Raw genomic sequence first — 54,751 nt, forward strand, 5'->3', positions numbered from 1 at the left:
CCATCGCCGACTCCTCGGCGGTGGTCGGCACGTCGGCGGCCCTGATCTCAAGCGTCGGCTGGTGCGCCGAGGGCCTGATGTCCCAGAAGACCGTGCCCACGTCGACCAGGGCCCCGGCCTCCTGGAGCATGGCGATGTGGGAGTCGTAGTGGTCGGCCGAGGTGAAGTACGGCGGAGGCCCCGCGACCGGCCAGCGGTTCCACACCAGCGTGCGCCAGCTCGCGTAGCCGGTGTCGCGCCGCGACCAGTACGGCGAGTTCGCGGTGAGCGCGATCAACGTGGGCAGGTGGGGCCGCAGGTGGTTGCCCGCGAGCACCGCCCGGTCGCGTTCCGGCAGCTCGACGTGGACGTGCAGGGCGCAGATGCTCAGCTCGTCGTGCAGACCCCTGAAGGTCGCGTTGCCCAGGTCCTGCCGGGGGCCCTCGGTCATCGGCGAGGGGACGACGTCCCCCAGCACCGGGGTGCCGCTGGCCATGATCCGCAGCCCCTCCTCGGCCGCCGAGGCGTCCAGCTCCGCCCGGCCCCGCGCGAGCTGGCCGTACAGGTCGGTGACCGTACGGCAGGGCAGCGTCCGTGACTCGACCTGGAGCTTGGTGATCTCCCCGCCCACCTGGGGTCCGAGCCGGTCGGCCGCCCGGCGCAGCACCGCCTCCGCCTGGGGCACCGCGCACCTGGTGACCGGATCGACGACAAGGAACTCCTCCTCGACTCCGATCCGCCGGCTGTCCCTGTTCATCGTGTCGCGCCCACTTTCGCGGTAGCCCCGGACGCGCGGGAGCGCGGCCGATCACAGCGTATTGGGGGCGACCGTCCGGTGTGGGGCGTTCGTCAGGAAGGCGTCGTCAGAAGCCTCGCGACGAGTGCGGCCAGCAGCGCCGCGCGGTCGGGCATCGCCCGTACGTCGACGTACTCCCCCCGCGCGTGCGCGCCGCCGCCGACCGCGCCGAGCCCGTCCAGTGTCGGCACGCCGAGCGCGCCGGTGAAGTTGGCGTCGGAGGCGCCGGGCACGTGCGCGCCGTCCGGCGGCGGCAGGCCGATGTCCTTGGCCGCGGCCTGCGCCACCGCGAGCAGCGGCAGCGCGACCTCCGGGGTCAGCGGGTGGCGGTTGATCCCGCCGCCGACGGACAGCACGGCCCCGGGCAGCCGCGCGGTCATCCTGCGGATCTCCAGGTCGACCCGTTCGAGCTCGTCCCTGGTCCAGGCGCGGACGTCGACGCAGAGGGTCGCGGTCTCCGGGACGGTGTTCGTCGTGGTGCCGCCGGTCAGCACCGTCGGGGTCACGCTGGTCTCCTCCGCCGGTGAGGCGAACGCCTGCACGGTGAGGACCTGGTGGGCGACCTCGACGGTGGCGTTGACGCCCCGCTGGGGTTCGACGCCCGCGTGCGCCGCCCTGCCGACGGCGGTGAGCCGGTAGAGGGAGCCGCCCTTGCGCGCGACCTTCAGCGCGCCCGCCGGGTCGCTGGCCTCGCAGACGAGCACCGCCCCCGAGCGCAGGGCCTGGCGTTCGATCAGCTCGCGGGAGGTGACGGAGCCGCTCTCCTCGTCGCAGGTGAGCAGCACACCGACCCGTGAGGTGTCCGCGAGCAGGCCAAGGGCGGTGAACATCTGCACGATGCCCGCCTTCATGTCGTAGGCCCCCGGCCCCGTCGCGCGGTCGCCGTCCACGGCGAAGGGCCACTGCCTGATCGTTCCTGCGGGCCACACCGTGTCGAAGTGGCCGAGCAGCAGCACCCGCTGGTCCCGCGCGGCCCAGAGCAGGTGGGGCAGTCCGTCCCTGACGACCCGCCGCGCCGGTCTGCCGAGTACGGCCTCGCCCCAGCCGGCGACCAGGTCGGCGCAGACCCGCAGGTGGGGGAGGGAACCGGGGGGCGACTCGCACGAGACCAGCTCCCCCAGCCGGTCGATCATCTTCGCGCCGTCCTCGTGCGCCGCCCATCGCATGACGCTCAGCGGTCTCATCGGACTCCTTCGGCAGCGGTCCCCGGCCGTCAGGCGGGCGCGAGGTCCTGCGGCGCCGCCGTGGTCGCGAGGATGACATGAGGTGCTGACTGTCAGTCAATTGTCGGATATTTCGTCTTTTGGGGCTTCTTCTGCGTTGCCTGGCTCCTGGACAGAGGGAGAAATTCATGCGACATATGACCCGGGAACCGGAAGAATGGGTTCTCTTTCTGGTTTGGGGTCTAAGGGGACGGCACGTGCACAGCTACCGGAGTGATCTCGGCATGCTCCGGGATCGGGACTTCTCTCTTCTGCTCGTCGCCAGAACCATCTCGGTACTCGGCACCTCCTTCGCCCCCGTGGCCCTCGCCTTCGGCGTCCTGGCCCTGCCCGGCGCGACGGCCGGAACCCTGTCGGTCGTCCTCACCGCCGAGTCGCTGCCCATGGTGGTGTTCATGCTCGTCGGCGGTGTGATCGCCGACAGGCTGCCCCGCGACCGGGTGATGATGACCGCCGAGACGCTCAACGCGGCGGCCTTCCTCAGCCTCGCCGGCATGATGCTCACCGGCTGGACCCCGCTGCCCGCCCTGGCGACGGCGGCGGCCGTCAGCGGCGTCTCCACGGCCATCCTCTTCCCCGCCCTGACCGGCATCGTCCCCGACGTCGTCGAGGCCGACCGCCTGCAGACCGCCAACGCCCTGCTGGGGCTGGGTACCAACATCTCCCGGGTCGCCGGTCTCGTCATGGGCGGCATGACGGTCGTCCTGATCGGCGCGGGCTGGGCACTGGTCGTCAGCGGCCTGATGTTCTCCCTGGCCGCCGTGCTCGTGGCCGCCCTGCGCCTCAAGACCGCCGCCGCCCGGGCCTCGGACGAAGCCGAGACCGTACGGCCCGCCAGGACGTCGCTCCTCGACGGCGTGCGCTCCGTCTTCACCGACCTGCGCGGCGGCTGGCGCGAGTTCATCTCACGGCAGTGGCTGTGGGTCGTGGTCGCGCAGTTCTCCCTGCTGGTGCTGGCCATGCAGGCCGCGCACGGCGTGCTCGGGCCGCTGGTCGCCAAGGAACAGATGGGTGGGGCGGCGGCCTGGTCGGCCGTCCTGGCGGGCGAGGCGGTCGGCATGCTCGGCGGCATCGTCGTCACCCTGCGGCTGCGGCCCAGCCGTCCTATCCTGATCGCCACACTCATGACACTGCCGACCGCGCTGCCGTACCTGCTGCTCGGGATCTCGGCGCCGCTGTGGACGGTCGTCCTCGGCGCGGTCGTGATGGGTGTGTGCTTCGACGTCTTCGGCGTGCTGTGGAACACCACCATGCAGCGTGAGATCCCGCCGGAGGCGCTGTCGCGGGTCAGCTCCTACGACGCCCTCGGGTCCCTCATGTTCGGCCCCATCGGCCTGATGCTGGCCGGGCCCGCGGCGATCCTGGTCGGGCCGAGGCCCGCGCTGCTCGGCTGCGCCGCCCTCATCCTGCTGGCCTCGCTCGCCGCGCTGCTCTTCCCCGGGGTGCGCGGGCTGCGCGCCCCCGTCCAGGAAACGGAGGCCCCGGCGGCGGTCGAGGCGGTGTGAGAACCGGGTTCTCCCTGGTTGCGGACTTACGGCCCCGCCGTTGACACCCCAGGGAGCGCGTGAAACCGTTCCTACGGCGTACGTCCGCGTGCCATGGAGGTGATCACCGTGTCGACCGGCCGGTTCTACACGACCCCCGTAGGCGAGGCGACCTGGGATGTGCCGATGACCGGCGACGCCCGCTTCACCTGGGAGTACGACGAGAACAGGGAGAAACTGCTTGCCCTGTACCAGAAGGGCAAGGACAAGCAGTGGGACTCGGTCAAACGTATCGACTGGGACATCGAGGTCGATCCGTACGACGCGCTCGGCATGCCCGACCAGTCGCTGGCCATCTTCGGCACCAGGCACTGGGAGAAGATGGACGAGCGGGAGCGGAAGCGGGTGCGCCACCACGCCGCCGCCTGGCAGTTCTCCCAGTTCCTGCACGGTGAGCAGGGAGCCATGATCACCGGCGCCAGGATCGTCGAGACCGTCCCCGACCTGGACGCCAAACTCTACTCGGCCACCCAGACCATGGACGAGGCCCGGCATGTGGAGATCTTCTCCCGCTTCCTGCACGAGAAGCTCGGGCTGGTCTACCCGATCAACGGCAAGCTCCAGGACCTGCTGGGCGAGACGCTCGGCGACTCCCGCTGGGACATGCCCTACCTGGGCATGCAGGTCCTCATCGAGGGTCTGGCGCTGGCCGCCTTCGGCGTGATCCGCGACGCCAGCACCAAGCCGCTGCCCAAGCAGATCCTCGCCTACGTCATGCAGGACGAGGCCAGGCACGTCGCCTTCGGCCGCCTGGCGCTGCGCGACTACTACGCGCAGCTGTCGGCGGCCGAGCTGCGCGAACGCGAGGACTTCGTCATCGAGGGCTGCTACCTCATGCGCGACCGGCTGCGCGGCGTCGAGATCTGGGAGAACTTCGGCATCCCCCGCGCCGAGGCCCAGGAGATGCTCAGGGACTCGCCGTACATCCGGATGTTCCAGAGCCTGCTGTTCAGCCGGATCGTCCCGTGCGTGAAGGACATCGGCCTGTGGAGTGAGCGCATCCGCCAGGCCTACGACGACATGGGCGTCCTGGAGATGTCCAGGGGCGACCTCGACGCCCTCATGCGGCAGGACGAGGAGATCGCCGAGCGGATCGAGGTCGAGCGCTTCGCCGCCGAGGAGGCGGCGCGCCGCCGGGAAGTGGACGAGGTCATCGCCGAAGCCGCGTCCTGACGGCGGGAAAACCCTTTGCCGCTGTTCCGGGCGCCCTGTACCTCTTGTACGGCATGCGGAAATCCGAGCAAGGGAGAGTCGTGCCACCGCGGTCAACCGGCAGGGTGCTCATCTTCGACGCCGACGACACGCTCTGGGAGAACAACGTCCTGTTCGAGCGGGTCATCGACGACTTCCTCGACTGGCTTGAGCATCCGACCCTCGACAGGGCCGAACTCCGCGCCGTCCTCAACGACATCGAGACGGCCAACACGGCGGTCCACGGCTACGGCAGCAAGGTGTTCCTGCGCAGCCTCCGCGACTGCTTCGAGCGGCTCAACGAGCGGCCCACGACCGAGCGGGAACGGCGCCGGATCGACGAGCTGGCGGTCGCGCTCGTCGAGCACCGCGTCGAGCTGGTCCCCGGCGTCGCCGAGACGCTCCTCGACCTCGGCACCCGGCACCGGCTGCTCCTGCTGACCAAGGGCGACCAGGCGGAACAGCGCCGCAAACTGGACGCCTCCCAGCTGGCGCGCCACTTCGACGGCATCCACATCGTCCCGGAGAAGGACATCACCGCCTACCTACGGCTGGCCGAGGAGCACGCGCTGACACCCGCGAGCACCTGGATGATCGGGAACTCCCCGAAGTCGGACATCATCCCCGCCCGGCAGGCCGGAATGAACGCCGTCCTCATCCCCAACGCCCACACCTGGGTGCTCGAACAGGCCACCCTCGACCCCGGCGACCGGGGAGTGCTCACCCTGCGGGCGTTCCCCGAGCTACTGGACCACTTCTGATGGAGGGGAACCGTACGCCATCCGTCTCGTGTGTCTTCGTCTGCCACGACGGCGCGGGCCGGGTGCTGCTCGCCCGGCGCGGCGCGGGCGCGCGGGACGAACCCGGCACCTGGGACTGCGGTGCCGGAGCCCTCGAATACGGCGAGTCGTTCGAGACGGCCGTGGCCCGCGAGGTCCGCGAGGAGTACTCGGCGGACGCGCTCGACATCGAGACGATCGGCGTCCGCAACGTCGTGCGCGCCGTACCCGACTCCCACTGGGTCGCGGTCGTCTTCGCGGTCAGGGTCGACCCCGCCGAGGTCGCGATCGGCGAGCCGCACAAGTTCGACCGGCTCGGCTGGTTCGACCCCGGCGACCTGCCGGAACCCCGCCACTCGCAGCTGCCGGAGACCCTCGCCCTGTTCAGTAGGCCAGGATTCGGTCGCTGAAGCGCTTGAGCGCGAAGGGCGACTTGAACTTCGGGAAGGCGACCGTGTTCACGTCGCCGTCGGAGGTGTAGCGCTCGTCCGGATGGGCCTGCAGCCAGTCGAGCCAGGCGGTCGAGCAGAACTTCGCGCAGTCACCGGTCTTGTCCATCGAACGGATCCTCGGGATGCCCTGCGGGTCGAACTTCTTGCTGAAGGGCGACTCCGCGGGGGTGTACCCGGCCAGGAACACCCCGCCGTAGTCGTAGGAGACGCCTCCGGAGGTCCCCTTGAGCCCCCACGACTTGGTGCTCGGCTGGTTGCCGTACGGCAGGGCGAGCGTGACGGGCTTGGCGGGGATCAGGTCGGTGATGAGCTTGTGCCCCGCGGCGATCTCGGCGGTGACCTGGTCCTCGGGCTTACCCCGCAGGTTCTTGTGGTCCCGGGTGTGGTTGCCGATGTCGAACCCCTTGTCGTGCAGCCACGTCAGCATCTCGGTGCCCTCCTCGGGCGTCGCCTTGCCGAACATGTCGCGCGTCACGTACATGGTGGCGACCGGCCGGAAGCCCGGGTTCCGCTTGGCGACGTCCTCAAGGATGGCCACGGCCGTCCCGGGCTTGGGGACGCCCATCCCGTCCAGTGAGAGCTGGGAGGGAGAGGAGTCGTCGAAGGTGAGCACGACCGGGTGCTTGCCGGCCGGGATGTCCATGCGCCCGGTGACGTACTCGGCGGCCGTCACCGGGACGTAGCCCTCCTTGGCCAGCCGTTCCAGCTCGGTGCGGAACTGCTTCGGGGTGCGGTCGTCCTGGGTGCCGGGCTTGTCCACCACCCGGTGGTACATCAGGACGGGGATCTGCCCCAGTTCGTTGGCGCGGACCTGGGCCGCCGTCACCGCCCTGGACTTGAGCTGGGCCGCCTTCTTGGCCGCGACCGCGGACGCCGAGGCCTTCGCCGCGGGGTCCTTCTCCGCCTTGTCCTGTCCCGAGCACCCGGCGAGCGCGGCTCCCGTCGCCACGGCCACCACAACGACGCCGATCACCCTGAGACGGCCCATCGCATCCCCCTCGCGCGCAGACGATGGCCAGGTGATCCCCCCGGGATTCGCGTGCCGATCTCCACGCGAGGCAAAGCTTCGGAGAGGGCTTACCGGGCGGGGACGGTGTCCAGGCACATCCGCAGGCGTACCAGCGAGCGGCCGTCGTTGCGCCGGATGGTGAACTCGTCGCAGAGCTGACTCATCAGCCACAGGCCGAAGCCCCGCACGGCGTCGGCGGGACGTCGGGGCGGGACGTCACGCCTGCCGAGCGCGCCCACGGTGTCGGTGATGTCGACGGTGACGCAGTCCGCGTCGTGCCGTACGGTCACCGTGCCCTCACCGCCGCCGTGTTCGAGCACGTTGATCACGGCCTCGTTGACGGCGATCAGCAGGTCGTCGAGGCGGTCGTCGCGCAGGCCCGCCAGGGCCGCCCTGCGCAGGAGGAAGTCCCGCAGGGCACCGAGATCCTCATCGATCGGCCACTGCTGTTCCTGGTCGCCGGTCACGCCTTCCCCCTCGACCTCGCCCCGTCCGGTGGTCGTTAGACATCTGCCCGGTCCCCGCCGACTTACGTCCTACAGCGGGGTCTGGCTCGTCAGGATCTCCACCGCCTGTGTGACGGTCGGCTGGACGCCGAATGCCTCGGCGAGACCGGTCAGGTGGAAGATCCGCTTCAGCCGCTGGTGCGGATTGGCCAGCGCGATCCGGCGCCCACGGGCCTGGACGAGCTCGCGCACACCGAGAAGGACCTGAAGGCCGGACGAGTCGCAGAAGCTCAGCTCCGTCAGGTCGACGACCAGGTCACGCGGCTCGGGGCCGACGGCCTCGTGCAGGTCGTGCCGCAGCCGTTCGGCGTTGGTGTAGTCGAGCTCCCCACCCAGGGCGAGAAGGAGAATCCCCTCGGGGGCGTCGCCGGGGACGACGGTTACGCGGACGACCGTGGTCACGGGGCCACCTTTGCGGGCTGTCGGATCGGAAGGCGTCACACGACCGACGCCGTGACCGTCCAGTTTACCGTTGACCGGAAATCCTGTTGGGTGCCTTTTACCAGGCCGCCACGGCTCCGTGGTCCGCGGGGGAATGAATCCCCTCCGGTGGAGGCTGATCGGTAGGCCGCCGCCCGGCGGCCCGACGAAGGAGGACTTCTCGTGCACGTCGACGTCAAGCTCTCACCCGAAGGCGACCTCTACGAGGCGTTGATCGACGGAAGGCACGCGGGACAGCTGGAGTTCGTCCGGCGTGACGGCGTCATCGTCTACACCCACACCGAGGTGGAGGACGAGTTCGGTGGCAAGGGGGTGGGTGGCTCCCTCGTCCGCACGGCCCTGGACGCCGCCCGCGCCGAGGGCGTCCAGGTGGTGCCGCGCTGTCCGTTCGTCAGGCAGTGGATCGACCGGCACCCCGACTACGCCGACCTCGTCAAGGACGCCTGACCCGCTTTTCGGTAGGATCCTGATGTTTCGGGGGAGATAGCGAGTGGAAAATGCGGGTCTTTCTCCGGCTTCTCACCCTTCTCACCCCGACGGTGATCCTGGCGGCCGTGACGCAGGCCCCTCCGGCATCGGCCGAGGCGGCGTGCAGGCCGGGCAGCGGCGTCGACCTGTCCGGCAGGAACCTCACCACGGCCGCCCTGCCCGCCGACCTGACCTGCGCCGACCTGCACGGCGCGACCCTCGACGGAGTACGGCTGCGCGCCCCTCTCACCCGGGCGAACCTCAGGGGAGCCTCCCTCAAGGGGGCCGACCTGTCCACCGTGAGCATGGCGGGCGCCGACCTGCGGGAGGCCGACCTCACCGAGGCGAACCTGCCCGGCGCCGACGCCCGCGGCGCCGACCTGCGTGAGGCGACCCTCGACGACGCCATGTTCGCCTACGCCCACCTGGAGGGGGCCGACCTCCGCGGGGTCCGCATGGTCAGGGCCAAGGCGTACAACGCCCAGTTCGACGGCGCCAGGCTCACCGGGGCCGACCTGCGCGAGGCGAGCGTCTACTACGCGGACCTGCGCCGGGCCGACCTCACCGACGTCAGGGCGGCGGGGGCCAGGTTCTACAACGCGATCCTGATCGACACGGTCTTCCACAGGACCGACCTGACCAAGGCCGAGATGTACTCGACCGCCGCCGACGGGGCCACCTTCCAGGACGCCGACGTCACCGAGGCCAACCTGCGCGACGCCACCGGCCTCGACCTGGCGGGCAGCAAGGGCGTCCCCACCGACCTGCCCGCCCCCGGCGCGAACTGCGAGCCGGGCAGCGGCCAGCGGTACGCGGGCCGGGACCTCACCGGCGTCAGCGACTTCCCTGACGACCTCAGCTGCGCCGACCTGACCGGTGCCCGTCTCGACGGCCTGAACCTGAGTTCCGTACGGCTCGACCGCGCGATCCTGCGCAAGGCGTCGCTGTCCGGGGCCAGGCTCCGCTCCCTCAAGGGGGCCGACCTGCGCCAGGCCCGTCTCATCGGCGCCGACGTCGGCAGCGGTGACCTGACGGGCGCGGACCTCGGCTCGGCCGTCCTGGCCACGGCCAACCTCGGCAGCGCCGACCTCAGGGGGGCCTCCTTCAAGGGCGCCGACCTGCGTGACGCCCGTCTCGGCAGCGCCAAGGGCGACCGGGCCGACTTCACCGGGGCCATGATGGAACACGCCGACCTGAGCAGCGGCCAGTACTTCGACGCGGTCTTCAGGAACGCCTCCCTCATCGGTGCCGACCTGTCCTCCACCCACCTCAAGGGCGCGTCCTTCCAGGGGGCGGACGTCACCGACATGGAGACGGCCAACGTCGACGACGCCGACCTCTCCGGCTCGACGAGCGAGATGCCGGTCGGCTGGGTCGTCGTCCTGTGGCTGCTCGGCTTGGCCGCCGCCGCCCTCGCCGCCAGGATGGCCCTGGGAGTCGTACGGCGCAGGCGGGCCGCCGTACGGGAACGGGCCCGGTTCGAGGACTCCAGGCGTGCGGTCGAGGAGGAGGTGACCTCGCTGGGCGAGGAGATCGACCTGCTCGACCAGGCGGGCACCGACGCCGAGGCGGCCGACTGGCACGAGGCCCTCGACGCCTACGACGCGGCGAAGGCGGCGTTGGCGGCGGCGAGGGACGAGGCCGGGCTGAAGGCGGTCAGGGACATCGTGCACCGGGGACGCGACGCGCTGACCAGGCCCGGGGGCACTCGTCGCAAGGGCGGCGGAAGGCGGGAACAGCGTTGATCTCCTGGTTTTCCTCCCCTGCGCCTACCCAAAAATACGCATATTTCCTGATCGTGCGGGCTTTGGGGAAGATCGTCCCCGGGTGGGTGCGCCGCCAGAGGTTTCCGGGGGTTATGGTGAAGCGGGAACGGCCATGAGGCCCGACTCGTCGCGCATTGCGGCCGTTTGGATGCGAGCCGTACGGCGTGATGTTTAGAATCACCCGGTTGACGGTGATTGGCCGCTTCGGCTTGTCGCCCAAACCGGATCATGGCCCGATCCCTTGCTAGGCTGCAGGGAAAACGTTGGAACCGGGCGTTGTCTCACCCCGGCAGGTGAGACCGTCAAGAAGTGGGGTCACACCGTGAAGAAGCTGCTCGTTCTCGCGCTCGTCGCGCTTGGGGGACTGCTGATCTGGCGCAAGGTGCAGGCGGACCGCGCCGAGCTCGACCTGTGGACTGAGGCCACAGGAAGCGAGAACTGAACAACGCGGCTACCGATTCGGGTGCTTTCATGGTCCTTGCCCACGATGGGGGAACGCTCCCCATCAGGCTCGTCTGCCTGGATCTGGCGGGCACCACGATCGGCGATGTCGTCATGGTCGAACGGGCGTTCGCCGAGGCGATCGCCACACAGGGAATCGTGCCCGGGACCGGCGCGTACGCACGTGCCATGGTGCACGTACACCGGTCCCGGGGCCGCTCCACACTGGACGTCTTCCGGGGCATCTTCCCCGACAACGAGGCTCAGGCCCAGGCGGCCAATCTGACCTTCGAGCGCTCCTACGAGGGCGCCATCGGCCGTTCCGGCCTCGTCCCGGCGGCCGGCATCGTCGAGACGTTGGACACACTCCGCGACGGCGACGTCAAGGTGTGCCTGACCACCGGCTTCAGCCGCTCCCTGATCAGCCGGGTGCTGGCCGACCTGAGCTGGTCCGACCGGTTCGACCTCGTGCTCTGCACCGAGGACGTCGGCCGTGGCCGCCCGATGCCCGACATGGTGCTCAGCGCGCTCCTGCGCCTTCGTGTCCAGGACGTCCGCCAGGTCGCGGTGGCCGGAGACTCGGAGAACGACATGCTCTGCGGACGGCGCGCAGGAGCCTCGGTCGTCGCCGGGATCATGACCGGGGCCCACAGCAGGGAACGCCTCCTCAAGGGCGGCGCCACCCACATCCTGGACTCCGTCAGGGACCTGCCCTCCCTGGTCCTGACCGACCGTCCCGCCGAGACCCCCGTGGGCGCCTCCGCCCGCTGACCCTTCTCCGGGTGGTCATGCGTCAAGTGGCGTCGGAGGGCGTCCAGTTGCTACCGTGTACGCCTGAAGCAGGTCGCGAGCGCACTTCCACATGCCGGTCGGCGACCTGGTCTCGGGGCCTTAGCTCAGTTGGCAGAGCGCCTGCTTTGCAAGCAGGATGTCAGGAGTTCGAATCTCCTAGGCTCCACTCGCTTTCATGTCTCTGACCAGCCTGAACGGCTCGTCTTCCTCCCATGGAAATGATCTTCGCTCCCTGGGTGGGAGGAATTCGGGAGATCGTTTCCCGCGGCCCGAGACGGGACCGTACCCGATGCGCGGGGGCCTCCCTGCCGACTCGTCGAGTTCGCATGTCGTCGTCGGTAGGGCGACCTGGTTCGGACACCACGGTTGGAGTCGGTGCCACGGCGAGATCCTTCATGTGGGTGCTCATGATGGCCGGACAGGCTGCGTTGCGCGCGCGGACCAGGTGGAGGGCCGTGACGACGGACGAATTCGGTGCTCGCCGTACGGGGGTGGGACCCTTCGCTCCTGGAGATCGCGTGGACAGGCGTGCCGGCGCCCCCCGGGAATCGCCGACCATGCTCGCGCCCTTACCCGTACGGCCTCCTACGGCCCCGGGTAGAAGCCCGGAGAGCCCAGCTGTTCGAACCAGCTCGGTGGTTCGGGCGCGGTGAACGCTTTGGTCATCGCGTCCAGCCAGGCGGCGAACGTGGGGAAGTCCGGGGTGGAGTTGGCCGGGTCCTCCCAGTCCCCGCCCTCAACGTAGCGGGCACGCCCTTCCTGGTCGTCGTAGTGGTGGTGGTAGACCGGGTATTCGCCGTCCGCGTCCGGCTGGGTGACGTCGAAGCACCAGACCGCCTCGTTGTCCGCGTCGGCGAGGGCGAAGCCGACCAGGTGGTTGGTGGACAGCCACCGGCCGTCGCCGCGGTCCACATGCTCGGGCATGTGCACGAGATCGGAGTTCAGCTCGACGACGGCATCGTCACCGACGACGACGAACTCGATGTACCGGTCGGATGAGGCGTCCCAGCGCTTACAGGAAAAGGTGTTGTGCTCGGCGAGGAAAGCCCGGTAGCTGGGCGGGGCCGTCCAGTCGATGGTTCCGAAATGGGGCTTCAGCCCTGTCTCGCGGTCGCGGACGGCTTCGGTGGAGGCGGGCTCCGACGCCGTGATGACGACCGTTCCGGATTTGGCGGCGCGGTGAAGGATTGCCAGACTCTCGGCTATCGACATCGTGGTCCTTGGTCGGTTGTTCGTACGGCTACGCGGGTGTGGCCCGATAACAGCTTCTGGCCGCACCAATCCGTGTGGCCTCAAAGGATGCTAGTCCTCATGAGGTTGCTCCCGGTTATGTGAAAACGGCAAGGTCTCCGGCCGTGCGACTCTTCGACGGTGTGTCGGCGTTCAACTCGCAGAGTCGGGGCCACACCGCCGTACGCACCAGGACCACAGGACGCGCCTCGTGTGACGATATACCCTCACTCCGTACCTACGGCGCATATGACGCATATGGCGAGGACGTCGACCGCCGCTCACGAGCCTGCCGTCGTCGGACGGCCGCGTGATCACACCATTCGGAGGGATGCGATCACATTTCCCTCGGTTGTCACTCTCGTCCGGAAATTCAGGTGTGACGCGTCACGGGAATCGGTAGCGTTGCATGCAGTTCATCGGGCCTGGAGACGGTGCGGGTCGAAGGACATCGGTTATCTCTTCAAATCAGATGCCGCCGGTGTCCGCCCTCATATCCGTGCCTTCTCTCGGCCCGATGAGCTGGTCAGGTCTGGTGCCGGCACGGGTCGAAGCCTCGTCGGTTATCCACTGTTAATGGGGTTGTCGCAGGTTCGAGTCCTGTCCGAAGTTTCGGCTTCGGTAGCTCAGTCGGTAGAGCGCCAAAAAGGCCGGTGGGCGTCCCCATATCCGTGACGGCTCCAGACCTGATCGTTCATCGGTCTGCCGGTGGCGTGGGTCGAATCTCGATCGGTTATCGCTCTGTAAAAGCGGAGACCCGGGTTCGAATCCCGGCGCCGCCTTCTGGTGGTGTGGTGCAGCGGCCCAGCACGTTCAACGGCCGGTCGGTCTCTCCACATCCGCGTCGCCGGAAGGGCTGATGAACGGGGAGAGCGGGTCGAATCCAGTCGGTTATCACATGGTGAATGCAGGTTCGAGTCCTGTCGGGTCAGCTCGCCTGATCCATCGCCCAGCTTGGTAGGGCACAGCCGGTCGGAGATCCCACATCCGCTCTCCCTTTTCGCGTATCCGCCTCTGGGCGGGTCGAACGGAAGGAAACGCCCATGGCTCCCCGTGATCCCCTCGCCGCGGTGTCGACGGTCGCGACCCCGCAGTCTCAGCCGATCCCCGGCCGCAGCGACCAGGTGCCCAACGCCGCGGGCGGCTACGTGTTCGCCAAGGATCTGTGGACCCGCCTGGAGGACTTCCTCATCCTCGGCACGACGGGCGGCACCTACTACGTGGGTGAGGACAAGCTGACGGCGGAGAACGCCGGCGTGTTGTTCCAGGCGATCGCCGAGGACGGACCGCGCGTTGTGCGGCTGCTCACGGACATTTCAACGGCTCGCCCGCCGCGCGCTCCGAAGCCGCGGCCGGCGCTGTTCGCGCTCGCTGCCTGCTACGCCCGGGGGGACGCCGACACGCGCCAGGCGGCGAAGTCGGCACTTGCGAAGGTCGCCCGGACGACGGACCATCTGGCGCAGTTCTTCGGCTACTACAAGAACCTTGGCGGGAAGCCGACCTCACGCGGTACGGCGCCGCGGGTGGGCCGGTCGCTTCGGACGGCGCTCGGCTCCTGGTTCCTGCGGGATGACCCGGACCACGTGGCGTTCAAGGCGGTGAAGGCGCGGCAGCGTAAGACGCCACAGGGTGAGGCGTTCGACCTGCGGGACGTGCTGCGGATCGCCCACCCTGCCGCTGACTCCGAGCAGCGGAAGGCCTTGTTCGGGTGGATCGCCGGAAACGTCACCGATGACGAGGCGCGTGACGAGCTGCCGGCGGTCGACCGGTTCCTCACCGCGAAGGCCGTCACCACAGTCGACCAGGCCGTCCGGGTCGTGACGGAGGCGCGGGTGCCGTGGGAGTTCCTCCCCGACGCGATGCTGCGCGAGCCCGCCGTGTGGGAGGCGCTCATCGACACCGTCGGCATGACCGCCCTCATCCGCAACCTGGCCCGCATGACCCGGATCGGCGCGCTCAAGCCCCTCGGCGACGCCACCGGCCGGGCGATCGCCAGGCTCACCGACCGTGACGCGATCCTCAAGGCGCGCATCCACCCGATGGACGCCTGGCTCGCACTCCGCGTCTACAACTCGGGACAGGCGCAGCCGAACCCGCGCGCCGACCGGCAGGTGTGGCAGCCGGTGCCGGCGGTCTCCGACGCGTTGGAGGAGACGTACGAGCTCGCCTTCGGCGCCGTCGAACCCTCGGGGAAGCGACTGCTGGTCGCCGTCGACTCGTCCGGATCGATGAGCTGGGGCGGTGGGGTGCGGGTCGGCGGGTCGCCGGTCGGCTCGCCGTACGAGGTCGGTTGCGCCATGGCTGTCATGCTCGCCCGCATCGAGCACGGCGACGTCCACGTCATCGACGTCGACACCGATGTCCACCCCTCCAAGGTGACGCCGCGCACGAACCTCCGGGAGATCTCCACCTGGAGCCCCTCGGGCGGCGGCACCGACCTGTCGCTCCCGTTCGTCTGGGCGCGGCGTGAGCGGTTCCACGCCGATGGCATCGTGGTCTTCACCGACAACGAGACGTGGGCCGGCCGTACTCACCCGTCGCAGGCGCTGCGCGCCTACCGAGACAGCGTCAACCCGCGGGCCCGGGTCGTGGTCGCGGCGATGACCGCTGCCGGCTACTCGATCGGTGAGCCGGACGACGAAGGCGTGTTGAACATGGCGGGTGTGGACGCGTCGCTCCCACTGGTCATCAACGGCTTCGTGCGCGCGTAGAACCGGACCGGAGCCCCGGCCCACCGACCAAGGGGGCCGGGGCCTCCGGTCGGTCCATGTCGCGCCAGAAGAGGTCGGCCCGTCGTTTCAAGCTCCGGTGCGGCATTCCGTCCGATGAATGAGGACGCGATCGTCCGACATCCGTATGTGATTCACGGGTGGCACGATCTTCATCGCCTGCTTTAGCCGAAGGAGCGTTATGAAGCGTCTCAGCGTCGTCGTCGCGCTTGGTGTGTTCGCGGCTTTACTCACCGATACCGGAACCGCTCTTGCCGCGCCGCCTGTAGAGCCGGTCCAAGCTCTCAGGAAGCAGTTCGTGGCCGGACGGGGCGTCTTGGTCTCCGAGACGAGCCGGACGACCGTCAAGGCGTCGAAGGAGACCTACACCAGCCGAACCACCGGCACGATCGCGTTCGGGAAGCCCGGAGTGGTCGGTTACGACCTCACCGAGAAGGTGAAGATCACCCCAAAGAACAGGGCCACTCTCAGCGCCGACGAACTGGAAACCATGAGGACCCCCCTCCGTGCGGTCAATGTGGGGCGCTACACCTATGTCCAGGGTTTCGAGTGGGGGCCGATGCCCGAAGGAACGAGTTGGATCAGGTTCGGCAAGAGCGCGACCTGGCAGTGGTACGGCCAGCGCGGCGAACAACGCGTTGACGTCCTCAGCCCCGCGAGGCTGAAGTTCGTGATCTCGAAAGCCACCTCCTTCCACTCGGGTGAGTATCGCGGCACCCTCAGAACCGAGGATCTGTACGCCGAGCGGGGCCCCATGAACCCGGAAAAGCTGAAGATCTCGTTCAGACTGTTCGTCGACAGGAACGGAATTCCCGTCCGCCTGGTCACGCGGTACGCGGAAACCGAACAGGAATTCAGGCCCAAGGGCAAGACGGTCACGAGAACGTACGACAGCGTGGTGGACACCCGGTACCACCACTGGAACGCGAAGGTGAAGGTCGTCGCCCCTCCGGAGGCCGAGGTCGTGGACTTCGGTGACCTGCCGATAAACCAGTCGCGCTGGGGCGAGGAGTCGCTGAAACTCAACTCTGCGGGACCGCTTGAGAAGTGCGCCAACCTCGTTCCCTGCCGACGGCCGTTCAGGATCCCCAACTGAACGGAACACGTGTCCACCGTTCCCACGATCCATATCGTGCCGAAACGGCGGGGTGTGGGCTCGTGCGCTTTTCGGCTAGTCCTTCTGGCGACCCGCGCGGTACTCGCGGATCGCCAGAACGACCGCGAGGACAAGAATCACGATCACGGGGGCGGATCGTGCGAGCAGATCCCAGCCCCTCTCGCCGTCGGAAACGGACAGCGCGATATAAGTCGGCAGCGCGATCACGCCGACCAGGACGACCTTCCACCAGATCATTCCCTTGAGTCGTTTCATGAGAGTGTTCGCTCCGGCTCCTCTGGTCAGGCGAGAATCAAGAAAGGTCGTTTTCTGGTTCGTTCTCCGAACCTGCTCCGACGAGCTCTCCTCCGGCTGTCGTCGTTCCCGTTTTGTGGTCGACTTTTCTTTGACGATAACTCCCGGATGCGCGCCGGCGGCGTGGCGATGCTGTGCGGGTTGCGCGGAAAACCGATGACACGGTCTTTCGTGGAGGTACCGAGACCAGGACGCCGTCTGTGAACGTCACTGTCGGAGCAGGTTGCGGCCACGGCCTCGAAATATGACCGGAGAGTCGGCTCCGAACCGAGAACCCCGGGCCGTCGGTGCCCCGTGAACGCCGGGACACAATGGTTCCGTGAACGTCGCCACGCCTGTCTCCGTCGCTGTCGCGGTCGCCGCCGAGTACGGTGTGCGGGTCGATGAGCCGGTGGTGTCGAAGGACTCTTCCAGCGTTCGGGTGCATCTTCGTCCGGCGCCGATCGTGGCCCGTGTTCCCACGGTCACCACGTTCGGCAGGCCGCGACCGGCCGGGCGCCGGCGGATCTGCACGCGACTCTTCGCGACTGTCCCGGAGAGTTGCCGTATCTCGGACCGGCGCTTGAGGAGACCGTCCTCCTTCTCGACCTGCTGGACTCGCGGGATCACCCGGGCCGGGGGACGTACGCCGAACTGCGCGAGGAACTCGATCTGCTGCGCGCCGAATCACACCGCCGGCAGGGTCCTGTCCAGGCCGTTCACGGAGACGCGCACGCGGGGAACCTCCTGGCGACCCCTGACGGGCCGCGCTGGATCGACTTCGAGGAGGCCTGTCTCGGTCCGGTGGGCTGGGACCTCGCATGCATGCTCGGCTCGGGGCGGCGGGCCGTACAGGAGTATGGGGTGGATCCGGACGATCCGGGGTTTGGGCCGTTCCTGCGGGCTCGGCGGTTGCAGGCCGCGCTCTGGATGCTCGCCAAAACGCTGAGCTTCCCCGAGGAGACGCCCCGGGCGCTGGCGGTCCTCGACGACTGGCGCAGGAACAGGTTCTCCTGAACGCGCCCGAGGGGGGACGGCTCGCGGCTCAGATCCAGCCCTCCTCCCAGGCGCGGTGGGCGGCAGCGTGGCGGGAGCCGACGCCGAGCTTGGCCATGGCCGCCGACAGGTAGTTGCGCACGGTGCCCGGAGCCAGGTGGACCTGGACGGCTATCTCCTTTATCGAGGCCCCGGTCCGGGAGGCCCGCAGTACCGCGAGTTCCCGGTCGCTGAGCGGACAGGCGCCCTCGGTCAGGGCCGTGGCGGCGATCTCGGGGTCGACGTAGCGCCGTCCGGCGGCGACATCCCGGATGATCTCCGCCAGCCTCGTCGCGGGGGTGGTCTTGGGCACGAACCCGCTCACCCCGACTGACAGCGCACGGCGCAGTACCCCGGGGCGGGCGTGTCGTGTCACCAGAATGATCTTGATAGGGGAGTTCGCCCTGATCTCCTCGGCGGCACGCAGGCCGTCGGCCGGTGGCATCTCCAGGTCCAGCACGGCGATGTCGGGCCGATTCTCAAGCGTCAGCCGTACGGCGTCGGCGGAAGTGGCCGCCTCGGCGATGACGGTCAGGTCGTCCTCCAGCCCCAGTAGTGCGACCAGGGCACCCCTGACCAGGTCCTCGTCATCAGCGACCAGCAGCCGGATCATCACATCTCCTCGATGGGCACGCGGGCCGTCACGACGAAGCGGTCGCCGTCGTGCCGCCAGGTCAGCTCGCCTCCGGCGGTCGGCAGCCGTTCGGCGAGTGACCGCAGGCCGGTACCCGTGTCCGCGTCGGGCCGTTCGGACACACCGTCGTTGGTGACCGTGAGACGGGCCAGGCCGTCGGCGGTCCGGTATTCGATCTCGGCGTACCGGGCGTGGCTGTGGCGCAGCACGTTGGTGGTCGCCTCCCGCACCACAAGCCCCAGCAGGTGCCGTCCCGGGCCGGGAGGAAGGGCGGGGTCGAGCTTCGTCCGGGCGTCGACACCGGCCGAGGTGAGCACCCTGGTCGCGTTCGCGATCTCCTCCTCGAACGTGACACGGCGGTATCCCTGGACAACGGCCCGGGTGTCGCGCAACGCGTCCGCGGCGAGCCGCCGTACCTCCCGCATCTCCGCGGTCGCACGCGAGGGGTCGGCCTCGGCCAGCCGCGCCGCCAGCTCGCTCTTGAGCGCGATCACCTGCAGGTGGTGGCCCTGGATGTCGTGCAACTCGGCGGCGAACCGCAGTCGTTCGTCCTTGACCGCCAGCTCCGCGGACAACCGGCGGGCGGCGTTCAGCCGCTCGGCGACGTCCCACGCCCACAGCATCCCGAGTGTGACCCAGCCGCTGAGGATCATCAGCCCGGCGGGGAAGGCCGCCGCGAAGACCGATCCCCGCCCCGTGATCCCGCCGAGTACGGCCACACCCGCCGCAGCGGTGACGATCAACAGGCGGCGGCGCCGGGGCGACAGGAAGGTCGCGGTGATCGCGACCATCATGGCCGGGCCGAACGACCAGAGCCCGCGGTCCTGCAGGGCGAGCAGGATCACCCCCAACATCACGGAGCCCGCGCCACCGGCCACCAGCCACCACACCGGGGTCGTGACAGACGGAGACCCGTGGGGGAGGCGCGGAAGCCGACGGCTGACGGACACCGCGACGGCCGTCACCGTCAGTGCGAGGGCGGCGACGGCGGCGAGCCGTACCGCGACCGGTACCGCCGGGTCCATGATCCGGCTCCTGACGCTGAGGGTCAGGAAGAACACGGTGACGCCGATGAGGCTCCACCAGGTGGAGCGACGGAGGTTCGTCAGTCCCGCCCCTGGATCGACCGGTACGTCACGCACACGGCCATTGTCCACTGATGACAGATGTCATGCGATCACGTGTGGTTTCGGCGCTACCGACAGGCATCCGCGTCGAAGAGCCTGGAGGCCCCACACGAAGGAGCCTTTCGATGCGCCTCTCGACGCCCTCCACACGCTGGATCGACGCACTGAAAGGCCGCTGGCCGACCGCCGTCGCCGTCGGCCTGGCGTTCCTCACCCTGGACGGTGGGGCCGGGAACCTCGCGCAGATCCTGCCTCTCCTGCCGCTGCTCTACCTCGTCGTCGCCAAGCTGGACCGCCCCGCGCTGTCATGGCCGCTGCTCGGCGTCGGCACGGCGATCGTCATCGGGTCGCGACTGCTGAACCTGGTCGCGCCGTCCACCGTCCTATTCGCCCTGGCGCTGGCCGTACTGGTGTGGGGCGTGCTCGACGGGCACGCACGCCGCTCCGGCGAGTTCAGGCTCCAGGCGCTCGGCATGATCGGGTACGGCGCGCTCGCGCTGGCCGGGTTGGCCCTCGACCCGGAGGCCGGCCGGTACATCGTGGGGGCCGGATGGCTGCTGCACGGAGTCTGGGACTTCGCGCACCTGCGCCGTGGCAGGGTCGTGGCCCGCTCCTACGCCGAGTGGTGTGGCGTGTTCGACGTCCTGATCGGCCTGGGCCTGATCTTCCTGCCGTGACATCTGGAAACCGTGGCACCTGGAAACCGTCAGAGTCTCAGGTTCTCGTGCGGATCCAACTCCGTCAGGCCGGACCGGATCGCCTCCGCCTCCTGGTCGAGCAGGTCGCGTGTCCTTGTTCCCCAGTCGGCGGTTATCCGGAAACCGTCTCCCGTGAAACGCGGGAAGACGTGCAGGTGGAAGTGGAAGACCTCCTGGAACGCCGCCTCCCCGTCGGCGAGGAGGACGTTCACGCCCTCACATCGCAGACCGGAGCGCCGCAGGGCCCGGCCCATCCGGTGGCCGGTCCGCCACACGTACGTGCTCGTCTCCTCGTCGAGGTCCTCCAGCCCTACGGCGTGGACGCGCGGGATGACGAGGAGGTGACCGGGGGTCACGGGCCCTATGTCCATGATCACCATCACCCGGTCGTCCGCGTGGGGAACGCTCGCCTCGGCCTCGCCGCGAACGATCGCGCAGAACACGCAGCCCGGTCCGCCGGTTTTTTCCATGGTTCACATGATGGCAGTGACGGATTCTTTTCGCTCGGTAAGCACGGGTCACAATAATGCTTTCCGGGTATCTGTATGGCATTTCAAAAAATGTCATTCGGTCTGGCCGGCGTCCATCCCGACAAGAGAAAGCAGGGTTCCAGAAAGGACTGTTGTGAGATTATCGAGCAGGCTCGGGGGACTGGTGACCGCTGTGGTTCTGGCGGCCTGCGCCTTCGTTCCGGTGGCGCAGGCCGCCCAGAGCGCCTCGCCGAAGGTCATCATCGCCTTCGAACGGCCAACTACATCCTGACGGGCGGTTGGCAGGGCTTCCCGCAGTGGGACGGGTACCACCGGCGTCTACCACGGCGGCCCCGACGGCAGGGGGCGCTGGCCTCCCACCTCGTGAACAACTCGCCAGTCGGCGCACCGGAGGGAGACCGCGTCACCATCCGATGACCACTCCGGCCGCTCGCCCCGGCGGGCGGCCACCGGATCGTACGGCGATTCCCCGAAGCGGCCATATGGAAAGTGCAGGCGGGGAAGACTGAGGGGGACAGACGGTTCCCACTTCTTCGAGGTGCGCGATGAGCGCTGTTCCCCCCTGGGCTGTACGGCTGCGCGCTGCCAGGCGCGGCAAACTGTGGACCCAGCGGGAGCTGGCCCGGGAGCTGGCTGAGGCCGCGGATCCGCGAACCCGTGCCCGGTTGCCCGAGCGGGAGTCCCTGATCCGCATGATCAAGAACTGGGAGGCGGGCAAGCACCGGCCCAAAGACCCGTATCCCATGCTGTACTGCCGTGTGTTCGGCACCGATGAGTCCGCGTTGTTCAGTGATGACGACGATGACACCTCTGTCCGGCTTGATGAGGAGACGGAGGCGCTGGAACTGGCCCGCAGGGTCGCCGCCAGTGATGTCGGTGGTGAGACCCTCGACCGGCTGGAAGGGGTCGTTGACGATCTCGCGACGGCCTACCAGGGGACATCACCGGCGGAGTTGCTCGGCCGGATACGGCAGCACCTGGCCTATGTCTCACACCTGGTCGACGCGAAGAAGACCCTTGTCGAGCATCGTCGCCTTCTCGCGGCCGGAGGCTGGCTGTCCCTGCTGGCCTCCACCTGCCATATCGACCTTCGCCAGTTCGAGGCCGCGGCGACGTGGCTTCGGACGGCCACACAGCTGGCCAGGCACGCCGAACACCCCGAGATCGCGGCATGGTGTCTGGAGACGGAGGCCTGGCAGGCCGTCACGACCGCCGACTACCGCCGAGCCTTGTCCCTGACCCAGGGAGCCCAGGCTTTGGCGCCACGGAGAAGTTCCGCCTTCATCCAGGCGACCGCGCAGGAAGGCCGGATATGGGCGCGGCTCGGGTCAGGTCCTGAGACACGTGACGTGCTGAACCGGGTCGCCCGGCTGGTCTCGCCGTTGTCGGCGCCCGATCGTCCGGAGCACCACTACCGGTACGACCCCTCGAAGAGCGAGGCCTACGTCGCCACCACGTTGTCATGGCTCGGCGACCCGGCGGCCGTGCCGTACGCCCGGCAGGTGGTGGCGCGGATGGAGGCGGATGTCCCGTTCCGCCCGCGCAGGGCGGTGTCCGCGCGTCTCGACCTGGCTCTGGCCTTGTCGGCCGACCAGCCCGACGAGGCCGGTCGGCTCGTCCTCGAAGCCATGACGAGCGGTGTGCTGGTGCCGTCCAACCACTGGCGGGCGAACGAGGTGATCAGCGCCATCGAGACCCGCGGCCTTCCCGGGACTTCCGACCTGCGTGAGGCCTATCGAGGGTTGTGGAGCTGAAACAGGGTGGCGAGTCACAGCGGTACGGCGAAGGCGGCGACGAGGACGGCGCAGCCGAGGAGGGCGGCTCCCCATCTCCATCCGGCCGGTACGGAAGGCCTGCCGGCCAGCGCCAGTACGGCCAGGCCGAGCACCCCGACGATCACCCGGGGCAGGACCGCCCTGCCGGACAGCGCCGCCTGAAGGACGAAGCCGTGCGCCGTCACGAGCATGAGAGAGATCAGCACCCATCCGGGTACGACGTTCCGCTGAACGCCTCCCAGCATGTCGACCAGCCAGGCCACGAGGCTGACGACGATCGAGACGATGGGAAGCGTCAGGAGCGCCTCCAGCCTCGACACGTATCGATCCGCCTCGCCGATCGCATTCCAATGGACAGGGACCACCGCGTCGGCCGGTACCTGGCTGAAGGCCCACACCGACAGCGCCGTCGTCAGCAGCGGTCCGCAGGTGAGTAATGCGAGCTTCCACAATGTGGAGCGAGAGCCATGTGATTCATCCACGCCGAACCCGCTTCTCCTGGGCTGTTGTTACTTTTCTGTGACGACGAGGAGGATTGTCCGGAAGGCTGGTCATTCCTGGTCGTGGAGACCATCTCAAAAAGGTCGTAGGCCCCGGGTAAAGCATTTCCGGTGATGAGACGGCTCCACGGAGACCACGGCGCACGGGCCACCGTGGCCTCGGTCCTTCGGCGCAGAAGCGATCCGCCGCACGATACAGAGATCACGATCGGCGGCCCCGGGGCGAACCCGATCTGACCACCGGCTCCGGACCGGCAGAACCGGCTCAGGGCCGGGCCGGAACAGGCTTCGGACCGGCCGGAAAAGCAGAGGTGTTTCCGAGTTCGTCTCGGCCATACTGCTCCGATGCGACATCTCGCCTACCCCAAGATCCCCGCCGCCGACCGGGCCGGTGGGGGCACCGCCGGAGGTCCGTGGGTGGCCACCGAGAAGGTCCACGGGGCCCAGATGGTGATCGCCCATGACGGCGAGGGCCTGTCGGTGGGCAAGCGCAAGGCGTGGTTGCGTGACGACGAGCCGTTCTTCGGCTGGCAGCTCCTGCGCGCCGCCTTCGCCGGGGCCGTTGAGGCCGCCCTGGCCCGCGGTGGTTCGGCGGTGCGTCTCTACGGCGAGCTGTACGGCGGCCACTACCCCCACCCCGGCGTCTCCCCGGTGCCGGGCGCGTCCCCCGTCCAGACGGGCGTCTGGTACAGCCCCGGGATTCGCTTCGCCCTTTTCGACGTGCTGCGTCACGAGGGGCCGGACGACCCCGGGACCTTCCTGCCCTACGCGGACATCGCCTCGATCGCCGCCGACACCGGTCTCGACGTCGTGCCGCTTCTCGCCAGGGGGAGCCTGACGGATCTCGACGGTCTGCCCCGCCGTTTCCCCACCCGTGTGCCGCGGATGCTCGGCCTGCCCGAGGTGCCGGACAACACGGCCGAGGGAATCGTCCTGCGGCCCGACACCCCCCTGCCTCCCGCGCGCCGTCCCGCCCGCAAACTGAAGATCGAGGAGTTCGACGAACGGCGCTTCGACCAGAGCCGTCCCTGGGACCCGCAGGTGATGCTCTCCCCGGAGGAGCTACACCGGATCGCCCTGGAGATGGTCAACGGGCCACGGCTGGCCGGGGCACGGTCCAAAACGGGGCCTTCCTCCCTCGACGAACTCCTGGACGAGGTGGTCCTCGACGTCATGGTGGACCTGTCCGACGCCTTTCCCGCGACCACGGCGGCCCTCGACGACCGCGCGGAGGCCGCGTTGCAGGCCCACGTCCGCAGGGCCGCCGAGGCTCTGGCCGGGGGCTGACGGGCCGTCGGCCGGCCCGGGGACAGGGGAGTTCGGAACGGACCTGTCCATGGTTTCGTACGGCCGGCGGCGCGGCGCGTCCACGTGCCGTTCCGTCTCGGAGACACACGGATTGCCCTCTGTATCATATACGATCTTCTATGTTATGTTGGCCCGGTGTCCACCACCGACTCCACCACGGCAACCGCGCGCGCGGCGAGGGTCGTCACCGTCACCGGTGACCTCGCGCCGGACGCCCTCGGCGCGGTCATGCCCCACGAACATCTGCTGAGCGACTTCAGCGACGGGACCGAACCGCGGGAACCGCTCACCATGGAACTGCTCGGCGAGGTCAGTCTGGGCCTCCCCAACAGGGACAACCTGCTTCTCGGCGACGAGGCGCTGGCCGTCCGCGAGGCCACCGCGTTCAAGCAGGCCGGGGGCGGCACGCTGGTGGACGTCACCACCCCCGACCTCGGGCGTGACCCGGCCGCGCTGCGCCGTATCGCCGAGGCGACCGGCCTGGCCGTCGTCATGGGCGCGGGACGACACCGCCCCACCGGTTCCGGCGACGTCGACGGGCTCACCGAGGAGATCGTCAGGGACATCACCGAGGGCGTGGACGGCGTGCGCGCGGGCGTCATCGGCGAACTCGGCGCACTCGACCCCGACGAGCCCACGGGACGCGCGATCCTCGTCGCGGCGGCGCGGGCCTCCGCGGCCACCGGTGCCGCGATCACGCTCGACCGCTCCGCCGACCCCGCGACCCAGCGGCGGGTGCTCGACCTGCTCGCCGAGGAGGGCGCGGACCTCACGCGCGTCGTCGTCGGGCACTGCGACCCGCTCTCCCCGCGCCCCGACGAGCTCGAACCGCTCCTCGAACGCGGGGTGTTCGTGCAGTTCGACCAGCTCGGCAGGCTGCCGTCCGTGTTGAGCGTCTCCGACGACCAGGACGTGGCGACGGCCGTGGTCGAACTGGCGCGCAGGGGACACGCCGAGCGGGTCCTGCTGTCGCAGGACGTCTCGACCAAGTCGCACCTCCTCGCCTACGGCGGCGGCGGGTACGGCTTCATCCTGCAGCAACTCGTTCACTACCTGCGGATGGTCGGCGCGGACGACGCCCTCATCGAGACCGTCACCGTGCGCAACCCGAGGCGACTTCTGACCATCACGACCCCGAAGGCAGACTCGTGAGCCGCTACCCCTTCGAGATCCCGAACATCGCGGGCAAGGCGCTGACCGTCACGGGCCCGGTCGACCCGTCGACGCTCGGGGAGACGCTCATGCACGAGCACGTCTTCGTCGACCTGCGGCGCCCGGCGCGCTTCCGCCGTCCCGGAGAGGACTCCCCGGAGGCCGCCGAGCCGCTCACCCTCGCCAACCTCGCCCGCACGCGTCACGGGTTCCCCAACGCCGACAGTGACGCGATGGGCGACTTCGACGAGATGCTGACGGAGGTGCTCGCCTTCGCCGACGTCGGGGGAGGCACCCTGGTCGAGGTCTCGCCCATCGGCGTCGGCCGCGACCCCGAGGGCCTCCTGCGGCTCTCCCGGGAGAGCGGGCTCAACGTCGTCATGGGCGGCGGCTGGTACACCCCGACCTTCCACCCGGAGAACATGGACGAGCTCACCGTCGACGACCTCACCGACATCATCGTGCGCGACGTCGTGCTCGGGGTCGGCGAGACCGGCGTCCGCTCGGGCATCATCGGCGAGGTCGGCGCCGACTCCGCGCCGCTGACCGAGAACGAGCTCAAGAGCGTGCGCGCGAGCGGCCGGGCGAGCAGGATCACCGGCGCCCCCATCACCTTCCACGTCGGGGGAGTCGGCGAGGAGAAGATCGCCGTGCTCGACATCCTCGACGAGGAGGGCGTCGCCCCGACGAACGTCGTCATGGGCCACTGCATGGAGGCGGTGACGAACCCCTCGCTCGCCGAGCGTCTCGTCGCCCGTGGCGCCTTCATCGAGCTGGACTTCCTGGCCTCGCCGGGAAGCCCGTGGGGACACCTCTTCCTGACCAGCGACCACAAGGTCGTCCGGGGCGTCGCGGACCTGATCGAACGGGGCTACGCGGACCAGATCGTGCTGGGTCACGACGTGTGCCAGAAGATCCAGCTCAGGAAGTACGGCGGCAAGGGGTACGACTACATCTCGCGCTACTTCCTGCCCGCGCTGCGTGAACTCGGCGTCGGCGACGAGGTCATCCACAAGATCATGGTGGAGAACCCCGCCCGCGCCCTCGCCTTCGCCGAACCCCGCTGAACCCGGCCGCCGAACCCGGTGGATCATCAGTACGGCCCGCATCCGATGACCGGACGCGGGCCGTACTCGGATAGCGTCGGTACATGCGGCTTCATGTGGGATGCGCGATGTGGACGAACACCTCATGGCAGGGGCGTTTCATCCCCCATCCCCTTCCGCAGAAGGAACGGCTGCACGCCTACGCGAGCCTGTGCAACGCGGTCGAGGGCAACACGACCTTCTACGCCACACCCGCGAGGAACACGGTCGAGCTGTGGGCGCAGCAGACCGACCCCGACTTCCGGTTCGTGCTCAAGCTGCCCAAACCGATCACCCACGAACGCCGGCTGAACGGCGCGGAGGAGGAGCTGAGGGCGTTCCTGGACGCGATCGAGCCGCTCGGCCCACGCGCGCACGCGCTGTGGATCCAGCTTCCCGGCTCGTTCTCCCCGGGTGACCTCGGTGTTCTCGCGGCCTTTCTCAACCGGCTTCCCCGGTCCCACCGGTACGCCGTCGAGGTCAGGCACCGGGCGTTCTTCGAGGACGAGCGGTCCGCGCGGCTGCTGGAACAGGTCCTGGCGGGCGCCGGGGCCGAGTGGGTGCCGTTCGACACGGTCGTCCTCTTCCAGACGCCGCCGACGACCGACGCCGAGCGGGAGTCCTGGACGAAGAAGCCGCGCATGCCGCGCCGTACGACCGCCCTCACCGGGAACCCGATCGTCCGCTACATCGGCCGGGACGACGCCGAACGCACCGCAGAGGGCTGGCGGCCCTGGGTGGACACGGTCGTGACGTGGCTGCGTGAGGGCCGTTCGCCGACCTTCTTCCTGCACACCCCCGACAACGCCGACGCCCCCGCGCTCGCCCGGCGCTTCCACGACGAGGTACGGTCCCACCTGCCCGCCCTGGCCCCGCTGCCGGAGCCCGTACCGGTCGAGCCGCTCACCCTGTTCTGACCGGAACGCTCACGCCGGGTGGACGAGGCGGCTCTCGTAGGCGAAGACCACGGCCTGGACCCGGTCGCGTAGCTCCAGTTTCAGCAGGATGCGGCCCAGGTGGGTCTTCACGGTCGCCTCGGCGAGGTGCAGTTCGGCGGCGATCTCGGTGTTCGACAGACCGCGCGCCACCTCGACGAGCACCTCCCGCTCACGCGCGGTGAGCCGTTCCAGCCGTTCGTCGGACACGGGACGCTCCCCGTGGGGAAGCCGGTGGGCGAAGGTCTCCAGCAGCCGCCGGGTGATCCTGGGGGAGACCACGGCGTCGCCCGCCGCGACGTTGCGGATGGCCGTGAGCAACTCCTCGGGCAGGGCGTTCTTCAGCAGGAAGCCGGAGGCTCCGGCCCGCAGCCCGGCGAAGGCGTACTCGTCGAGGTCGAAGGTGGTCAGGATGAGCACCTTCGACGACGGTGAGACACGCGTGATCCGGCCGGTCGCCTCGATGCCGTCCATCCCGGGCATCCGGACGTCCATCAGCACCACGTCGGGACGCAGTGTCCTGGCGAGCCGTACGGCCTCGGCGCCGTCGGCCGCCTCCCCGACGGCCTCCATGTCCGGCTGGGCGTCCAGGACCATGGTGAAGGCCATCCGCAGCAGCGACTCGTCATCGACCAGCAACACCCGGATCGTCACACCGCCCCCTTACCGGCCGCCACACCCGGACCAGGCCCGGCGGCACCCGGCGTTTCCGGGCCCCCGGTCTCACCCGCCCCGTCCAAACCGGGCCCGGCCGTCCTCGCCATGCCCAGGCCCCCGGTCACGCCCGTCGTGGTCAGGGTGAGCCTGGTCGCGACCCGCCAACCGCCGCCGTCACGGGGACCGGCCTCCAGGGCCCCGCCGTACGCGGCGGCGCGTTCGCGCATGCCCACCAGGCCGTGCCCGTCCGACGGCGGGCCGGGGGCCCGCGCCGCCGGGCCGTCGTCCACGACCTCGACGGTGACGGCGTCGCCCGAGCACCGCACCCGTACGGCGGCGCGTGTCCCGGAGGGGGTGTGCTTGAACGTGTTGGTCAGCGCCTCCTGGACCAGCCGGTAGACCGTGAGCTGCGCGGCGGCGGGAACCGCCGAGACGTCCCCCTCAAGGGAGAGACGGACGGACAGTCCCGCGGCGCGCGTCCGGGCGGCGAGCGGTTCGAGCTCGGCCAGGCCGGGAGCCGGATGCCGGCTCGCGTCCGGTTCGTCGGCCCGCAGCACGCCCAGGGAACGCCGCATGTCGGTCAGCGCCTGCCGTCCGGTGCCGGAGATCTGCCGCATGGCGACCTCGGCCCGCTCGGGTGAGTACCGCTGGGCGAAGACGGCGGCGTCGGCCAGCGCGACCATCACCGACAGGTTGTGGGTGACGATGTCGTGCATCTCCCTGGCGATGCGTCCGCGTTCCTCGGCCACCGCGAGCCGTTCCCGCTGGTCCCGTTCGTGTTCGAGCCGTACGGCGCGCTCCTGCCTGATGCGGGTGTTCACGCCGGTGACGGCGACGGCCACGACCACGGCGGTCAGGAAGGCGGCCGAGTTGAGGAACCTGTCGGCGGGCGCGGCCCAGCGGGCGGCGGCCAGCAGGACTCCCGCTTCGAGGACGACCCCGGCGGCGAGCGCGTACCGCCAGGCCGAACGGGCGGCGACCGTGTAGAGGGCGACCAGCAACGCCACGTCGGTCAGCGTCTGGACGTCGGCGAACCACTGCACGAGCGCCGCCCCGGCCACCACGCAGAACACCGTGAACGGCGCGTGCCGCCGCCACACCAGCGGCGCCGCCAGCGCCACCTGGAGGACCAACGGCCCCGGGGAGCCGTAGACACGGTCGTTGAGGACCACGCACCCCAGGAGGATCACGGCCACGAGCACCCCGTCACGCCGGTGAACTCCGAACATCGGGGCATTCCTCCTGAACAGCCGCATCGCGTGACACATGTTAGGTTCCGCGGCCCGGTGAACACGTGCCCCCTGGGGATGACGATGACGCGGAGGACCTGCGACCCCAGGAGGACACCCTCCGCAAAGAACCATCCCCCGGCAGGTGAAAGCCCAGGTCACAAGGGTTGGCAAGACCAGACCCCGGACTGACGCGCCGCCGCGGCCCGCCCGCCTAGCCTCGTGCCCCGCATGACGAAGCGAGAGGAGAGTCCGATGCGCGGACGAGGGATGGCGGCGGTGCTGGCCGGGACGGCCCTGGCCACCGTTCTGACCGGTAGGGCGACGGCCGACGACGGTCTGGCCAGGTTCCAGAACCAGCGGATCGACTGGCACCGCTGCCAGAACGGCCCCGACGACGAGGCGGGCAAGGAACTGGACGCGGCGAAGGCCCAGTGCGCCGAGGTCACGGTGCCGCTCGACTACGGCCGTCCCGACGGGCGGACCATCAAGGTCGCGATGTCCCGGTTGAAGGCGACCGACCCCGCGCACCGGCGCGGCACGCTGCTCTACAACCCCGGCGGCCCCGGCGTCCCGGTGACCTACCTCGCGCTCATGGTGAAGAACGCCGCGCCCGAGGTCGCCGCCCGCTACGACCTGATCGGGATGGACCCCCGCTTCGTCGGGCGCAGCACCCCGCTGAACTGCGGCTGGCCCAGTCCCATCGTCGGCTCCGCCGGGCCCGACCGGCGTTCCTTCGACCGGACCACGGCGCTGGCCAGGGACCTGGCCTCCCGCTGCGCCGCCCACCGGGACGTGCTGCCGTACGTCTCGACCAGGGACACCGCCAGGGACATGGACGTGATCCGCGCCGCCCTCGGCGAGCGGAAGCTGTCCTACCTCGGCTCGTCGTACGGCACCTACCTGGGCGCCGTCTACCTCCAGCTGTTCCCCGGCCGTGCCGACCGGGTCGTCCTCGACAGCGCGCTCGACGTCGACCGTTACGGCCCCGACCTGGCCCGGTACCAGGGCCCGGCCCTCGCCGGGGTCATGCGGGACTGGGCGGCCTGGACGGCCCGTCACCACGACCGCTACCGGCTGGGCCGTACGGCGGGCGAGGTGCTGGCCGTCGTCGACCGGATCAACCGGACGACCGGCCGGGGCCCGCTGAAGGTCGGCCGGTTCCAGGTGGACAGTCGTGTGCTGCCCATGATCATGTTCAACGTCACCGGAGGAGACAGCGACGAGGCCTACGGCAGCTTCGCCGCCGACGTCAAGGTGCTCGGCGACGCGGCCAGGGGGGTCGAGGTCACCCCGACCCCGGTCCTTGAGCAGGTGCTGACCGGCTTCTCCGGGCCGGACGTGGACGGGGCGTCGGCCGTACAGAACGCGATCTTCTGCGCGGACCGGGCGGCCTCCCGCGACCCCGAGACCTACTACCGCGACATCCAGGCCCACCGGGCAGGGGAGCCCCTGTTCGGGCCGCTCATCCGCAATCTCACCCCCTGCACGTTCTGGCCCGTGGCGCCCGCGGAGCCGCCGACCCGGGTCCGCAACGACGTGCCGGTCCTGATGGTCGGTGCGACGGGCGACCCGGGAGCCCCGTACCAGGGCCAGCGGGCCACCCACCGGGCCCTGACCGGATCACGCCTGGTCACCCTGCGCGGCGCCTTCCGGCACACCGTCTACGCGGGCCTGTTCTCCCCGAAGAACGACTGCGTCGACCGGATCGTCAACCGCTATCTGGTGGACGGCGTCATGCCCGCGACCGACACCACCTGCACGGAGACCTGACCTCACAACACCCGCCTGGCGCCGGGTAGCGCACGCACCAGCCAGGCCACCCCCCAGCACAGCGGCAACGAGACGGCGGCGGCCACGACGAACTTGACGATCGCCGGAGCGTGCAGCCAGGCCAGCGCGTAGCCGACCGCGACGAGCACGACCGGATGGATGAAATAGACCGTGTAGGCGTGCTCGGAGAGGAACCTGCCACCCTCCCCCTGCCGGTTGTACCGGTTCCTGAACAGCACGATCAGCCCGACGATGATCGAGACGGCGAACGTCGACTCCCACAGGGAGTTGAACGCCTGGTGGAGCACACCCTCGGTCGTCATGCTCAGCGGCAGCACAACCAGCGTCACCCCGGTCGCGGCGAGAAAGCCGATCCGTCCCGCCTTGGCGGGCAGCGTCTCGAACCAGCCACGCCGGTAGGCCAGCACTCCGACGACGAACATCGAGGCGTACTGCGGCAGGTGGGAGGGCGTCGGCAGCCCGATTATGATCCAGTAGGTCCCGACGGGCACCAGGAACCGCCACAGGAACGTGGCCACCGCCAGCCCGAGCGCGAACAGCACGATCGCCCGCGCGGTCAGCTCGGTGCGCCGGGGCTCGACGGCCTGCTTCGACGCTCCGGCCCGCCTCGACCACAGCGTGTACACGATGCCGAAGACCAGCAGCACCTCCACGAACCACATCGGGCCCGCGTCCCACGAGCCGAGGTAGAACAACCAGTACGGAATGCCGTCCGGGTAGAAGCCGGCGACCAGCAGGGGCCGTAGCAGCAGGAGGAACACCAGCAGGGGGATGCCGAGCCGCTTCAACCGGTCACGGACGAAAGCCCCGCCGCCCTTGCGGTCGTGGGAGGCGGGCGTGAAGAAACCGGAGATGAGGAAGAAGAACCCCATGAAGAACGCCTGGTTGAACATCACCAGGATGTCGAGCGCGACGCCGCTGGCGTCCTTGGCCTCCTCGAAGTAGTACCAAGCGGGGATGTGGCCGTAGGTGATCGCGACATGGTGGAGGACCACCAGGACCGTGAGCACCACACGCAGGTTGTCGACGGCGAACAGTCTGGTTCTGGTCCTGGTCTCGGTCTTCACTTCGCCGCCGCCCTTTCGAAGAAGTCGGCCAACTCGCGCGCGTGCGCGTCGAGGTCGTGGTCAGGGGTGACCGCCCAGTAGGCGAACATGGCGTCGACGGCGGAGGAGTGCGTGATCGCCATGACGCGCAGGTCGAAGGCACGGAACTCGCCCGTGCTCTGTCCGAACCGGTAGATGTGCTCGATGCCCTGGTAGAGCTCCTCGTTGGTGTGCGCGCCGTACCGCGGCTTGCCCTCGGCGTCGCGCAGGTTGTGGAAGATCTCACCCAGCGCCAGGAGCTGGGTGCGGTGGTCGCGCATGTGCTCGGCCACGGACAGGATGTACGTGCGCAGCATCCCGACGGCGGTGTCCTGGCCCTCCAGCCTGGCGATGACCCGCTCGGCGATCTTTGTGTAGATCTGGGTGACGATCTCCTCCATCAGCTCGTCCTTGCCGGCGAAGTGGTAGGAGATCACCCCCTTGCTGATGCCCGCGTGCTTGGCGATGGCCGCCAGCGACGCCTTGGCGAAGCCGACCGAGGCGAGCACCTCGATCGCGGACGCGATGATCTGTGCTCGCCGCGCCTCCTCGATGAACGACATTTGTCGATCCGGCTTGTTTTCTGGCCGCATGGTCAAAAAATAACACACCCGGCCAAGCTTCAAGCCACCTGGCCAACTACTACCTTACGTACGTTTTCGATCACCGAGAGTGTCGGGGCTGCCGTTCGCCGGGCCCTCGCCCGGGTGCCTCTCCGGGCGGTGAGGACAGGGGCTCGACGGGCAGGAGATGTACATCACACTCATTTGCGTCACATCCGGCCCGGCTGGTTGGTCAGAGAGGTGTAATCACCGCAACGACAAGGAGCGCACCATGGACGCTCGTTTGAATCCGCTCGACAACCCGGTCGCGGCGAAGTTCCTGAAGCACCTCATCGCGGCGAACACGGCGATCCACAACTCGGCGCTGCCCACCGCGACGCAGGAGCTGGTGAAGATCCGCGCCAGCCAGATCAACGGCTGTGGTTTCTGCACCGACATGCACACCAAGGACGCCGCGCACGCCGGAGAGACCCCGCTCCGTCTCAACCTGGTCGCGGTCTGGCGGGAGGCCACGGTCTTCACCGACGCCGAGCGCGCCGCCCTGGAACTGACCGAGCAGGGCACCCGCATCGCGGACGCGGCCGGTGGCGTTCCGGACGACGTCTGGGCGAACGCCGCCAAGCACTACGACGAGGAGCAGCTCGCCGCCCTGGTGGCTCTCATCGCCCTGATCAACGCCTTCAACCGGGTGAACGTGATCATCCAGCAGCCCGCGGGCGACTACCAGCCCGGCCAGTTCGGGTAACGAGGAGCGAACGCCCCGGGGCCCGCCGCCGGGTCCCGGGGCGTCGCACGCCGTACGGTCAGGCGGCCCCCCTCAGCTGGGCGGTGGCGGAATAGGCCAGTTCGGTGGAGACGCGGCAGAGCCGGTCCATCGGGAAGGAACCGTCGACCAGCAGCTGTAGCGTCTCGGCCTTCGTCCTGCCGTACCGGTCGGGATAGGAGCGGTGGACCACCTGTGTCAGGCATGCCCTCTCGTCGTCCGCCCACCTCTCGACGAAGGCGCGGTAGCCGTTGAGCCGGGTGGGCGCCCCGTCGGTGGAGTCCGGTTGCCGCCCCTGGTCGAAGTGCAGGTTAACCCGCAGATCACCGGTGGTACTCGACCATTTGCACGTCCAGTTGCCGTAGCCCACGTAGGGATTCGCCGCGTCGACGCCTGGGACGAACTCTCCCAGGGTGTCCGGGCTGAGAAGCGCACAGGCGTCCTCGTTCGCCAGGGAGTCCTGGGGAAGAGAGCGGGGATACTTCTCCAGCTCTCCGGCGCCGAGTTTCTCGGCGGCGATCTCGGTCGCCGTGTCTGCGATGTCACACAGGGAGGCCCTGCCCTTCTCCCCGCGTTTGGCGGTTACCGACACGATCGTGTCGTTGTCCGCGGACAACGCCATCCTGCGTTCGCATTCCGTGCTCTGGGCGGGCTCCTTCATGACGATGACGTTCTTCATGGTTTCGGAGGACGTGGTCTGCTCAGGAAGTGGACCGGGATCGAATTCCACCTTGACATCCACTTCATCCTCTCCCGGTGGATATATCAGGACATCGCACCGGTCGAAATTTCCGTAAGCTGGATCAATTTCCGTTTTCCCGAACCGGCCCAGTCTCACGGCGTCGACCAGACGGCACGGATCGGCCGCGAGCGGAGACGGCAGACCTCCCGGCGGCTTCCCCGGAGGGCTCACCGTCGGGCTTCCTGTCGGATTCCCCGTCGGATGCACTGTCGGGCTTCCCGTCGGGCTTTTCAGTGGGGGTGGCGGCGTGGAAGACGCCCTGTTCCCCGGCTCGGACGGGGGGTCGATCGGGATGGGTGGCCAGGGGAGGGCGATGGCCAGCACGGTGAGCAGGAGCAGGCAGGTCTTAACGTTGATTGAGCTTTCAGTAATTAAGATGAAAAGCCTGCTTATAGGGGATTTGGTGGAGAGGGGCCCAAGCAGGTTTGTGGGTGTTGGCTCGGCGATCAGTATGGTCAGCACCACGGCGATGATGGTCCACTGCAGGCTGAACATCCCATCGTCGAAGATTTTGTTGATCGCGACCGCGAGAGGCACACTCAACAACGCTTTCGCGGTCGGCGACATCGACCCCATTGACATACCGACATAATCGAAGCAATCGCCAGGTCGTTTCTCCGGAACACCCAAAATTGCATCCAGTGGAACGAGCCCGTACACCTTCACAAAATCGATAAACCCCCACAAATCGCAGACCGTGCGCGGTTTCTGTCGGACCCGCCTGCCAGGATTCCCGTATCCGACCCCCTACGGAGAGCAGGGCTCCCATGACGTACGGCTGGCTCGACGACGAGGCGTTCTGCGCGACGCACGTCCGCGGCCTCACCCCGCACGAGGCACTGGCCCGTCTCGGTGTCGAGGTGCTCGACGGCGACGACGAGGAAGGCGAGATCGACGTGGGGCTCATCTGCGCCTACCCGGCCGAGGGCGGCACCATCCTCGGAGAGGCGATCGGCTACGCCGGGTCGTTGGGAGAGGTGCTGCGGCCCCTGTCAGCGGGGACGGTCGTGGCGAGCGTCTTCGTCAACGTGAACATGGTCGCGGGCTTCAACCACTACGCGGACGGCCACGAGATCCTGTCCTTCGACCCGCTGTTCCCCCACGAGGTCGACGACCAGACGGCCTTCCTGGCCGACCGGATCGAGCTCGGGCTGGTCCACGGCAGGGCGACGGGCGGGCTCGCCGCGGCGCGAGCACTGGCCGAACGCGTCACCGGGGTGCGGCCGACACCGTCCAGCCGCGTCGCGGTCGCCCACGGTTTCCTCGATTACTGAGCCGTCAGGCCTCCGGCCGCCGGACGGGTTGATAGCGGGCGAGGATGACATCCCCCATGGGCCGCACTTCGAGCAGTCGCATGCGGTTCCTCGCGTCATAGGGGAACGACGCGGGGTTGACGAAGCGGGGGGCGGCGGCGTCGCCGACGAAGAAGGGAGCGGTGACGACGTGGAGCTCGTCCACGAGACCCGCCGCCAGAAACCGGGTGTGCACGGTGCCGCCGCCTTCGACCATGAGGCGCTCCACCCCTCGTTCGGCGAGGTCGGCGAGGACGGCCCGCAGGTCGAGGGGGTCACCGGCGTCGACGACCGAGGCGACCTCGGCGAGGGCGTCCCGCTGGACGGGGATGTCCGGGGTGGCGGCGTAGACGACCTTTGCGGTGTCGCCGGTGGTGAAGAACCTCGCGGCCGGGTCGAGGGGCCGGTGCCCGGCGATGACGGCCTTGAGCGGAGACTCCGGCCGGCCGGCGGCGACACGGGCATGACGGCGGTGCGCGGCGCGGACCATGAGCCGGGGGTCGTCGGCGCGGACGGTTCCGGCGCCGACGAGGATGGCGTCGCAGGTGGCGCGTACGGCGTCCACCCGGTCGAAGTCCTCGTCGTTGGACAGCAGCAGCCGTTCCGAGGTCGCGTCGTCGATGTAACCGTCAAGCGAGACGGCGACGGAGGACAGGACGAACGGCCTGGTCATGTGGTGCTCCCCGGAACGTTCCCGACGACGGCGCGAAGGCGGAGCCTCCATCCGAACCGGCGGACTCCACACCTGTACGGCGCCGCGTCCCACGCTACCCTCCGGCGGAGCTCCGCCTCACCATCCCCGCGGAAGCCCCGGCGTCGTGGCGGCGTCGCAACGCCTTCACCCGGCTTCGAACCCTCGTGTGGAGGGTCCCAGCGCCGTGGCGGTGTCGACTGATCCTTCCCCGGCCCCGCTCTCCCAGGGAAGCCCCAGCGACCGATCCTTCACCCGGCTTCGAACTTCCGCGGACGACCCTGGTGCCGTGGCGGTGCCGATCAACGTTCTCACGAACCTCCACGGGCGGTCCCGGTGTCGTGGTGGCGCCGACCGACCAGCCCTCACCTGGTTTCGACCCCTGGCACGGAAAGCCCCCGCGTCGTGGCGGTGCCCACCCCGCACCTCGTCCGAACCCCCGTGTGGGACGGTCGATCGTTGTCCGGAGCCTGCCATTCTGTCTTGATGCGTGCATCTCGATGTGATCTGTTGCGTTGGCAGTTCGACCTGACCTGGTCGTTGTTCGACTACCACCTGGAACGACTACGACCCGATGACTTCCTGTGGGAACCCGCCCCCCTTTGCTGGACCGTACGCCGTGACGCCACGGGAGCATGGTTGCCCGACTGGGCGGAGACCGAGCCCGACCCCATCCCCGTTCCCACCATCGGCTGGGTGAGCTGGCATATCGGCTGGTGGTGGAGTGTGACCATCGACCACGCCCAGGGACGCGCGCCTCGGGACAGGACCGAGGTCACCTGGCCGGGTGACGGAACGAGCGCCGTCGGGTGGCTGCGTGGCCTCCGCACCACCTGGCTGACCGTGCTGGACGGCCTCACCGACGCCGACCTGGACGCCCCGGCCCCCTTCCCCTGGCCGCAGGACTCCGAGCACACCGTCGCCCACATGATCGCCTGGGTCAACTCCGAGCTGATGAAGAACGCCAGCGAGATAGGCCAGCTTCGCATGGTACGGGCCGCGTCCTCGGAGTAGATCGTTCTCAGCCCAAGGTCGGTCCGCTCGGGCCGGTGGTCGTTCTCGGCCAAGACCCCGCGACCGGTTCGGAGAGCAGGCTTCCGGGTCGGCGAACCCGGCGCTCTCGCGCCGACCACTCGTAGGACGGCCGTGCCGATGCCGGTGTCGGCCCGTCCACCGGTCACGCCATGGCCCGGGCGGTCTGACCGACATGATCTCCTCGGTGGTGGAGAACCTCGCGTGCACGCCTCGACGCGTGACTCCAGGACTCCGTCCCTGACACGACGGCACCGCGACAGACCCATGAAGGTCGCGTGGACCCCGGCGGAAGGGCCGTCCGACGAGGGCGCTGTCATCCCGAATGCCATCCCAACAGAACCTCACCAGCAAAAATGGCTAAATACCTGATTTGTTAATCCGTGGTGGTGTTTATGGCGTTCGCCTATTCTGGCGAGGTGATCGAGCTGAGTTCACGAGAGAGAAAACAGCCCCCACCTCCCCGAATCGTGTGGGAGAGCCTGACCAATCCGCGGCGTCCCGGCCCCAGGCAATGGCTCGAACTGCAGCGGGACGAGATCGAGCCCCGGGTGCTCCGGTCGGTCGAGCCCGAGCTGGTGGTCTGGTCGTCGCTGTGGCCGAACAGGCCGAACGACGAGATCCGGTTCGACCTGCGGCCGTATGGCATGGAGACCTCGCTGCGCTGGACGTTGCTCACCTCCGCGGAGCCCCCGCCGCCCGAGGCGGTCAGCCACATGCGTTACCGCCTCAACTTCCTGATCAACGCCCAGCTTCGCTTCACCTACGGACAATAGGGATGTCACTCAACGGGACGGACGCCTACCGGGGCCTTGAGCTTCCCCCGCTGGTCGCCAGGGCGGTCGAACTGGCGGACCGGCGGGGCTTTCCCTTCTCCTGCCGCCCCGAGCAGGGGCGCCTGCTGCGGGTGCTCGCGGGCGGGGCCTCCTCCATCGCGGAGACGGGCACCGGATGCGGGGTCGGGCTGGCCTGGCTCGTCACCGGGGCGCCGTCGGGAGCCACGATCGTCAGCGTGGAACGCGATCCCGGCAGGGCGCGGGTGACGGCGGAGCTGTTCGCGGACCTGCCGGACGTCACGGTGATCCACGGAGACTGGACCGAGATCCACGGCCGCGCGCCGTACGACCTGCTGGTCCTGGACGGGGGCGGGGCGGGCAAGAACGGGACGGCGGCCGACCCGGCGCGGCTGCTCACCCCCGGCGGGACGCTCGTGGTCGACGACTTCACCCCGGCCAGGCGGTGGCCGATCCTGCACGAGGGCGAGCCCGACCTGGTCCGGCTGCACTGGCTGGAACACCCGCTGCTGGACGCCGTCGAACTGCGCCTGGCCGCCGACCTGGCCGCGATCGTCGCGGTCAGGACGCTACGCCCGTCACCGGTCCAGCCGCTCCCTGAGCGATGAGCGGACCGCCGGCCACTCCTCGGCGATGATCGAGTAGTAGGCGGTGTCCCGGACGGTGCCGTCCACAGCCCTGGCGTGCGCGCGCCGTACCCCCTCGAACCGGCCGCCGAGACGCTCGATCGCCCTCTTGGACCGCTCGTTGCGGGCGTCGGTCTTCAGGGTGACCCGCAGGACCTTCCACACCTCGAAGGCGTGGCCGAGCATGAGGAGCTTGGCCTCGGTGTTGCTCCCCGTCCGCTGGGCGGAGGCGGCCAGCCAGGTGCTGCCGATCTCGGCCACGCTGGGAACCCCCTCCGCACTGGGGACCGTACGGCCCGGCGGCCAGGACGGGGGCCAGGACCAGTAGTCGAGGTCGAGGAAGCGGGAGGTGCCGATCACCCGCCCCGAGGAGAGAGACCGGATCGCGAAGGGAAGCGCCCAACCGGTCAGCTGGTCGTCGAGGGCCGACCGGACGTAGGCGCTCATCGACGCCTCGTCCTGTGGCACCCGGGTGAAGTCGTAGGTCTCGCGGGACTCGGTCGCGGCGGCGACGAGATCGCCGACGTGCTCAACGGTGAGCGGTTCCAGACATACGCGTTCACCCCGCAGGGTCACAGTCTCCGGCACATGATCCATCTTAGGCAACAGGTGTCGTACGGCCTGGCTCAGGGTTTTTCGGGACAGGTCGGGAATTCACCGGAAACCCTTTACCGAAGGCCATTGACAGGTCGAAACTCAGAGCCGCGCACCCCCTGGTTGGTATTCTCTGGGCGACATTCCTCCAAGAAAGGCACCGCCTCCCGTGCCATTCGTTCCCCGCCCTTGCGATTCTTGGGGGCATCGGTCAGGATCTTGCCCGGTGCCACGCGAGGGTGAGTGATTCACGTGAAACGTCTGTCCCTGCTCGCCGCCCTCGTCGCGGCCGGGACCTTCGTCCCCGGTACGGCCAACGCCGTCGGACCGGTCGAGCCGATGCCCGGCGAACCTCAGGAGATCCGGGGAATCGACGTCAGCAACTGGACGGGCCAGGTCGACTGGCCGTCCGTCCTCGGAGGAGGCGGCCTCTTCGCCTTCGTCTACGCCTCCGAGGGCACGAACTTCCGCAACCCCCTGTTCGCCGCGCAGGAGAGCGGGGCGGCCGGGGCGGGGCTGTTCCGGGGGGCCTACCATTTCGCCCAGCCGCACGAGTCGGGCGGCGCCGAGCAGGCGGACTTCTTCGTCGACAACGGCGGTGGCTGGAACGCCGACGGCCGGACCCTGCCGGGCGTGCTCGACATCGAGGACAATCCTTACACCAACCGGAACGGCCTGGATCACTGCTACGGCCTGGACCGGCCACGAATGGTCGCCTGGCTGAAGGACTTCACCACGCGTTACCGGGAGCGGACCGGGCGGGACGCGATCATCTACACCACCACCGACTGGTGGCGGAACTGCACGGGGGACTCCTCGGCCTTCGGCCGTAACCCGCTCTGGCTCGCCCGATGGGGAGCCGAGCCGGGGCCGCTGCCCGCGGGCTGGCTGCGTCAGACCTTCTGGCAGTTCGCGGACAAGGGAGTGCTTCCCGGCGGGCAGAACGTCTTCAACGGCAACATGACGGAGCTGAGCATGCTCGCCCAGCCCCCGGCCGAACTGGCCGCCGCGGGCAGGCCGGTCGGCAGGTACGGCTACGGCATCACGGTCCTCAACACCGGGCCGATCCCGGCGACCAGGGTCTCCGTGGTCGGCAGGACCTTCGGCGGCCGGCGGATCATCGGGGCGAGCCCCGGCTGTGACTTCAGCGGCAGGGCGGTGCGGTGCACGATCGACGAGTTGCAGCCGCAGGGTACGACGGAGCTGAAATTCGCCACCGAGCCCATTGGGCCCGGCGACCCTGCCAAAACTCCCAAGCCCCCCAGGTCCACCAAATCCGCGAAATCCGCCAAACCTGGTGAGCCCGTCAAGAACATCAGGTCCGATAAACACCCTAAGAACGATGAATCCGCTGAATCCTCTGGGCTGATCAGCCCGGAGAGGCCCATGCGGATCGGCCAGGAGGACCACGAAGCTCTCCACGACGATCTCGGCGCGCGGGGCGCGACCACCGCCGACGCCGTGAGGCCCGACGTCCCGGAGATCGAGGAGCCGGAGGAAGGGATGAAGGTCACCATCGGCACGGTGATGGTGACCATCGACTCCGACCGCGAGTGACCTTCAGGAGGGTCCGGCCGCGAGTGGTTCCCAGGAGGGATCGTGAGGCGTGCCTCCATAGTGCATACTGCAATAAAGGAGCATGCACTATGGAGGTGTGATGGCCCGCGGCCCCGACCTGGTCGGCCTGACCGTGCTCGCCCTGCTCTCGGTGCGGCCGGGTCATCCGTACGAACTGCACCGGATGATCCTGGACACGCACAAGGACTACGTGACCGGGCTGCCGCGCAGCCTCTACCACGCGATCGACCGGCTGGCCGGGGAGGAGCTGATCGTCCCGGCCGAGACCAGCAGACAGGGCCGCAGGCCGGAGCGGACGGTCTACCGGCTCACCGAGGAGGGCAGGGCGGAGCTGACCACCAGGCTCAGACGGCTGCTTGAGGAGCCGGGGCCGGACACCCGCACCCTCAACGCCGCGCTCTCCCTCATCGGGGGGCTGTCCGCGCGTGAGGCGGAGCGTGCGTTGCTGACCCGCGCCGCCGCCCTGGAGAGCGCGGTCTTCGCCTGCGACGCGTACCTGAGGAACCTGAGGGAGAGCGGGCTGCCCCCGGTGCTGACGCTGGAGCTCGAATGCGAGCGCGCCCTGCGCGGCGCCGAACTCGACTGGGTGCGCGGTGTCCTGGAGCGGCTCGCGTCGGGAGAACTCGCCTGGCCGGACCACACCGGCCCCGGCACGACAGGAGAAACGCCATGAGCAGGGCTCCACTGTGTGAGGTCGCCGGGGTGGTCGAGGCACCGCCGGACCGGGTCGGGCGGCTGATCCTGACGGTCGGGCCGGGTCCCGTCGGCCGGGACAACGCCTGGCTGTACGCCTCCAACGAAGGCACGGTCGAGCCCTACGGCGGCATGGCCGCGCCCCGCGGTGGCGCGGCCGCGTCCTATGGAGGCACGGCCGAGGGCGGCCCACGGCGGTTCACCCTGAGGACACCGGCCCACACGATGACCATCGAGGTGACCGGCGCCACCCTGGCCGTCCAGGGCGGCTGGTGGTACCGGGGGGAACACACCGTCGAGCCGCATCCAGAGGGCACACTCCTCACCCATCGCGTCTTCAACGTCGCGGAACGGGGTCGCTGGGCCGTACCGCTGGCCAACCGGTTCTTCGCCGGCCTCGGTGACAGGACGAGGAACGGCTTCGCGGAGGGACTGCGCCGCCTCGGCCTCGAACTCGGCTGCGGGACACGCCTGCTCTGAGCCGTACGGCGAGACACGCCTTCCAGGTCATAAGAAGACACGCCTGCCCCAGGTTGTACGGCGAGACACGCCTGTCCTGTGTCATGCGAAAGGACGAAAAATCAGTCGTGCTGGAAATGGGGCGATCGTATGCTCCCCGGCATGACCTTCACGTGGACCCCGCTGACCGGCGACGACGTGGACCGGTGGGCGGAACTGCTCACGGCGGTCGAGGCCGAAGACAGAACCGGGGACAACTACAGCCGGAGTGACCTTCTGCAGGATCTCGCCCTGGCCGATCCCGCCGAGGGCACCTGTGGAGTGTGGGACGGCGACAGACTGGTGGCCTTCGGCGTCGTCTACGCCGGGTCCGTCGCCGAGCCCGGCCACATCATGCGGACGTGGGGCGCGGTGCACCCGGCCTACCGACGCCGTGGCCTCGGCGGGAGGCTGATGAACTGGACCCTCCAGGCGGGCCGCAGGGTCCACGAGGGGCTCTTCCCGGGCAGGCCGCTCTCGCTGCACGTCTACGTGCACGACGGCAACGAGTGGGCCGGAGCCGTGGCGCGGGTGGCGGGCATGCTGCCGGTCCGGACGTTCCACGTGATGACCCGTGACCTGGCCGCTCCTCTGCCGGAGGGCCACCTGCCGGAAGGGCTCAAGATCGTCCCCTATGGTGACGATCTTGAGGAGAGTGCCCGCGAGGTGCGCAACGCGGCCTTCGCCGACCACTGGGGCAGCACCCCGCACACGGCGGAGAGCTGGCGCGAGAAGCTCATCGGCCTGGAGGCGTTCAGCGGAAAGGACTCCTTCGTCGTCCAGGAGGAGTCGGGCAGGAGCGTCGGGATACTGCTCACCTTCTACTACGAGGCCGACACCGAGGTCACCGGAGTCCGCGAGGCCTGGGTCCAGACCGTCGCGACCCTGGAGGACTGGCGGGGCAGAGGGGTGGCCGGCGCGCTGCTCGCCCACGCCCTGGCCCACTTCCGCTCCGAGGGGTACGGCAAGGCCGCCCTCTCCGTGGACACCGGAAACGCGACCGGAGCGCCCGGTGTCTACCTTCGGGCCGGGTTCGAGGTCTCACGCGGCGCGACAGCCTACGTCGCCGACCTGTGAGACCCCTGACATGAGGACGGCCCGCGCCAGGTCGGCGCGGGCCACCCTCATGCAACGGGTCAGGACAGTTTCCTGGACGCCTGGTCCGCCTTGCGCTCGGCCTTGTCGCCAAGCTTGCCCGCCTTCGCCTCGACCTTCGAGGCGGCCTCGTCCGTCAGGTCGGAGACCTTCTCCGAGGTCGCACGGGCCTTGTCCGTCGCCCACCGGGAGGCTCCGGCGGCGTTCTCCTTCATCGCGTCGGTCCACTGCTCGGAGTTCTTGCGGTACAGCGCGAAACCGACCGCGCCGACCGCGAGGCCGGTGAACAGCAGGAGCATCGGCCACTTCCTGGACCTGACAGGTGGCCGGGGATCGACCCTGCTCGCCGCCTGGGACAGCAGGGCGCTGACCTTGGGTGCTATCTGTTCCTCGAACGAGTGGGCCGCGGCGTCCAACTTCGGCGCCGCCCACTCCCTGGCCACGTAGATCTTGTCACCGGCGCTGCCACGCGCATAGGCGGCCGCGTCGCGAGCGTGACCGGCGGCGTCCCGGGCCTGGCTGGCCATCGGACCGACCTTCTCGGATGCGAGGTCGCCGACACGGTTGACCTGAGCCTTCATCTGATGCAGCCGACTGTCCGGAATCACGATCGTATGACGCTTTCCAAAAAGTGTAAGAGGCACGTTAACCTCCCCAGTTGTCTGGGCCCCGTTGCGTCCCCTTCCCGCTCGAAGGCGGATCAATCATCGCTGGTCGTGGGAGGATGCTGAGTGGATCGGCTGTCGCCGAGGCCACTGATAGATCACCTGAACGCCATGAAACTGCATATCGCAGAGGTCCTGACCACCGACATGAAGGGGGAGCCCGATCGTGGCTGAGAATCTGATCGCGACCCTGAAGACCAATCGCGGCACGGTGAAGATCCAGCTCTTCCCGAACCACGCGCCCAAGACGGTGCGTAACTTCGTCGAGCTGGCGGAGGGCACCCGCGAGTGGGTGCATCCGGAGACGGGGGAGAAGCAGCAGAACACCAAGCTCTACGACGGCACGATCTTCCACCGGGTCATCGATGGTTTCATGATCCAGGGCGGTGACCCGCTGGGTGAGGGCATCGGCGGCCCGGGTTACAAGTTCGACGACGAGATCCACCCGGACCTGTACTTCAACCGTCCCTACCTGTTCGCCATGGCGAACGCGGGCATCGTCGCAGGCCGTGGCACCAACGGCTCGCAGTTCTTCATCACCGTGGTCCCCACGTCGCACCTGAACGGCAGGCACACCATCTTCGGTGAGGTCGTCGAGGGCAAGGACGTCGTGGACGCCATCGCCAAGACCAAGACCGATGGCCGCGACCGGCCCGTCGAGCCGGTCGTCCTGGAGTCGGTCACCATCGACCGCGTCCAGGGCTGAGGCTCCTGGCGGCCTCCCCGGACCGGTTCTCACTGTGACGACCGTGACCGGGGAGGCCGCTGTGGCCTTACAGGGGACTTTTCCCTGGTGCGTGTGCTCAGGATCATGAATAGGCTGGCAGTCTGTGGATGACAGCACGGTCGAAGGGGCCATCGAGACGCCATGACCACACCGCCACCACCCAGCGAGCCGGAGACGGCAGCCGTTCCCACGTGTTACCGGCACCCGGGCCGCGAGACCTACGTCCGCTGCCAGCGCTGTGACCGGTCCATCTGCCCCGACTGCATGCGCGAGGCCTCGGTCGGCTTCCAGTGCCCCGAGTGCGTCGCCGAGGGCAACAAGACCGTACGGCAGGCGCAGACGGCCTTCGGCGGCAGGGCGGTCACGACCCCCAGGGCCACCTGGACACTGCTCGTCCTCAACGTCCTGGCCTACGTCGCCGAGACCCTCGCCCCCGGCCCGGTGATCTACGGCTTCCAGATGGACGCGGGCGCCGTCTACCACGGCGAGTGGTGGCGCCTGCTCACCGGTGCGTTCCTGCACGCGCCGCTGGCCAACGGCTCGTTCGCGATCACCCACATCCTGTTCAACATGTGGGCGCTCTACGTCATCGGTCCCGAGCTCGAACGGCGCCTCGGCTCACTGCGCTTCCTGGCGCTCTATCTGCTGTCCGCGCTCGGCGGGGCGGTGGCCGTCTACCTGTTCGGCATCGCCGCGGTCGGCGCCTCCGGTGCGATCTACGGCATGTTCGGCGCGCTGTTCGTGGTCTCCAGGCGGCTGGGCTACAACGCCCGCGGTGTGCTCCTGCTGATCGTCGCCAACGCGGTGATCACCTTCGCGGTCCCCGGCATCAGCTGGCAGGGGCACCTGGGCGGTCTGATCACCGGCACCGTGGTCGGCGTCATCCTCGCCTACGCCCCGCAGCGCAACCGGAACGTGGTCCAGTGGGGCGGGTGCGCCGTGGTGCTCCTCGCGCTGGCCGCGGTGGTCATGACGCTGCCGCCGTACATCTACCAGCTGCAGCTCGGTTTCCCCGGCTGATCGCTCGATCCACACCCTGATGCTTCCCCAGGGTGTGGATAAACGCTGTGGAAAAAACTAACGCCAGCGGGTGGAGAGAACCACACCGAAGATGATGAAGGCGAACCCGATCAGCAGGTTCCAGTTCTGCAGGAGGATGATGCCGGGCGCACGGGGCGCGACGTAGTAGACGGCGATCCACAGGACCCCGATGATCCAGGAGGCCACCATGACCGGCGCCAACCAGCGCGGGCTCATCTTGACCTGCTGGGAGGTCTGCGGAGGCGTGTAAACCGCCTTCTTACGGGTCTTGGGCTTGGGCACTGGGGCTCTCCTGCGTCAACCCTGCGCGGTCGGATCATGCGCAGGCCGTGTCAACTAGCGTAGTCGCTGGTGGCGAAGACCCGAGTAAGAATAGTCGGGACACCCATGTCATGGCGATCCCATAGCGTGCCATAACCGCGCAAACCTTGGTTCAACGCCGTGATTTCCTCCGGTTGTGATGGATTCGCCGTCATTACCGTGAGCCCGTGAGAGCCATACTGCGGGTTTCCGGAGAAGTGAGCATGACCGCCGGGGTGGTCGTGTTGTTCTTCTGCGCGTACCTGCTGTGGGGGACGGGGTCCTACACGGCGCGGCGGCAGGCGGAGCTGCGCGAGGGCTTCCGCGCCGGCCTTCCCGCGCTCACGGCCCTGCCCGGGGTCCCGCCTGCGGTCCCGCCCGCGACCGGGGTCCGTCCCGTCCAGGAGCGGCTGCCCGCCTGGTTCAGGAAGGGGGACGCGCTGGCGCTGCTCAGGATTCCCCGGTTCGGCGCGGACTACGAGTACGCCGTCGTCGAGGGCGTCGGCTGGGACCAGCTGCGGACGGGGCCGGGGCACTACCCGGGCACCGCCCTACCCGGCGAAGTAGGAAATTTCGTGCTTTCTGGGCATCGAACCACTTATGCGGCGCCGTTCAACAGGCTCGGGGAACTGCGCCGGGGCGACGAGATCGTGGTGGAGACCCGGCAGGCCGGCTACACCTACCGGGTCACCGGAGAGCGCGTCGTCGACCCGGGACAGGTGGACGTCATCGCCCCCGTCCCCGGCGTGCCGGGCCGCAGACCGACCAAGGCCGTGATCACGCTGTCCACCTGCCACCCGGAGTACTCCGCCGCCCAGCGGCTCATCGTCTCCGGCGAACTCGTCCGGCGCGAGGACCGCCGGGGATAGGACGACCGACATGTACGGCAGGCTCTGGCGTTCGCTTCCCGGCCCCCTCGCGGTCAGGACGCTCACCCTCGTGGCGCTCGCGGCGGCGACGGCCGCCCTGCTGTGGTTCGTCGTCTTCCCCTGGGTCGAACCCCGCCTGCTCCTCGACCCCGCTCTCCCGGACCGCTGAGCCGTACGGCACGGACCCGCTGTGCAAGGGGGCCGTACGAGGGCCGAGGAAAGGCCGGAGAAAACTCCGGCGAACCCGTGTAACGCTCACGATGCCCTGAACGACTAACCAGTGAGCCCTTCCGCCATCGCCCCCGAGTGGCGGAAGGGCTCTTCTCCTTTCCTGAGACCGGAGACGCCAACGATCTCCGGAGGCGGGAACGAACGAGGACCCCCGCCAGACGGCGGAGGTCCTCAGGGAAAACCCAGGTCAGAGGCTCAGCTCAGGTCTCCGTCGCCGGAGTTGTCGAAGATCGAGCCGTCGTCGGTCTCCGTCGGCTCAGGGTCGGGCTGCTGGTCGTCGGTGGGCTGCTCTTCGGGATAGTCGGTGGTCGGCTGCTCGGTCGGCTGCGGGGGCTGCCCGCTGGAGACGATCAGCGTGATCGTGGTGCCGGGGTTCAGCTTGGTGCCCGCCTGGGGAGCCTGGCTGAGGACGGTGCCCTCCGGCAGGTCGCTCGGCTGCTCGACCACCTTGGTCTTGAAGCCCGCGTCCTTGAGCATCCGGGTGGCGTCCTCGACCGTGAGGTTGGCCACGCCCGGCACCTCGACGGCCTCCTTGGGCACGTAGATCCGGACCGTGCTCTCCTTGGCCGCCTTCTCACCGGCCGCGGGGTCGGACTGGAACACCTTGCCCTGCGGACGGCTGGACACCTTGCTCTGCACGCTGACCTTGAAGCCCTTGTTCTCAAGCGCCGAGGTCGCCTCCTCGACGGTCATGTTGAGCACGTCGGGCACCTCGACCTTCTCGACGCCCTTGGAGACCTTCAGGGTGACCACGGTGTTCTTTTCGACCTCGGTGGTCGCGGCCGGGTCGGTGTCGATGACCGTGTCCTTCGGCAGCTTGTCGTCGAAGGTCTCCTCGATCTTCACCTGCAGCCCGAGGTCGGTCAGCGTCTTCTTCGCCGCGGCGACGGTCTGCGTGGCCAGCTCGGGGATCTTCACCTTCGTCGCCGCGGTGTTACCGCCCGGCGCGCTCAGGAACATGTAACCGACGCCGATGAAGGCACCGATGATCAACAACGGGACCAGGATCCACGCCGCCGTCTTGACCGCGGTGTTGCCGCTCTGCTGGCGGCGACGGCCGCGCTCCGGCCTGCCGCCGTCCTGCTGGCCGTACTCGTAGGGAGGGACCGCGGTGGTGCGCTGGGTCGAGGGGCCCTCGGGCATCGGGGCCTGCTGCTGCATGGTGCGGGTGGCCCCACCGTAGCCGCCTGCGGCCATGGCCGTCGTCTGGGCGTCGGTCGGCATGCCCGACATGGCCCGCTGGATGTCGGCCCGCATCTCCGCCGCGCTCTGGTAGCGCTGCGCCGGGTCCTTGGCCATCGACTTCAGCACGATGGCGTCGGCCCACGCGGGGATTTCGGGGTCGATCTGCGAGGGCGGGATCGGGTCCTCGCGCACGTGCTGGTAGGCGATCGCGACGGGGGAGTCACCGGTGAAGGGCGGCTGCCCGGTCAGCAGTTCGTACAGCACGCAGCCGGTCGAGTAAAGGTCGCTGCGCGCGTCGACCCGCTCACCACGGGCCTGCTCCGGCGACAGGTACTGGGCGGTTCCGATGACCTGCGCGGTCTGCGTCATGGTCGCGGCCGAGTCGGCCATCGCGCGGGCGATGCCGAAGTCCATGACCTTGACGTCGCCGTTGCGGGTGATCATGATGTTCGCCGGCTTGATGTCCCGGTGGACGATCCCGCCGCGGTGGCTGTAGTCGAGCGCCCGCAGGATGCCGTCGACCAGCTCGGCCGCGCGCTCCGGCATCAACCGCCGGTCGGCGCGCAGCAGGTCGCGCAGCGTGCGACCGTCGACGTACTCCATCACGATGTACGGCACCGGCGCGCCGTCCGTCACGTCCTCACCCGTGTCGTAGACCGCGACGATGGACGGGTGGTTCAGTGACGCGGCGGACTGCGCCTCGCGGCGGAAACGGGCCTGGAAGATGTGATCCCTGGCCAGGTCCGCGCGAAGGGTCTTGATGGCGACGATCCGATCCAGCCGGATGTCTCGTGCGCGGTAGACCTCGGCCATGCCGCCACGCCCGACGACGCCGTCAAGCTCGTAGCGATCGCCGAGGCGTCGGGGCTGAGTCATTTCCTGCACTGTCCCTTACCGTTCATCTTGGGTGCCGCTGGCCTCTTGGGCCACCGGTGTCCATCTTCGACCTGTTGCCACATCACGTCTCCCCGGTCGGCTCATTCGTTTCGCCGGTTGTGGGGCTACTGCTCGGGGTGGGGCTGGGAGTCGCCGGCGGGCTCGTGGTGGGCGTCGGGGTCGGGGTGGACGGACTGGGGCTGGGCGATGGTGACGTCGTCGGCCGGACGCTCGGAGAGGCCGATGTGCTTACCGTAGCCGAAGGCGTGGGCGTAGTCCTGACCGACTTTGTCGGAGCCACCGGCGGTCTCGTCCACGCGGGCTTCGTTTTGCGTGGCTTGACGGCAGGGGTCCTGGTCACCGAGGCGGTCGTCGGAATGACCGGTTCCGATGGGCCGGTGTGGCCCGCGGGAACCGTCGCGTCCCTCACCACCAGGGTGCCGAGCCCGAAGGCGGCGGCGCATCCCGCGACCGCGGCGACGACCATCGTCGTGCGCCGCAGCGCCGTACGACGCCGGGAGACCCGGGTGATCTCCGGCGAGGACGGCTGGGCGGGCTGGGACGGCGGGGTCGCGGGCGTCGCGTCGGGCAGGGGCGGGGTGACCGGGGCTGCGGAGATCTCCCTCGGCCACTCGCCCGCGGGCTCGGGACGCCACCCGGCCGGATCGGTGAGCATGGCCAGGTCGGAGGAGTCGGAGACCGCGCCGGCCGTCACGACGCCGCGCAGCGTCGTCGCCCGCTGGACCAGTTCGCCGGCGCTCTCCGGGCGCAGCGTCGGGTCCTTCTCCAGACACGCCATCACCAGGTCGCGCACCACCAGCGGAACGCTCAGCGGCAGCGGCGGAGGGGTGGCGTTGATGTGCATGAGCGCGACCGCCACCTGGGTGTCCGCGACGAACGGCGGCCTGCCCGCCAGGCACTCGTAGGCCACCACGCCCAGCGAGTAGATGTCGGTCGCGAAGGTCAGCGGCGAGCCCGAGGCCTGTTCCGGGCTGAGGTACTGGGCGGTGCCGAGCACCGTGCCGGTCAGGGTCACCGGCGCGGCCTCAAGCGCCCTGGCGATGCCGAAGTCGGTGATCTTGATCACCCCGGCCCCGGTGACGAGCAGGTTGCCGGGCTTGATGTCGCGGTGGATGATGCCCGCGTTGTGCGCGGCCCGCAGCCCCTTGGCGGTCTGGTGGATCACGTCGAGGGTGACCTCGGTCCCCAGGGCGCCGTCGCGGGACAGGATGTTCGCCAGCGACTCGCCGGGCACCAGCTCCATGACGAGGTAGGCGACGTCCTCCGCCTCGCCGTAGTCGAAGACCTGCGCGATGGCCGGGTCGGCGAGCCGCGCCGCGAACCTGGCCTCCATCCTGAAGCGGTCACGGAAGGTCGAGTCGGAGGCCACGTGGCTGCGCAGCAGCTTGACCGCGACCTCCCGGCCGAGAAGTTCGTCCTTCGCCCGCCACACCTCGCCCATGCCGCCCGTAGCGATCCGCCCGAGCGGGCGGTATCGGCCTCCGAGCAGGGCGGTCATCTGCCCAGCACCGCTTCCATCACGCTCTTGGCGATCGGGGCGGCGGTGTGACCGCCGGAGGCGTCGTCACCCGCGCTGCCCGACTCGACGATGAGCGCCAGGGCGACCTTGGGGTCCTCGGCGGGGGCGAAGGAGATGAACCACGCGTGCGGAGCCCTGCCCTTGACGGTCTCGGCGGTGCCGGTCTTGCCCGCGACGGAAACGCCGGGGATCTGCGCCGCGTTGGCGGTGCCGTTGCTGACGACGCTGACCATCATCTCCGTCAGCTTGTTCGCGTTCTCCTCGCTCATCGCGGTGGACAGTTTGTCGGGGTCGGCCGAGTCGATCTCGCCGCCCTCGGCGTCGGCGATCTTGTTGACGAGGTACGGCTTCATGACCACGCCGTCGTTGGCGATGCCCGCCGCGACCATGGCCATCTGCAGCGGCGTCATCTGGTTGCTGCGCTGGCCGATCGAGGTCTGGGCCAGGGCGGCCAGGTCCTCCTCGGGGCCGATCCCGCTGCCCGCGACGTCCATCGGGATCTTCAGCGGCTCGCCGCCGATGCCGAACTTCTCGGCCTGCTCCTTCAGCGCGTCGTAGCCCAGGCTCATCGCGATCTTGGCGAACGGGGTGTTGCAGGAGCGTTCGAGGGCGAAGGTCAGCGTCACCCGGCCAGAGCCGCACGCGGCGCCGCCGTAGTTGGGCAGGTCGGCGCTGGTGTTGGGCAGGTCGAGCACCTGCGGGGCGTCCACCTGCGTCTGCGGGCCGACGCTGTCGTCGCTGTCCAGGTAGGCCGCCAGGGTGACCACCTTGAAGGTCGAGCCCGGCGGGTAGCTTCGCTCGATCGCCCGGTCGACCAGCGGTTTGTTCTCGTCCTTGTCGAGCTTGCCGTAAGCCGTGTTGACCGTGGCCTTGTCCGGGCCGATCAACGTGTTGGGGTCGTAGCTGGGGACCGAGACCATGGCGAGGATCGCGCCCGTCTTCGGCTCGATCGCGACCAGGGCGCCCTTCTTGCCGCTGGCGCTCAGCGCCTTGTACGCGGCCTCCTGTGCCCTGGGGTTGATCGTCAGGTCGACGTTGGCGCCCTTGGTCTGCTTGGCGGTGATCAGATCGAGGCCGCGCCGGATCAGCAGGTCGGGGCTTGAGCCGTTGAGCAGAGTGTTCTCCGCGGCCTCCATGTCGCGCTCGCTCTCCGGGGCGAAGAACCCGGTGATGGGCGCGTAGACCTTGCCGCCCGGATAGCGCCGCTGGAAGCGGAACTGGTTGTCGCCGGTGTCCATGGACTCGGCGAGCACCTTGTCGCCCGCGGTGATCCGGCCCCGCTCGACCTCGTAACGGGCGTAGAAGTTACGGGTGTTTCGCGCGTCGGAGCGCAGCCCGTCGGCCTTCACGGCCTGCAGATAGTTCACGTTGAGCATGAGCAGGCCGAACATCACCAGGCAGGCCACGGCAACGCGCTTGAGGGGAGCGTTCATCGCTGGAACACCTGCGTCATTCCTTCGTCCTGGATGGCCTGGGGCGGGGGCTTCCTGGCACTGTCCGACATGCGTACCAGCAACGCGATAAGGATCCAGTTAGCCAGCAGTGCCGAACCACCCTGGGACATGAAGGGGGTGACCAGGCCGGTCAGCGGGATCAGGTTGGTCACACCGCCGACGATGATGAAGACCTGCCAGGCCAGCACGAACGACAGACCGCCGGCCAGCAGCTTGGAGAACGGGTCGCGGGCCGCGAGCGAGGTGCGCAGGCCGCGCTCGACGATCAACGCGTAGATCATCAGCAGCGCCATCAGACCGGTCAGGCCGAGCTCCTCCCCGAGGGCGGGGAAGATGAAGTCGGAGATGGCCAGCGGGATCAGCTTGGGGTGGCCCTGGCCGAGCCCGGTGCCGGTGATGCCGCCGGTGGCCATGCTGAACATGCCCTGCAGGAGCTGTGCGCTGCCGCCCGCCTTGTCGTAGAGGGCGGGGTCGTAGGGGTTCAGGTAGACGGTGAAGCGGTCCTGCACGTGGCTGAAGAGCATCCCGGCCAGGATCGCGCCGCCGACGAAGAGGAGGATGCCGATCAGCACCCACGAGGTGCGCTGGGTGGCGATGTAGAGCATCGCGATGAAGGCGCCGAAGATCAGCAGTGAGGAGCCGAGGTCACGCTGCATGATCAGCACGCCGAGGCTGAGTGCCCAGGTGATGAGGATCGGGCCGAGGTCGCGGGCGCGGGGCAGGTCGATGAACAGCAGCCGCCGCCCGGCCAACGCCAGCACGTCGCGCTTGGCGACGAGGTAGCCGGCGAAGAAGACGATCAGAGCGAGCTTGGCGAACTCGGAGGGCTGGAGCTGGACCACGCCGGGGATGCCGACCCAGATCCGCGCGCCGTTCGTCGAGATGCCGACGAACGGCAGCAGCGGTGAGATCAGCAGGACGAGGCCGACGGCTCCGGCGGTGTAGGTCAGTCGTTGCAGGGCGCGGTGGTCGCGCAGCACGATCAGCGTCACGGAGAACATGACGACCCCGACGGCCGTCCACATCAGCTGGGTCGTGGCCGAGGCGCCGAACGCCTTCGACTGCTCCAGGCGGTAGATCATCACCAGGCCGAGCCCGTTGACCACGGTCACCAGCGGAAGGATCAGCGGGTCGGCCCAGGGGGCGAACTTCGCCATCACGAGGTAGGCGGCCAGCATGAATCCGCCGAGGCCGAGGCCGTAGGTGAGCATGCCCGCGGGAACCCGGCCGTCGATGGCCAGGCCCACGTTGGCGTAGGCGCCCATCACGATCACGACCGCGAAGGCGAGCATCACCAACTGGGCCACTCGCCGTTTGGCGGGCAGGGGGACGAGCTCGACGCTTGGGGTGCTCATATATCTACTTTGTCGGGTCCGGGGTGGGAGTGCCGCTCGACTGGGGGGTCTGCTTGTCCTTCCCGGTCGCCTTCGGGGTGGGTTCGGGCTTCTGGGGGGGCGTCGAGGACTTCAGCTCCGCGATCTTCTTCAGGCCCGCCTCGACGCTGGGGACGGGGATGCCGTCGCGTACCTGGCCCTGCTGGAACGCGCCAAGGGTTGAGATCGACTCCGTGGTGCTCCGGGCGACGTCGAAGAGCTGGAAGGGGCCGAGGTTGGTTTTCACGCCTTGGAAAACCACGATCTCGTCACCTTTAGCTCCCACGAAATATTGATCTTCAAGCCATTGTGTCCCGAAATACCACCCTAGGCTGCCACCGACGAGGACGACGCCGCCCACCGAGGCCAGAAGCGGCCACAGGCGGCGGCGCCTGACCGGCCGCGCCGCCGCCCTGGCGACGGGTTCGTCGAACTCGTCGTCGGTGATGACCGGCTGCGGCATGGTGACGACGCCCGCGTGGCCCACGTGGCCGGCGGGGGCGTCCGACGGGGAGGGCTGCCTGATGGACCCGGCGGCACCGACGACGGCCGCGTCGACGGGCAGGGCGGTCCCCTCGTCGACGTCGAGCACGTCGGCGAGCACGCAGGTGATGTTGTCGGGACCGCCTCCCCGGTTGGCCAGGTCGATGAGCGCGCGGACCGCGGCCTCGGGGTCGTCGATCGTGGACAGCGCCTGGTGCAGCGTCTCGGCGCTCACCACCCCGGACAGGCCGTCGGAGCACAGCAGGTAGCGGTCGCCGATCTGGGCCTCGCGCAGGGACAGGTCGGGCTCGACCTCGCCGCTGCCGTCGAGCGCCCGCAGCAGGATCGACCGCTGGGGATGGGTGGCGGCCTCCTCCTGGGTGATCCGGCCGTCGTCGACCAGTGACTGCACGAGAGTGTGGTCGTGGGTGATCTGGTACAGCTCGCCGGAGCGCAGCAGATAGGCACGTGAGTCGCCGACGTGGACCAGTGCCACCCTCGTGCCCGACCACAGCATGGCGGTCAGTGTGGTGCCCATGCCCTTGAGGCTGGGGTCGCCGCCGACCATCTGGTGGAGTCTGCGATTGGCGTCCCTGACCGCAGCCTCGATGGCGCCGAGCAGGTCGACACCCTGGGTGTCCTCGTCGAGGGAGGACATCGCGGCGATGGCGACCGAGCTGGCCACCTCGCCGTGCGCGTGGCCGCCCATGCCGTCGGCGACGGCGAGCAGTCGGCCGCTTGCGTACGCCGAGTCCTCGTTGCCTTCACGCAGGAGGCCGACGTCCGAGCGGGCGGCGTAACGGAG

Annotated in this window: 55 protein-coding genes, 3 tRNA genes and 1 pseudogene (2 of these 59 cut by a window edge); 34 read left to right on the top strand and 25 right to left on the bottom strand. The window is 69.0% G+C overall.

All coding sequences use genetic code 11. The annotated features are described in order from the left end of the window. Both ACIBVQ_RS27435 and ACIBVQ_RS27440 read right to left on the bottom strand, forming a co-directional pair. A protein-coding gene (locus tag ACIBVQ_RS27435) for a glutamate--cysteine ligase (RefSeq protein ID WP_362783668.1) crosses the window boundary here: on the bottom strand, nt 1-736 show its 5' portion. It extends 392 nt beyond the left edge of the window; the window shows 736 of its 1,128 coding nt (coding positions 1-736); the start codon lies at nt 734-736; its stop codon lies off the left edge, out of view. Between the two features lie 92 nt (nt 737-828). Continuing rightward, complete coding sequence (locus ACIBVQ_RS27440) at nt 829-1,959, bottom strand: M20/M25/M40 family metallo-hydrolase (protein WP_399180907.1); 1,131 nt, start codon at nt 1,957-1,959, stop codon at nt 829-831. A 236-nt stretch (nt 1,960-2,195) separates the two neighbouring features. Between ACIBVQ_RS27440 and ACIBVQ_RS27445 the strand changes: the two genes are divergently transcribed. The 4 genes from ACIBVQ_RS27445 (at nt 2,196) to ACIBVQ_RS27460 (ending at nt 5,922) form a co-directional block, all read left to right on the top strand. Next, nucleotides 2,196-3,503 (top strand): MFS transporter, encoded by a 1,308-nt coding sequence (locus ACIBVQ_RS27445; RefSeq protein WP_399180909.1) that lies wholly within the window; start codon nt 2,196-2,198, stop codon nt 3,501-3,503. 108 nt (nt 3,504-3,611) lie between these two features. Beyond that, nucleotides 3,612-4,715 carry a ferritin-like domain-containing protein gene (locus ACIBVQ_RS27450; protein WP_352013560.1) on the top strand — a complete coding sequence of 368 codons (1,104 nt, stop codon included), beginning with the start codon at nt 3,612-3,614 and terminating at the stop codon, nt 4,713-4,715. A gap of 80 nt (nt 4,716-4,795) precedes the next feature. After that, entirely contained in the window at nt 4,796-5,494 is a 699-nt protein-coding gene (locus ACIBVQ_RS27455) for an HAD family hydrolase (protein ID WP_399180911.1), read from the top strand. Then, nucleotides 5,494-5,922, top strand: coding sequence for an NUDIX domain-containing protein (locus ACIBVQ_RS27460; RefSeq protein ID WP_399180913.1), 429 nt, complete (start codon nt 5,494-5,496; stop codon nt 5,920-5,922). Before ACIBVQ_RS27455 ends, ACIBVQ_RS27460 begins: the two co-directional genes overlap by 1 nt. Here the strand turns inward: ACIBVQ_RS27460 and ACIBVQ_RS27465 are convergent. The 3 genes from ACIBVQ_RS27465 to ACIBVQ_RS27475 form a co-directional block, all read right to left on the bottom strand. Beyond that, nucleotides 5,897-6,952 carry a polysaccharide deacetylase family protein gene (locus ACIBVQ_RS27465; protein WP_399180915.1) on the bottom strand — a complete coding sequence of 352 codons (1,056 nt, stop codon included), beginning with the start codon at nt 6,950-6,952 and terminating at the stop codon, nt 5,897-5,899. The two genes, ACIBVQ_RS27460 and ACIBVQ_RS27465, sit on opposite strands and share 26 nt — an antisense overlap. Nucleotides 6,953-7,041: 89 nt before the next feature. Then, nucleotides 7,042-7,440, bottom strand: coding sequence for an ATP-binding protein (locus ACIBVQ_RS27470; RefSeq protein ID WP_362783685.1), 399 nt, complete (start codon nt 7,438-7,440; stop codon nt 7,042-7,044). Between the two features lie 69 nt (nt 7,441-7,509). Beyond that, nucleotides 7,510-7,881, bottom strand: a complete 372-nt coding sequence (locus tag ACIBVQ_RS27475; protein WP_386189777.1) for an STAS domain-containing protein — start codon at nt 7,879-7,881, stop codon at nt 7,510-7,512. A 201-nt stretch (nt 7,882-8,082) separates the two neighbouring features. Between ACIBVQ_RS27475 and ACIBVQ_RS27480 the strand changes: the two genes are divergently transcribed. The 5 genes from ACIBVQ_RS27480 to ACIBVQ_RS27500 all read left to right on the top strand — a co-directional run bounded on the left by ACIBVQ_RS27480 (nt 8,083) and on the right by ACIBVQ_RS27500 (nt 11,553). Next, nucleotides 8,083-8,367, top strand: a complete 285-nt coding sequence (locus tag ACIBVQ_RS27480) for a GNAT family N-acetyltransferase (RefSeq protein WP_352013554.1) — start codon at nt 8,083-8,085, stop codon at nt 8,365-8,367. Nucleotides 8,368-8,417: 50 nt separating this feature from the next. After that, the gene (locus ACIBVQ_RS27485) at nt 8,418-10,133 is read left to right on the top strand and encodes a pentapeptide repeat-containing protein (RefSeq protein WP_399180918.1); all 1,716 of its coding nucleotides are present in this window, start codon (nt 8,418-8,420) and stop codon (nt 10,131-10,133) included. A gap of 343 nt (nt 10,134-10,476) precedes the next feature. Further along, nucleotides 10,477-10,596: a DLW-39 family protein gene (locus ACIBVQ_RS27490; RefSeq protein ID WP_013130296.1), complete on the top strand. Its 120-nt coding sequence runs from the start codon at nt 10,477-10,479 to the stop codon at nt 10,594-10,596. Nucleotides 10,597-10,625: 29 nt separating this feature from the next. Beyond that, the gene (locus tag ACIBVQ_RS27495) at nt 10,626-11,366 is read left to right on the top strand and encodes an HAD-IA family hydrolase (RefSeq protein ID WP_362783694.1); all 741 of its coding nucleotides are present in this window, start codon (nt 10,626-10,628) and stop codon (nt 11,364-11,366) included. 114 nt (nt 11,367-11,480) lie between these two features. Then, nucleotides 11,481-11,553: transfer RNA gene (locus ACIBVQ_RS27500), tRNA-Ala, on the top strand. A 419-nt stretch (nt 11,554-11,972) separates the two neighbouring features. On the opposite strand, the gene ACIBVQ_RS27505 is transcribed toward ACIBVQ_RS27500, so the two are convergent. Continuing rightward, the gene (locus ACIBVQ_RS27505) at nt 11,973-12,599 is read right to left on the bottom strand and encodes a hypothetical protein (protein ID WP_399180920.1); all 627 of its coding nucleotides are present in this window, start codon (nt 12,597-12,599) and stop codon (nt 11,973-11,975) included. Nucleotides 12,600-13,324: 725 nt separating this feature from the next. Between ACIBVQ_RS27505 and ACIBVQ_RS27510 the strand changes: the two genes are divergently transcribed. The 4 genes from ACIBVQ_RS27510 (at nt 13,325) to ACIBVQ_RS27525 (ending at nt 16,442) form a co-directional block, all read left to right on the top strand. Continuing rightward, nucleotides 13,325-13,399, top strand: a tRNA-OTHER gene (locus tag ACIBVQ_RS27510). Nucleotides 13,400-13,477: 78 nt separating this feature from the next. Continuing rightward, nucleotides 13,478-13,549: transfer RNA gene (locus tag ACIBVQ_RS27515), tRNA-Asp, on the top strand. 111 nt (nt 13,550-13,660) lie between these two features. Next, nucleotides 13,661-15,328, top strand: a complete 1,668-nt coding sequence (locus ACIBVQ_RS27520) for a TROVE domain-containing protein (protein WP_399180922.1) — start codon at nt 13,661-13,663, stop codon at nt 15,326-15,328. A 199-nt stretch (nt 15,329-15,527) separates the two neighbouring features. Beyond that, entirely contained in the window at nt 15,528-16,442 is a 915-nt protein-coding gene (locus ACIBVQ_RS27525) for a hypothetical protein (RefSeq protein ID WP_399180924.1), read from the top strand. Nucleotides 16,443-16,517: 75 nt separating this feature from the next. Here the strand turns inward: ACIBVQ_RS27525 and ACIBVQ_RS27530 are convergent, their stop codons facing one another. Further along, the gene (locus tag ACIBVQ_RS27530; RefSeq protein ID WP_399180926.1) at nt 16,518-16,718 is read right to left on the bottom strand and encodes a hypothetical protein; all 201 of its coding nucleotides are present in this window, start codon (nt 16,716-16,718) and stop codon (nt 16,518-16,520) included. A 525-nt stretch (nt 16,719-17,243) separates the two neighbouring features. Between ACIBVQ_RS27530 and ACIBVQ_RS27535 the strand changes: the two are divergent. Next, a pseudogene (locus ACIBVQ_RS27535) lies at nt 17,244-17,753 on the top strand (phosphotransferase family protein); the annotation flags it as partial. 28 nt (nt 17,754-17,781) lie between these two features. On the opposite strand, the gene ACIBVQ_RS27540 reads toward ACIBVQ_RS27535, so the two are convergent. Beyond that, nucleotides 17,782-18,384 (bottom strand): response regulator transcription factor, encoded by a 603-nt coding sequence (locus ACIBVQ_RS27540; RefSeq protein WP_362911028.1) that lies wholly within the window; start codon nt 18,382-18,384, stop codon nt 17,782-17,784. Then, a complete protein-coding gene (locus ACIBVQ_RS27545; RefSeq protein WP_399180929.1) occupies nt 18,384-19,547 on the bottom strand; it encodes a sensor histidine kinase in 1,164 nt (387 codons plus the stop codon). Before ACIBVQ_RS27545 ends, ACIBVQ_RS27540 begins: the two co-directional genes overlap by 1 nt. Nucleotides 19,548-19,657: 110 nt before the next feature. Between ACIBVQ_RS27545 and ACIBVQ_RS27550 the strand changes: the two genes are divergently transcribed. Beyond that, a complete protein-coding gene (locus ACIBVQ_RS27550; RefSeq protein WP_352013540.1) occupies nt 19,658-20,209 on the top strand; it encodes a hypothetical protein in 552 nt (183 codons plus the stop codon). Nucleotides 20,210-20,238: 29 nt separating this feature from the next. Here ACIBVQ_RS27550 and ACIBVQ_RS27555 read toward each other — a convergent pair whose 3' ends face one another. Continuing rightward, complete coding sequence (locus ACIBVQ_RS27555; protein ID WP_399180931.1) at nt 20,239-20,700, bottom strand: HIT family protein; 462 nt, start codon at nt 20,698-20,700, stop codon at nt 20,239-20,241. Between the two features lie 566 nt (nt 20,701-21,266). Here ACIBVQ_RS27555 and ACIBVQ_RS27560 point away from each other — a divergent pair. Next, nucleotides 21,267-22,475 (top strand): hypothetical protein, encoded by a 1,209-nt coding sequence (locus ACIBVQ_RS27560; RefSeq protein ID WP_399180933.1) that lies wholly within the window; start codon nt 21,267-21,269, stop codon nt 22,473-22,475. A 14-nt stretch (nt 22,476-22,489) separates the two neighbouring features. Here the strand turns inward: ACIBVQ_RS27560 and ACIBVQ_RS27565 are convergent, their stop codons facing one another. Continuing rightward, nucleotides 22,490-22,978, bottom strand: coding sequence for a DUF1648 domain-containing protein (locus ACIBVQ_RS27565; protein WP_399180935.1), 489 nt, complete (start codon nt 22,976-22,978; stop codon nt 22,490-22,492). 363 nt (nt 22,979-23,341) lie between these two features. Between ACIBVQ_RS27565 and ACIBVQ_RS27570 the strand changes: the two genes are divergently transcribed. The 4 genes from ACIBVQ_RS27570 to ACIBVQ_RS27585 all read left to right on the top strand — a co-directional run bounded on the left by ACIBVQ_RS27570 (nt 23,342) and on the right by ACIBVQ_RS27585 (nt 27,458). Next, entirely contained in the window at nt 23,342-24,283 is a 942-nt protein-coding gene (locus ACIBVQ_RS27570; RefSeq protein WP_386189762.1) for an RNA ligase family protein, read from the top strand. 156 nt (nt 24,284-24,439) lie between these two features. Continuing rightward, entirely contained in the window at nt 24,440-25,456 is a 1,017-nt protein-coding gene (locus ACIBVQ_RS27575; RefSeq protein ID WP_399180938.1) for a phosphotriesterase, read from the top strand. Next, the gene (locus ACIBVQ_RS27580) at nt 25,453-26,523 is read left to right on the top strand and encodes a phosphotriesterase (protein ID WP_386189759.1); all 1,071 of its coding nucleotides are present in this window, start codon (nt 25,453-25,455) and stop codon (nt 26,521-26,523) included. Before ACIBVQ_RS27575 ends, ACIBVQ_RS27580 begins: the two co-directional genes overlap by 4 nt. An 83-nt stretch (nt 26,524-26,606) precedes the next feature. Beyond that, nucleotides 26,607-27,458, top strand: coding sequence for a DUF72 domain-containing protein (locus tag ACIBVQ_RS27585; RefSeq protein ID WP_362911035.1), 852 nt, complete (start codon nt 26,607-26,609; stop codon nt 27,456-27,458). Nucleotides 27,459-27,467: 9 nt separating this feature from the next. On the opposite strand, the gene ACIBVQ_RS27590 is transcribed toward ACIBVQ_RS27585, so the two are convergent. Further along, a complete protein-coding gene (locus tag ACIBVQ_RS27590; RefSeq protein ID WP_399180940.1) occupies nt 27,468-28,130 on the bottom strand; it encodes a response regulator in 663 nt (220 codons plus the stop codon). Beyond that, complete coding sequence (locus ACIBVQ_RS27595) at nt 28,127-29,362, bottom strand: sensor histidine kinase (RefSeq protein ID WP_399180942.1); 1,236 nt, start codon at nt 29,360-29,362, stop codon at nt 28,127-28,129. Before ACIBVQ_RS27595 ends, ACIBVQ_RS27590 begins: the two co-directional genes overlap by 4 nt. A gap of 255 nt (nt 29,363-29,617) precedes the next feature. On the opposite strand from ACIBVQ_RS27595, the gene ACIBVQ_RS27600 reads away from it, so the two are divergent. Next, the gene (locus tag ACIBVQ_RS27600) at nt 29,618-31,135 is read left to right on the top strand and encodes an alpha/beta hydrolase (RefSeq protein WP_399180944.1); all 1,518 of its coding nucleotides are present in this window, start codon (nt 29,618-29,620) and stop codon (nt 31,133-31,135) included. A 2-nt stretch (nt 31,136-31,137) separates the two neighbouring features. Here the strand turns inward: ACIBVQ_RS27600 and ACIBVQ_RS27605 are convergent, their stop codons facing one another. Then, complete coding sequence (locus ACIBVQ_RS27605; RefSeq protein ID WP_399180946.1) at nt 31,138-32,223, bottom strand: acyltransferase family protein; 1,086 nt, start codon at nt 32,221-32,223, stop codon at nt 31,138-31,140. After that, nucleotides 32,220-32,834 (bottom strand): TetR/AcrR family transcriptional regulator, encoded by a 615-nt coding sequence (locus ACIBVQ_RS27610; RefSeq protein WP_386189749.1) that lies wholly within the window; start codon nt 32,832-32,834, stop codon nt 32,220-32,222. The genes ACIBVQ_RS27605 and ACIBVQ_RS27610 overlap by 4 nt, the downstream gene beginning before the upstream one ends. Nucleotides 32,835-33,075: 241 nt before the next feature. Here ACIBVQ_RS27610 and ACIBVQ_RS27615 point away from each other — a divergent pair, with 241 nt between their 5' ends. Continuing rightward, nucleotides 33,076-33,549, top strand: a complete 474-nt coding sequence (locus tag ACIBVQ_RS27615) for a carboxymuconolactone decarboxylase family protein (RefSeq protein ID WP_352013526.1) — start codon at nt 33,076-33,078, stop codon at nt 33,547-33,549. A 58-nt stretch (nt 33,550-33,607) separates the two neighbouring features. On the opposite strand, the gene ACIBVQ_RS27620 is transcribed toward ACIBVQ_RS27615, so the two are convergent. Further along, on the bottom strand, nt 33,608-34,876 hold the full coding sequence (locus ACIBVQ_RS27620; RefSeq protein ID WP_399180949.1) for a hypothetical protein: 1,269 nt from the start codon (nt 34,874-34,876) through the stop codon (nt 33,608-33,610). A gap of 200 nt (nt 34,877-35,076) precedes the next feature. Here ACIBVQ_RS27620 and ACIBVQ_RS27625 point away from each other — a divergent pair, with 200 nt between their 5' ends. Further along, complete coding sequence (locus tag ACIBVQ_RS27625) at nt 35,077-35,583, top strand: DUF6461 domain-containing protein (RefSeq protein WP_362911041.1); 507 nt, start codon at nt 35,077-35,079, stop codon at nt 35,581-35,583. A 4-nt stretch (nt 35,584-35,587) separates the two neighbouring features. Here ACIBVQ_RS27625 and ACIBVQ_RS27630 read toward each other — a convergent pair whose 3' ends face one another. Next, the gene (locus tag ACIBVQ_RS27630) at nt 35,588-36,274 is read right to left on the bottom strand and encodes a RibD family protein (protein ID WP_399180951.1); all 687 of its coding nucleotides are present in this window, start codon (nt 36,272-36,274) and stop codon (nt 35,588-35,590) included. Between the two features lie 504 nt (nt 36,275-36,778). Here ACIBVQ_RS27630 and ACIBVQ_RS27635 point away from each other — a divergent pair. From ACIBVQ_RS27635 to ACIBVQ_RS27645, 3 genes are all read left to right on the top strand, one after another. Continuing rightward, a complete protein-coding gene (locus ACIBVQ_RS27635) occupies nt 36,779-37,306 on the top strand; it encodes a DinB family protein (protein WP_399180953.1) in 528 nt (175 codons plus the stop codon). Between the two features lie 437 nt (nt 37,307-37,743). Then, a complete protein-coding gene (locus tag ACIBVQ_RS27640) occupies nt 37,744-38,100 on the top strand; it encodes a hypothetical protein (RefSeq protein WP_352013521.1) in 357 nt (118 codons plus the stop codon). Nucleotides 38,101-38,102: 2 nt separating this feature from the next. Beyond that, nucleotides 38,103-38,726 (top strand): O-methyltransferase, encoded by a 624-nt coding sequence (locus tag ACIBVQ_RS27645; protein ID WP_399180955.1) that lies wholly within the window; start codon nt 38,103-38,105, stop codon nt 38,724-38,726. Here the strand turns inward: ACIBVQ_RS27645 and ACIBVQ_RS27650 are convergent. Next, nucleotides 38,697-39,332 (bottom strand): GNAT family N-acetyltransferase, encoded by a 636-nt coding sequence (locus ACIBVQ_RS27650; protein WP_399180957.1) that lies wholly within the window; start codon nt 39,330-39,332, stop codon nt 38,697-38,699. The genes ACIBVQ_RS27645 and ACIBVQ_RS27650 overlap by 30 nt on opposite strands. A gap of 258 nt (nt 39,333-39,590) precedes the next feature. Here ACIBVQ_RS27650 and ACIBVQ_RS27655 point away from each other — a divergent pair, with 258 nt between their 5' ends. The 4 genes from ACIBVQ_RS27655 to ACIBVQ_RS27670 all read left to right on the top strand — a co-directional run bounded on the left by ACIBVQ_RS27655 (nt 39,591) and on the right by ACIBVQ_RS27670 (nt 43,184). Continuing rightward, entirely contained in the window at nt 39,591-40,895 is a 1,305-nt protein-coding gene (locus tag ACIBVQ_RS27655) for a lysozyme (RefSeq protein WP_399180959.1), read from the top strand. A gap of 82 nt (nt 40,896-40,977) precedes the next feature. After that, a complete protein-coding gene (locus ACIBVQ_RS27660; RefSeq protein WP_399180961.1) occupies nt 40,978-41,589 on the top strand; it encodes a PadR family transcriptional regulator in 612 nt (203 codons plus the stop codon). Continuing rightward, nucleotides 41,586-42,089 carry a hypothetical protein gene (locus tag ACIBVQ_RS27665; RefSeq protein WP_399180963.1) on the top strand — a complete coding sequence of 168 codons (504 nt, stop codon included), beginning with the start codon at nt 41,586-41,588 and terminating at the stop codon, nt 42,087-42,089. Before ACIBVQ_RS27660 ends, ACIBVQ_RS27665 begins: the two co-directional genes overlap by 4 nt. 141 nt (nt 42,090-42,230) lie before the next feature. Further along, the gene (locus ACIBVQ_RS27670; RefSeq protein ID WP_399180965.1) at nt 42,231-43,184 is read left to right on the top strand and encodes a GNAT family N-acetyltransferase; all 954 of its coding nucleotides are present in this window, start codon (nt 42,231-42,233) and stop codon (nt 43,182-43,184) included. Nucleotides 43,185-43,243: 59 nt separating this feature from the next. Here ACIBVQ_RS27670 and ACIBVQ_RS27675 read toward each other — a convergent pair whose 3' ends face one another. Next, nucleotides 43,244-43,783 carry a hypothetical protein gene (locus ACIBVQ_RS27675; RefSeq protein WP_386189734.1) on the bottom strand — a complete coding sequence of 180 codons (540 nt, stop codon included), beginning with the start codon at nt 43,781-43,783 and terminating at the stop codon, nt 43,244-43,246. 250 nt (nt 43,784-44,033) lie between these two features. On the opposite strand from ACIBVQ_RS27675, the gene ACIBVQ_RS27680 reads away from it, so the two are divergent. Beyond that, nucleotides 44,034-44,573 (top strand): peptidylprolyl isomerase, encoded by a 540-nt coding sequence (locus ACIBVQ_RS27680; RefSeq protein WP_362911052.1) that lies wholly within the window; start codon nt 44,034-44,036, stop codon nt 44,571-44,573. A 162-nt stretch (nt 44,574-44,735) separates the two neighbouring features. After that, nucleotides 44,736-45,614: a rhomboid family intramembrane serine protease gene (locus tag ACIBVQ_RS27685; protein ID WP_352013512.1), complete on the top strand. Its 879-nt coding sequence runs from the start codon at nt 44,736-44,738 to the stop codon at nt 45,612-45,614. A 57-nt stretch (nt 45,615-45,671) separates the two neighbouring features. Here the strand turns inward: ACIBVQ_RS27685 and ACIBVQ_RS27690 are convergent, their stop codons facing one another. Continuing rightward, a complete protein-coding gene (locus tag ACIBVQ_RS27690) occupies nt 45,672-45,917 on the bottom strand; it encodes a cell division protein CrgA (RefSeq protein WP_352013511.1) in 246 nt (81 codons plus the stop codon). Nucleotides 45,918-46,123: 206 nt separating this feature from the next. On the opposite strand from ACIBVQ_RS27690, the gene ACIBVQ_RS27695 reads away from it, so the two are divergent. Together ACIBVQ_RS27695 and ACIBVQ_RS27700 are read left to right on the top strand one after the other, a co-directional pair. Next, a complete protein-coding gene (locus ACIBVQ_RS27695) occupies nt 46,124-46,804 on the top strand; it encodes a class E sortase (protein WP_399180968.1) in 681 nt (226 codons plus the stop codon). Nucleotides 46,805-46,814: 10 nt separating this feature from the next. Next, on the top strand, nt 46,815-46,973 hold the full coding sequence (locus tag ACIBVQ_RS27700) for a hypothetical protein (RefSeq protein WP_399180970.1): 159 nt from the start codon (nt 46,815-46,817) through the stop codon (nt 46,971-46,973). A 257-nt stretch (nt 46,974-47,230) separates the two neighbouring features. Here the strand turns inward: ACIBVQ_RS27700 and pknB are convergent, their stop codons facing one another. The 5 genes from pknB to ACIBVQ_RS27725 all read right to left on the bottom strand — a co-directional run. Next, nucleotides 47,231-49,096 (bottom strand): Stk1 family PASTA domain-containing Ser/Thr kinase, encoded by a 1,866-nt coding sequence (gene pknB / locus ACIBVQ_RS27705; protein WP_399180972.1) that lies wholly within the window; start codon nt 49,094-49,096, stop codon nt 47,231-47,233. Nucleotides 49,097-49,178: 82 nt separating this feature from the next. Further along, the gene (locus tag ACIBVQ_RS27710; protein ID WP_362911055.1) at nt 49,179-50,615 is read right to left on the bottom strand and encodes a protein kinase; all 1,437 of its coding nucleotides are present in this window, start codon (nt 50,613-50,615) and stop codon (nt 49,179-49,181) included. Beyond that, complete coding sequence (locus ACIBVQ_RS27715) at nt 50,612-52,069, bottom strand: peptidoglycan D,D-transpeptidase FtsI family protein (RefSeq protein WP_399180974.1); 1,458 nt, start codon at nt 52,067-52,069, stop codon at nt 50,612-50,614. Before ACIBVQ_RS27715 ends, ACIBVQ_RS27710 begins: the two co-directional genes overlap by 4 nt. Then, nucleotides 52,066-53,445, bottom strand: coding sequence for an FtsW/RodA/SpoVE family cell cycle protein (locus tag ACIBVQ_RS27720; RefSeq protein ID WP_352013505.1), 1,380 nt, complete (start codon nt 53,443-53,445; stop codon nt 52,066-52,068). Before ACIBVQ_RS27720 ends, ACIBVQ_RS27715 begins: the two co-directional genes overlap by 4 nt. Before the next feature lie 4 nt (nt 53,446-53,449). After that, nucleotides 53,450-54,751 carry the 3' portion of a Stp1/IreP family PP2C-type Ser/Thr phosphatase gene (locus ACIBVQ_RS27725; RefSeq protein ID WP_362911057.1) on the bottom strand. 12 nt of this gene lie beyond the right edge of the window, so only the last 1,302 of its 1,314 coding nucleotides appear in the window; its start codon lies off the right edge, out of view; it ends in the stop codon at nt 53,450-53,452.

The sequence above is a fragment of the Streptosporangium sp. NPDC049376 genome, assembly GCF_044466505.1.
Lineage (GTDB): Bacteria > Actinomycetota > Actinomycetes > Streptosporangiales > Streptosporangiaceae > Streptosporangium.

What these genes read in the sequence shown, in the direction of transcription:
- ACIBVQ_RS27460 (WP_399180913.1), top strand. Translation starts at nt 5,494, where the DNA reads ATGGAGGGGAACCGTACGCCATCCGTCTCGTGTGTCTTCGTCTGCCAC.
- ACIBVQ_RS27555 (WP_399180931.1), bottom strand. Translation starts at nt 20,700, where the DNA reads ATGGAAAAAACCGGCGGACCGGGCTGCGTGTTCTGCGCGATCGTTCGC.
- ACIBVQ_RS27485 (WP_399180918.1), top strand. Translation starts at nt 8,418, where the DNA reads ATGCGGGTCTTTCTCCGGCTTCTCACCCTTCTCACCCCGACGGTGATC.
- ACIBVQ_RS27570 (WP_386189762.1), top strand. Translation starts at nt 23,342, where the DNA reads ATGCGACATCTCGCCTACCCCAAGATCCCCGCCGCCGACCGGGCCGGT.
- ACIBVQ_RS27710 (WP_362911055.1), bottom strand. Translation starts at nt 50,615, where the DNA reads ATGACCGCCCTGCTCGGAGGCCGATACCGCCCGCTCGGGCGGATCGCT.
- ACIBVQ_RS27675 (WP_386189734.1), bottom strand. Translation starts at nt 43,783, where the DNA reads ATGAAGGCTCAGGTCAACCGTGTCGGCGACCTCGCATCCGAGAAGGTC.
- ACIBVQ_RS27595 (WP_399180942.1), bottom strand. Translation starts at nt 29,362, where the DNA reads ATGTTCGGAGTTCACCGGCGTGACGGGGTGCTCGTGGCCGTGATCCTC.
- ACIBVQ_RS27495 (WP_362783694.1), top strand. Translation starts at nt 10,626, where the DNA reads ATGGTCCTTGCCCACGATGGGGGAACGCTCCCCATCAGGCTCGTCTGC.
- ACIBVQ_RS27620 (WP_399180949.1), bottom strand. Translation starts at nt 34,876, where the DNA reads ATGTCGCCGACCGCGAAAGCGTTGTTGAGTGTGCCTCTCGCGGTCGCG.
- ACIBVQ_RS27610 (WP_386189749.1), bottom strand. Translation starts at nt 32,834, where the DNA reads ATGCGGCCAGAAAACAAGCCGGATCGACAAATGTCGTTCATCGAGGAG.
- ACIBVQ_RS27600 (WP_399180944.1), top strand. Translation starts at nt 29,618, where the DNA reads ATGCGCGGACGAGGGATGGCGGCGGTGCTGGCCGGGACGGCCCTGGCC.
- ACIBVQ_RS27440 (WP_399180907.1), bottom strand. Translation starts at nt 1,959, where the DNA reads ATGAGACCGCTGAGCGTCATGCGATGGGCGGCGCACGAGGACGGCGCG.
- ACIBVQ_RS27525 (WP_399180924.1), top strand. Translation starts at nt 15,528, where the DNA reads ATGAAGCGTCTCAGCGTCGTCGTCGCGCTTGGTGTGTTCGCGGCTTTA.
- ACIBVQ_RS27700 (WP_399180970.1), top strand. Translation starts at nt 46,815, where the DNA reads ATGTACGGCAGGCTCTGGCGTTCGCTTCCCGGCCCCCTCGCGGTCAGG.
- pknB (WP_399180972.1), bottom strand. Translation starts at nt 49,096, where the DNA reads ATGACTCAGCCCCGACGCCTCGGCGATCGCTACGAGCTTGACGGCGTC.
- ACIBVQ_RS27560 (WP_399180933.1), top strand. Translation starts at nt 21,267, where the DNA reads ATGAGCGCTGTTCCCCCCTGGGCTGTACGGCTGCGCGCTGCCAGGCGC.
- ACIBVQ_RS27585 (WP_362911035.1), top strand. Translation starts at nt 26,607, where the DNA reads ATGCGGCTTCATGTGGGATGCGCGATGTGGACGAACACCTCATGGCAG.
- ACIBVQ_RS27685 (WP_352013512.1), top strand. Translation starts at nt 44,736, where the DNA reads ATGACCACACCGCCACCACCCAGCGAGCCGGAGACGGCAGCCGTTCCC.
- ACIBVQ_RS27670 (WP_399180965.1), top strand. Translation starts at nt 42,231, where the DNA reads ATGACCTTCACGTGGACCCCGCTGACCGGCGACGACGTGGACCGGTGG.
- ACIBVQ_RS27660 (WP_399180961.1), top strand. Translation starts at nt 40,978, where the DNA reads ATGCACTATGGAGGTGTGATGGCCCGCGGCCCCGACCTGGTCGGCCTG.
- ACIBVQ_RS27615 (WP_352013526.1), top strand. Translation starts at nt 33,076, where the DNA reads ATGGACGCTCGTTTGAATCCGCTCGACAACCCGGTCGCGGCGAAGTTC.
- ACIBVQ_RS27720 (WP_352013505.1), bottom strand. Translation starts at nt 53,445, where the DNA reads ATGAGCACCCCAAGCGTCGAGCTCGTCCCCCTGCCCGCCAAACGGCGA.
- ACIBVQ_RS27630 (WP_399180951.1), bottom strand. Translation starts at nt 36,274, where the DNA reads ATGACCAGGCCGTTCGTCCTGTCCTCCGTCGCCGTCTCGCTTGACGGT.
- ACIBVQ_RS27550 (WP_352013540.1), top strand. Translation starts at nt 19,658, where the DNA reads ATGCGCCTCTCGACGCCCTCCACACGCTGGATCGACGCACTGAAAGGC.
- ACIBVQ_RS27625 (WP_362911041.1), top strand. Translation starts at nt 35,077, where the DNA reads ATGACGTACGGCTGGCTCGACGACGAGGCGTTCTGCGCGACGCACGTC.
- ACIBVQ_RS27465 (WP_399180915.1), bottom strand. Translation starts at nt 6,952, where the DNA reads ATGGGCCGTCTCAGGGTGATCGGCGTCGTTGTGGTGGCCGTGGCGACG.
- ACIBVQ_RS27665 (WP_399180963.1), top strand. Translation starts at nt 41,586, where the DNA reads ATGAGCAGGGCTCCACTGTGTGAGGTCGCCGGGGTGGTCGAGGCACCG.
- ACIBVQ_RS27645 (WP_399180955.1), top strand. Translation starts at nt 38,103, where the DNA reads ATGTCACTCAACGGGACGGACGCCTACCGGGGCCTTGAGCTTCCCCCG.
- ACIBVQ_RS27505 (WP_399180920.1), bottom strand. Translation starts at nt 12,599, where the DNA reads ATGTCGATAGCCGAGAGTCTGGCAATCCTTCACCGCGCCGCCAAATCC.
- ACIBVQ_RS27520 (WP_399180922.1), top strand. Translation starts at nt 13,661, where the DNA reads ATGGCTCCCCGTGATCCCCTCGCCGCGGTGTCGACGGTCGCGACCCCG.
- ACIBVQ_RS27715 (WP_399180974.1), bottom strand. Translation starts at nt 52,069, where the DNA reads ATGAACGCTCCCCTCAAGCGCGTTGCCGTGGCCTGCCTGGTGATGTTC.
- ACIBVQ_RS27530 (WP_399180926.1), bottom strand. Translation starts at nt 16,718, where the DNA reads ATGAAACGACTCAAGGGAATGATCTGGTGGAAGGTCGTCCTGGTCGGC.
- ACIBVQ_RS27635 (WP_399180953.1), top strand. Translation starts at nt 36,779, where the DNA reads ATGCGTGCATCTCGATGTGATCTGTTGCGTTGGCAGTTCGACCTGACC.
- ACIBVQ_RS27540 (WP_362911028.1), bottom strand. Translation starts at nt 18,384, where the DNA reads ATGATCCGGCTGCTGGTCGCTGATGACGAGGACCTGGTCAGGGGTGCC.